Origin of the sequence: Oceanobacillus sp. FSL W7-1309 (assembly GCF_038002145.1) — a bacterium.
Taxonomy (GTDB): domain Bacteria; phylum Bacillota; class Bacilli; order Bacillales; family Amphibacillaceae; genus Oceanobacillus; species Oceanobacillus profundus.
Window position 1 is genome coordinate 749,727 of the sequence record NZ_JBBOBX010000002.1, and the last position, 57,671, is coordinate 807,397.

At 36.5% G+C, this 57,671-nt stretch carries 65 protein-coding genes, 1 pseudogene and 2 riboswitches (2 of these 68 cut by a window edge); of the genes and pseudogenes, 19 read left to right on the plus strand and 47 right to left on the minus strand.

Annotation, left to right across the window (positions count from 1 at the left end):
• From NST46_RS16395 to NST46_RS16420, 6 genes are all read right to left on the minus strand, one after another.
• Positions 1–709: the 5' portion of an alpha-ketoacid dehydrogenase subunit beta gene (locus NST46_RS16395; RefSeq protein ID WP_095306935.1), read on the minus strand. 275 nt of this gene lie to the left of the window's left edge; the window shows 709 of its 984 coding nt (coding positions 1–709); it begins with the start codon at positions 707–709; its stop codon lies beyond the left edge, outside the window.
• An 18-nt stretch (positions 710–727) separates the two neighbouring features.
• Positions 728–1,723 carry a thiamine pyrophosphate-dependent dehydrogenase E1 component subunit alpha gene (locus NST46_RS16400; protein WP_118889630.1) on the minus strand — a complete coding sequence of 332 codons (996 nt, stop codon included), beginning with the start codon at positions 1,721–1,723 and terminating at the stop codon, positions 728–730.
• A 70-nt stretch (positions 1,724–1,793) separates the two neighbouring features.
• On the minus strand, positions 1,794–3,215 hold the full coding sequence (gene lpdA, locus NST46_RS16405; protein WP_118889631.1) for a dihydrolipoyl dehydrogenase: 1,422 nt from the start codon (positions 3,213–3,215) through the stop codon (positions 1,794–1,796).
• A 15-nt stretch (positions 3,216–3,230) separates the two neighbouring features.
• Complete coding sequence (buk, locus tag NST46_RS16410) at positions 3,231–4,316, minus strand: butyrate kinase (RefSeq protein WP_095306939.1); 1,086 nt, start codon at positions 4,314–4,316, stop codon at positions 3,231–3,233.
• Between the two features lie 113 nt (positions 4,317–4,429).
• Positions 4,430–5,524 (minus strand): branched-chain amino acid dehydrogenase, encoded by a 1,095-nt coding sequence (bcd, locus tag NST46_RS16415; RefSeq protein WP_095306940.1) that lies wholly within the window; start codon positions 5,522–5,524, stop codon positions 4,430–4,432.
• A 176-nt stretch (positions 5,525–5,700) separates the two neighbouring features.
• The gene (locus NST46_RS16420; protein ID WP_095306941.1) at positions 5,701–7,752 is read right to left on the minus strand and encodes a sigma-54 interaction domain-containing protein; all 2,052 of its coding nucleotides are present in this window, start codon (positions 7,750–7,752) and stop codon (positions 5,701–5,703) included.
• A gap of 141 nt (positions 7,753–7,893) precedes the next feature.
• Between NST46_RS16420 and NST46_RS16425 the strand changes: the two genes are divergently transcribed.
• Positions 7,894–8,136: a DUF2627 family protein gene (locus tag NST46_RS16425; protein ID WP_118889632.1), complete on the plus strand. Its 243-nt coding sequence runs from the start codon at positions 7,894–7,896 to the stop codon at positions 8,134–8,136.
• A gap of 109 nt (positions 8,137–8,245) precedes the next feature.
• The gene (locus NST46_RS16430; RefSeq protein WP_095306944.1) at positions 8,246–9,592 is read left to right on the plus strand and encodes an aspartate kinase; all 1,347 of its coding nucleotides are present in this window, start codon (positions 8,246–8,248) and stop codon (positions 9,590–9,592) included.
• Positions 9,593–9,724: 132 nt separating this feature from the next.
• Here NST46_RS16430 and spo0A read toward each other — a convergent pair whose 3' ends face one another.
• The 24 genes from spo0A to NST46_RS16550 form a co-directional block, all read right to left on the minus strand.
• Complete coding sequence (gene spo0A / locus NST46_RS16435) at positions 9,725–10,504, minus strand: sporulation transcription factor Spo0A (protein WP_095306945.1); 780 nt, start codon at positions 10,502–10,504, stop codon at positions 9,725–9,727.
• A 239-nt stretch (positions 10,505–10,743) separates the two neighbouring features.
• Entirely contained in the window at positions 10,744–12,000 is a 1,257-nt protein-coding gene (spoIVB, locus tag NST46_RS16440) for a SpoIVB peptidase (protein WP_118889634.1), read from the minus strand.
• A gap of 218 nt (positions 12,001–12,218) precedes the next feature.
• Positions 12,219–13,919, minus strand: a complete 1,701-nt coding sequence (gene recN, locus NST46_RS16445; RefSeq protein WP_095306948.1) for a DNA repair protein RecN — start codon at positions 13,917–13,919, stop codon at positions 12,219–12,221.
• Positions 13,920–13,987: 68 nt separating this feature from the next.
• Complete coding sequence (gene ahrC / locus NST46_RS16450; RefSeq protein ID WP_095306950.1) at positions 13,988–14,437, minus strand: transcriptional regulator AhrC/ArgR; 450 nt, start codon at positions 14,435–14,437, stop codon at positions 13,988–13,990.
• 94 nt (positions 14,438–14,531) lie between these two features.
• Positions 14,532–15,353, minus strand: a complete 822-nt coding sequence (locus tag NST46_RS16455; RefSeq protein WP_095306951.1) for a TlyA family RNA methyltransferase — start codon at positions 15,351–15,353, stop codon at positions 14,532–14,534.
• 136 nt (positions 15,354–15,489) lie between these two features.
• A complete protein-coding gene (locus NST46_RS16460) occupies positions 15,490–16,374 on the minus strand; it encodes a polyprenyl synthetase family protein (RefSeq protein ID WP_095306952.1) in 885 nt (294 codons plus the stop codon).
• A gap of 3 nt (positions 16,375–16,377) precedes the next feature.
• The gene (locus NST46_RS16465) at positions 16,378–16,608 is read right to left on the minus strand and encodes an exodeoxyribonuclease VII small subunit (RefSeq protein ID WP_095306953.1); all 231 of its coding nucleotides are present in this window, start codon (positions 16,606–16,608) and stop codon (positions 16,378–16,380) included.
• A complete protein-coding gene (xseA, locus tag NST46_RS16470) occupies positions 16,598–17,953 on the minus strand; it encodes an exodeoxyribonuclease VII large subunit (RefSeq protein ID WP_095306954.1) in 1,356 nt (451 codons plus the stop codon). The genes NST46_RS16465 and xseA overlap by 11 nt, the downstream gene beginning before the upstream one ends.
• Positions 17,943–18,803 carry a bifunctional methylenetetrahydrofolate dehydrogenase/methenyltetrahydrofolate cyclohydrolase FolD gene (gene folD / locus NST46_RS16475; protein WP_118889640.1) on the minus strand — a complete coding sequence of 287 codons (861 nt, stop codon included), beginning with the start codon at positions 18,801–18,803 and terminating at the stop codon, positions 17,943–17,945. The genes xseA and folD overlap by 11 nt, the downstream gene beginning before the upstream one ends.
• A 16-nt stretch (positions 18,804–18,819) precedes the next feature.
• Positions 18,820–19,200 carry a transcription antitermination factor NusB gene (gene nusB / locus NST46_RS16480; RefSeq protein ID WP_095306957.1) on the minus strand — a complete coding sequence of 127 codons (381 nt, stop codon included), beginning with the start codon at positions 19,198–19,200 and terminating at the stop codon, positions 18,820–18,822.
• A gap of 255 nt (positions 19,201–19,455) precedes the next feature.
• Positions 19,456–19,851, minus strand: coding sequence for an Asp23/Gls24 family envelope stress response protein (locus NST46_RS16485; RefSeq protein WP_095306958.1), 396 nt, complete (start codon positions 19,849–19,851; stop codon positions 19,456–19,458).
• A gap of 27 nt (positions 19,852–19,878) precedes the next feature.
• Positions 19,879–21,237 carry an acetyl-CoA carboxylase biotin carboxylase subunit gene (gene accC, locus NST46_RS16490; protein ID WP_095306959.1) on the minus strand — a complete coding sequence of 453 codons (1,359 nt, stop codon included), beginning with the start codon at positions 21,235–21,237 and terminating at the stop codon, positions 19,879–19,881.
• 13 nt (positions 21,238–21,250) lie between these two features.
• Positions 21,251–21,736: an acetyl-CoA carboxylase biotin carboxyl carrier protein gene (accB, locus tag NST46_RS16495; RefSeq protein WP_095306960.1), complete on the minus strand. Its 486-nt coding sequence runs from the start codon at positions 21,734–21,736 to the stop codon at positions 21,251–21,253.
• Between the two features lie 378 nt (positions 21,737–22,114).
• Entirely contained in the window at positions 22,115–22,681 is a 567-nt protein-coding gene (locus NST46_RS16500) for a SpoIIIAH-like family protein (protein WP_095306961.1), read from the minus strand.
• A 12-nt stretch (positions 22,682–22,693) separates the two neighbouring features.
• Complete coding sequence (gene spoIIIAG / locus NST46_RS16505) at positions 22,694–23,308, minus strand: stage III sporulation protein AG (RefSeq protein WP_095306963.1); 615 nt, start codon at positions 23,306–23,308, stop codon at positions 22,694–22,696.
• On the minus strand, positions 23,305–23,934 hold the full coding sequence (spoIIIAF, locus tag NST46_RS16510) for a stage III sporulation protein AF (RefSeq protein ID WP_095306964.1): 630 nt from the start codon (positions 23,932–23,934) through the stop codon (positions 23,305–23,307). Before spoIIIAF ends, spoIIIAG begins: the two co-directional genes overlap by 4 nt.
• 11 nt (positions 23,935–23,945) lie before the next feature.
• Entirely contained in the window at positions 23,946–25,124 is a 1,179-nt protein-coding gene (spoIIIAE, locus tag NST46_RS16515) for a stage III sporulation protein AE (RefSeq protein WP_118889642.1), read from the minus strand.
• Between the two features lie 36 nt (positions 25,125–25,160).
• The gene (spoIIIAD, locus tag NST46_RS16520; RefSeq protein ID WP_095306966.1) at positions 25,161–25,553 is read right to left on the minus strand and encodes a stage III sporulation protein AD; all 393 of its coding nucleotides are present in this window, start codon (positions 25,551–25,553) and stop codon (positions 25,161–25,163) included.
• Positions 25,554–25,565: 12 nt separating this feature from the next.
• Positions 25,566–25,766 (minus strand): stage III sporulation protein AC, encoded by a 201-nt coding sequence (spoIIIAC, locus tag NST46_RS16525; protein WP_095306968.1) that lies wholly within the window; start codon positions 25,764–25,766, stop codon positions 25,566–25,568.
• Between the two features lie 22 nt (positions 25,767–25,788).
• Complete coding sequence (gene spoIIIAB / locus NST46_RS16530) at positions 25,789–26,301, minus strand: stage III sporulation protein SpoIIIAB (protein WP_095306969.1); 513 nt, start codon at positions 26,299–26,301, stop codon at positions 25,789–25,791.
• Positions 26,246–27,223, minus strand: a complete 978-nt coding sequence (gene spoIIIAA, locus NST46_RS16535) for a stage III sporulation protein AA (protein ID WP_095306970.1) — start codon at positions 27,221–27,223, stop codon at positions 26,246–26,248. The genes spoIIIAB and spoIIIAA overlap by 56 nt, the downstream gene beginning before the upstream one ends.
• 218 nt (positions 27,224–27,441) lie before the next feature.
• Positions 27,442–27,999, minus strand: coding sequence for an elongation factor P (gene efp / locus NST46_RS16540; RefSeq protein ID WP_095306972.1), 558 nt, complete (start codon positions 27,997–27,999; stop codon positions 27,442–27,444).
• A gap of 23 nt (positions 28,000–28,022) precedes the next feature.
• Positions 28,023–29,081: a M24 family metallopeptidase gene (locus tag NST46_RS16545; protein ID WP_303447164.1), complete on the minus strand. Its 1,059-nt coding sequence runs from the start codon at positions 29,079–29,081 to the stop codon at positions 28,023–28,025.
• A 383-nt stretch (positions 29,082–29,464) separates the two neighbouring features.
• Positions 29,465–29,974: a YqhR family membrane protein gene (locus NST46_RS16550; protein ID WP_095306974.1), complete on the minus strand. Its 510-nt coding sequence runs from the start codon at positions 29,972–29,974 to the stop codon at positions 29,465–29,467.
• Between the two features lie 277 nt (positions 29,975–30,251).
• Here NST46_RS16550 and NST46_RS16555 point away from each other — a divergent pair, with 277 nt between their 5' ends.
• Positions 30,252–30,629, plus strand: a complete 378-nt coding sequence (locus NST46_RS16555; RefSeq protein WP_095306976.1) for an SA1362 family protein — start codon at positions 30,252–30,254, stop codon at positions 30,627–30,629.
• Between the two features lie 96 nt (positions 30,630–30,725).
• Here NST46_RS16555 and NST46_RS16560 read toward each other — a convergent pair whose 3' ends face one another.
• From NST46_RS16560 to NST46_RS16570, 3 genes and pseudogenes are all read right to left on the minus strand, one after another.
• Positions 30,726–31,619 carry a patatin-like phospholipase family protein gene (locus NST46_RS16560; RefSeq protein ID WP_095306977.1) on the minus strand — a complete coding sequence of 298 codons (894 nt, stop codon included), beginning with the start codon at positions 31,617–31,619 and terminating at the stop codon, positions 30,726–30,728.
• 248 nt (positions 31,620–31,867) lie between these two features.
• Positions 31,868–32,290: a transcriptional regulator MntR gene (gene mntR / locus NST46_RS16565; protein ID WP_095306978.1), complete on the minus strand. Its 423-nt coding sequence runs from the start codon at positions 32,288–32,290 to the stop codon at positions 31,868–31,870.
• A gap of 149 nt (positions 32,291–32,439) precedes the next feature.
• A pseudogene (locus tag NST46_RS16570) lies at positions 32,440–32,664 on the minus strand (hypothetical protein); the annotation flags it as partial.
• A gap of 427 nt (positions 32,665–33,091) precedes the next feature.
• Between NST46_RS16570 and NST46_RS16575 the strand changes: the two are divergent.
• Positions 33,092–33,466, plus strand: coding sequence for a rhodanese-like domain-containing protein (locus tag NST46_RS16575; protein ID WP_095306979.1), 375 nt, complete (start codon positions 33,092–33,094; stop codon positions 33,464–33,466).
• Between the two features lie 46 nt (positions 33,467–33,512).
• Here NST46_RS16575 and gcvPB read toward each other — a convergent pair whose 3' ends face one another.
• Genes gcvPB through gcvT form a run of 3 tightly spaced genes read right to left on the minus strand, consistent with a single transcriptional unit; the run spans position 33,513 to position 37,439 of the window.
• Complete coding sequence (gcvPB, locus tag NST46_RS16580) at positions 33,513–34,970, minus strand: aminomethyl-transferring glycine dehydrogenase subunit GcvPB (RefSeq protein WP_118889646.1); 1,458 nt, start codon at positions 34,968–34,970, stop codon at positions 33,513–33,515.
• Entirely contained in the window at positions 34,963–36,312 is a 1,350-nt protein-coding gene (gene gcvPA, locus NST46_RS16585; protein WP_118889647.1) for an aminomethyl-transferring glycine dehydrogenase subunit GcvPA, read from the minus strand. The genes gcvPB and gcvPA overlap by 8 nt, the downstream gene beginning before the upstream one ends.
• A gap of 11 nt (positions 36,313–36,323) precedes the next feature.
• Positions 36,324–37,439 carry a glycine cleavage system aminomethyltransferase GcvT gene (gene gcvT / locus NST46_RS16590; protein ID WP_095306983.1) on the minus strand — a complete coding sequence of 372 codons (1,116 nt, stop codon included), beginning with the start codon at positions 37,437–37,439 and terminating at the stop codon, positions 36,324–36,326.
• 69 nt (positions 37,440–37,508) lie between these two features.
• Positions 37,509–37,614: riboswitch (glycine riboswitch) on the minus strand.
• Positions 37,615–37,617: 3 nt separating this feature from the next.
• Positions 37,618–37,705: riboswitch (glycine riboswitch) on the minus strand.
• Between the two features lie 137 nt (positions 37,706–37,842).
• Here gcvT and NST46_RS16595 point away from each other — a divergent pair.
• Together NST46_RS16595 and NST46_RS16600 are read left to right on the plus strand one after the other, a co-directional pair.
• Positions 37,843–39,510, plus strand: a complete 1,668-nt coding sequence (locus tag NST46_RS16595; RefSeq protein WP_095306984.1) for a DEAD/DEAH box helicase — start codon at positions 37,843–37,845, stop codon at positions 39,508–39,510.
• Positions 39,497–40,276 (plus strand): YqhG family protein, encoded by a 780-nt coding sequence (locus tag NST46_RS16600; RefSeq protein WP_341137488.1) that lies wholly within the window; start codon positions 39,497–39,499, stop codon positions 40,274–40,276. Before NST46_RS16595 ends, NST46_RS16600 begins: the two co-directional genes overlap by 14 nt.
• A 137-nt stretch (positions 40,277–40,413) precedes the next feature.
• Here NST46_RS16600 and NST46_RS16605 read toward each other — a convergent pair whose 3' ends face one another.
• Positions 40,414–40,599 carry a YqzE family protein gene (locus NST46_RS16605; protein ID WP_095306986.1) on the minus strand — a complete coding sequence of 62 codons (186 nt, stop codon included), beginning with the start codon at positions 40,597–40,599 and terminating at the stop codon, positions 40,414–40,416.
• 145 nt (positions 40,600–40,744) lie between these two features.
• Between NST46_RS16605 and comGA the strand changes: the two genes are divergently transcribed.
• The 9 genes from comGA (at position 40,745) to NST46_RS16650 (ending at position 45,697) form a co-directional block, all read left to right on the plus strand.
• A complete protein-coding gene (gene comGA / locus NST46_RS16610; RefSeq protein ID WP_341137489.1) occupies positions 40,745–41,752 on the plus strand; it encodes a competence type IV pilus ATPase ComGA in 1,008 nt (335 codons plus the stop codon).
• Entirely contained in the window at positions 41,718–42,767 is a 1,050-nt protein-coding gene (comGB, locus tag NST46_RS16615) for a competence type IV pilus assembly protein ComGB (protein ID WP_118889651.1), read from the plus strand. Before comGA ends, comGB begins: the two co-directional genes overlap by 35 nt.
• A 15-nt stretch (positions 42,768–42,782) precedes the next feature.
• Complete coding sequence (gene comGC, locus NST46_RS16620) at positions 42,783–43,094, plus strand: competence type IV pilus major pilin ComGC (RefSeq protein WP_118889652.1); 312 nt, start codon at positions 42,783–42,785, stop codon at positions 43,092–43,094.
• The gene (comGD, locus tag NST46_RS16625; RefSeq protein ID WP_095306991.1) at positions 43,063–43,515 is read left to right on the plus strand and encodes a competence type IV pilus minor pilin ComGD; all 453 of its coding nucleotides are present in this window, start codon (positions 43,063–43,065) and stop codon (positions 43,513–43,515) included. The genes comGC and comGD overlap by 32 nt, the downstream gene beginning before the upstream one ends.
• On the plus strand, positions 43,502–43,846 hold the full coding sequence (locus NST46_RS16630) for a type II secretion system protein (protein WP_158586265.1): 345 nt from the start codon (positions 43,502–43,504) through the stop codon (positions 43,844–43,846). The genes comGD and NST46_RS16630 overlap by 14 nt, the downstream gene beginning before the upstream one ends.
• Positions 43,761–44,243 (plus strand): competence type IV pilus minor pilin ComGF, encoded by a 483-nt coding sequence (locus NST46_RS16635; RefSeq protein ID WP_118889653.1) that lies wholly within the window; start codon positions 43,761–43,763, stop codon positions 44,241–44,243. The genes NST46_RS16630 and NST46_RS16635 overlap by 86 nt, the downstream gene beginning before the upstream one ends.
• Positions 44,218–44,586 carry a hypothetical protein gene (locus NST46_RS16640; RefSeq protein ID WP_095306994.1) on the plus strand — a complete coding sequence of 123 codons (369 nt, stop codon included), beginning with the start codon at positions 44,218–44,220 and terminating at the stop codon, positions 44,584–44,586. Before NST46_RS16635 ends, NST46_RS16640 begins: the two co-directional genes overlap by 26 nt.
• Before the next feature lie 95 nt (positions 44,587–44,681).
• Positions 44,682–45,380 (plus strand): helix-turn-helix transcriptional regulator, encoded by a 699-nt coding sequence (locus NST46_RS16645; protein WP_303447172.1) that lies wholly within the window; start codon positions 44,682–44,684, stop codon positions 45,378–45,380.
• Positions 45,381–45,454: 74 nt separating this feature from the next.
• Positions 45,455–45,697: a DUF2626 domain-containing protein gene (locus NST46_RS16650; RefSeq protein WP_095306996.1), complete on the plus strand. Its 243-nt coding sequence runs from the start codon at positions 45,455–45,457 to the stop codon at positions 45,695–45,697.
• Positions 45,698–45,775: 78 nt separating this feature from the next.
• Here the strand turns inward: NST46_RS16650 and NST46_RS16655 are convergent, their stop codons facing one another.
• Positions 45,776–46,399, minus strand: a complete 624-nt coding sequence (locus tag NST46_RS16655; RefSeq protein WP_341137490.1) for an MBL fold metallo-hydrolase — start codon at positions 46,397–46,399, stop codon at positions 45,776–45,778.
• 346 nt (positions 46,400–46,745) lie between these two features.
• On the opposite strand from NST46_RS16655, the gene NST46_RS16660 reads away from it, so the two are divergent.
• Positions 46,746–46,919, plus strand: coding sequence for a DUF2759 family protein (locus NST46_RS16660; protein ID WP_149473974.1), 174 nt, complete (start codon positions 46,746–46,748; stop codon positions 46,917–46,919).
• Between the two features lie 175 nt (positions 46,920–47,094).
• Here NST46_RS16660 and NST46_RS16665 read toward each other — a convergent pair whose 3' ends face one another.
• From NST46_RS16665 to NST46_RS16675, 3 genes are all read right to left on the minus strand, one after another.
• Positions 47,095–49,032 (minus strand): LTA synthase family protein, encoded by a 1,938-nt coding sequence (locus NST46_RS16665; protein WP_251658912.1) that lies wholly within the window; start codon positions 49,030–49,032, stop codon positions 47,095–47,097.
• 385 nt (positions 49,033–49,417) lie between these two features.
• The gene (locus NST46_RS16670) at positions 49,418–50,389 is read right to left on the minus strand and encodes an ROK family glucokinase (RefSeq protein ID WP_341137491.1); all 972 of its coding nucleotides are present in this window, start codon (positions 50,387–50,389) and stop codon (positions 49,418–49,420) included.
• 3 nt (positions 50,390–50,392) lie between these two features.
• Entirely contained in the window at positions 50,393–50,599 is a 207-nt protein-coding gene (locus NST46_RS16675; protein ID WP_095307002.1) for a YqgQ family protein, read from the minus strand.
• A 201-nt stretch (positions 50,600–50,800) separates the two neighbouring features.
• On the opposite strand from NST46_RS16675, the gene NST46_RS16680 reads away from it, so the two are divergent.
• Positions 50,801–51,664: a hypothetical protein gene (locus NST46_RS16680; RefSeq protein WP_095307003.1), complete on the plus strand. Its 864-nt coding sequence runs from the start codon at positions 50,801–50,803 to the stop codon at positions 51,662–51,664.
• 28 nt (positions 51,665–51,692) lie between these two features.
• Here NST46_RS16680 and NST46_RS16685 read toward each other — a convergent pair whose 3' ends face one another.
• From NST46_RS16685 to rpmG, 4 genes are all read right to left on the minus strand, one after another.
• Complete coding sequence (locus tag NST46_RS16685; protein WP_118889143.1) at positions 51,693–53,240, minus strand: rhomboid family intramembrane serine protease; 1,548 nt, start codon at positions 53,238–53,240, stop codon at positions 51,693–51,695.
• Positions 53,241–53,404: 164 nt separating this feature from the next.
• Complete coding sequence (locus NST46_RS16690) at positions 53,405–53,704, minus strand: hypothetical protein (protein ID WP_303447177.1); 300 nt, start codon at positions 53,702–53,704, stop codon at positions 53,405–53,407.
• Between the two features lie 34 nt (positions 53,705–53,738).
• Positions 53,739–54,308, minus strand: a complete 570-nt coding sequence (locus NST46_RS16695; protein WP_251658917.1) for a 5-formyltetrahydrofolate cyclo-ligase — start codon at positions 54,306–54,308, stop codon at positions 53,739–53,741.
• Positions 54,309–54,378: 70 nt separating this feature from the next.
• Positions 54,379–54,528: a 50S ribosomal protein L33 gene (rpmG, locus tag NST46_RS16700; RefSeq protein ID WP_017797039.1), complete on the minus strand. Its 150-nt coding sequence runs from the start codon at positions 54,526–54,528 to the stop codon at positions 54,379–54,381.
• A 177-nt stretch (positions 54,529–54,705) separates the two neighbouring features.
• Between rpmG and NST46_RS16705 the strand changes: the two genes are divergently transcribed.
• Positions 54,706–54,942 carry a hypothetical protein gene (locus NST46_RS16705; protein WP_095307008.1) on the plus strand — a complete coding sequence of 79 codons (237 nt, stop codon included), beginning with the start codon at positions 54,706–54,708 and terminating at the stop codon, positions 54,940–54,942.
• 21 nt (positions 54,943–54,963) lie between these two features.
• Positions 54,964–55,587, plus strand: a complete 624-nt coding sequence (locus NST46_RS16710; RefSeq protein ID WP_341137492.1) for a hypothetical protein — start codon at positions 54,964–54,966, stop codon at positions 55,585–55,587.
• A 45-nt stretch (positions 55,588–55,632) separates the two neighbouring features.
• Here NST46_RS16710 and phoU read toward each other — a convergent pair whose 3' ends face one another.
• Both phoU and NST46_RS16720 read right to left on the minus strand, forming a co-directional pair.
• A complete protein-coding gene (gene phoU / locus NST46_RS16715) occupies positions 55,633–56,286 on the minus strand; it encodes a phosphate signaling complex protein PhoU (RefSeq protein ID WP_095307010.1) in 654 nt (217 codons plus the stop codon).
• A 152-nt stretch (positions 56,287–56,438) separates the two neighbouring features.
• Positions 56,439–57,671, minus strand: the 3' portion of a protein-coding gene (locus NST46_RS16720; RefSeq protein WP_341137493.1) for a peptidoglycan D,D-transpeptidase FtsI family protein. Its footprint extends 894 nt past the window's final position; only the last 1,233 of its 2,127 coding nucleotides appear in the window; the start codon falls outside the window, past its right edge; it ends in the stop codon at positions 56,439–56,441.

A 57,671-nucleotide genomic window follows, 5' to 3' on the forward strand; every position in this document is an offset into this window, starting at 1 on the left:
GTAAGTCCAGAATATGCGCATTGATCCCATCTTCTGCTAGCTTTTCGGCAGCCTGTAATGCAAAATGCACGCATAAACCATAGGTAATGACTGTAATATCTTCTCCTTCACGCTTTACATCCGCTTTGCCAATCGGAAGCACATAGTCGTCTTCAGGAACTTCACCCTTTAGTAAACGATATGCTCGTTTATGTTCAAAAAATAGAACAGGATCGTTATCGCGAATAGCCGCTTTTAAAAGTCCTTTCACATCATAAGGAGTGGAAGGCATTACTATTTTAAGTCCTGGCTGATTCGCAAATATAGCTTCAACCGATTGCGAGTGATAGAGCGCTCCGTGGACACCTCCGCCGTAGGGAGCACGAATTGTCATTGGTACACTCCAGTCATTATTTGATCGATAGCGCATCTTTGCTGCTTCAGAAATAATTTGGTTTACAGCAGGCATAATAAAATCAGCGAATTGCATTTCTGCAACAGGTCGCATTCCATACATGGCCGCTCCAATCCCAACACCTGCAATAGCTGATTCTGCTAAAGGAGTATCTAAAACGCGAGCTTCACCGAATGTTTCATACAAACCGTCAGTTGCTCGAAAGACGCCTCCTTTTTTGCCGACATCCTCACCTAGAATAAAAACCTTTTCATCGCGCTGCATTTCTTCTCTTAATGCAGTTGTCACTGCCTGAATATAAGACATTACTGGCATATTTGGTTCCCCTCCCTACTACTTTTCTTCATAAACATATTTAAGTGTATCTTCTGCTTCTGCGTAAGCCGCATTTTCAGCAAAATCAGTAGCTTCATTTATGATTTTTGTGATCTCATCATTCAAACGTTGTTCAACCGAGTCTGTCAGTATCTCATTTTCTTTTAAGTAGCTTGCAAACGTAATAACAGAATCATTTTTCTTAGCCTCTTCCACTTCGCCTTTCTCACGATACGTGCGATCATCATCATCACTTGAATGTGCAGTTAGACGATAGCAGACAGCTTCAATTAATGAAGGACCTTCACCACGAATTGCTCGATTTCGAGCTTCTTTCACCGCTTGATATACAGCTAATGGATCATTGCCATCAATGGTTACTCCAGGCATCCCATAGCCTTGTGCACGATCTGCAATATTATTACTTGCAACCTGGCGATCATATGGAACGGAAATGGCATATTTATTATTTTCGACCATGGTTATGACCGGTAATTTATGCACACCAGCAAAGTTCAATCCTTCATGGAAATCACCTTGGTTGGAGGAACCTTCTCCTAATGTAACGAAGCTGACAACATCTTTCTTTTCCATTTTCGCGGCAAGAGCGACTCCCACGGCATGTGGTACTTGTGTTGTAACTGGTGAAGAACCAGATAAAATCCGATTTTTCTTTTGACCAAAATGCCCTGGCATTTGTCTTCCGCCAGAGTTAGGGTCATCTGCTTTAGCAAATGCAGATAACATTAACTCCTTTGCAGTCATTCCAAATGCAAGGACAACACCCATGTCTCGATAATATGGTGCAATATAGTCTTCTTTCCTATTTAAAGCAAAAGCTGCGCCCACCTGTGCTGCTTCCTGTCCTTGGCAAGAAATAACAAATGGTATCTTTCCTGATCGATTCAATAACCACATGCGTTCATCAAGCTTTCTAGCTAAAAGCATCGTTTTATACATCTCTAAAACCTGTTCATCCGTTAAACCTAGTTCCTGATGTCGTTTTTTTGTCATACTTTTCCCTCCCTATTTTTTCCGAAATTTAATAAGTCACTTGCTTATTGAGCAAGAATTTGAATAGCTGTTACCCATGAATCTGTTCACCTTCTACAGCAAGTGCTGCTTCGCCAATAATCTCTGATAATGCTGGGTGAGGATGAATCGATTGTGATAGTTCCCATGGTGTTGCATCTAGTACTTTAGCAAGACCGGCCTCAGATATTAAATCTGTAACATGAGGGCCAATCATATGAATTCCTAAAATATCATTTGTCTTTTTATCTGCAATAATTTTCACAAAACCGTCTGATTCTCCGAATACTAATGCCTTTCCTATTGCTTTAAAAGGAAATTTACCAACTTTAATATCATACCCTTTTTCTTTTGCTGCTTTTTCAGTTAAACCAACACTTGCAATTTCCGGGCTGGAATAGATACACGTCGGAACATTTTCGTAGTTAATTGGGTATGTTTCTTTTCCTGCCATATGCTCAATAGCGACAATTCCTTCACGGGAAGCAACATGTGCGAGTTGCATACCTCCAATAACATCGCCGATAGCATAAATATGCGATTCTTTTGTTTGGAAATAATCGTTCGTTTGAATATAGCCATTACTGAGAACAATATCTGTGTTTTCAATTCCTATATTTACTGTATTGGCTTCCCTGCCAACTGAGACAAGCATCCTTTCAGCTTGGAGTGACTGTTTTTTATTATCTATTTCTACCTCAATGGAAATGCCTTGATCAGTATGTAAAGTCTCTGTTTGTATGTTTGCTCCTTTAATAAACGTAACCCCTTTTTTCTTAAGAAGTCGTTCAGCTTCTTTCGCAATTGCTTCGTCCTCTGTTGGCAGTATTTGATTCAGGTATTCAACAACTGTTACAGTTACGCCAAAATCTGTGAGCATGGACGCCCATTCAATTCCGATTACACCTGCGCCGACAATAAGAATTGAGTCTGGTAATTTTTCCATTTGCAGCGCCTCATCTGAACTCATTACGAAATGTCCATCTATTGGAAGTCCTGGTAAAGTCTTTGGCTTTGAACCTGTAGCAATTAACACATTTTTTGGAACGATCATTGTGTTTTCTTCACCATTCTCATGTTCAACAGAAATAGTACCTGGCATAGGTGAAAAAATACTTGGTCCAAGTATCCGTCCAAATCCATTAATTACATCGATTTTTCCTTTTTTCATTAAGCCTTGTACGCCTTGATGTAATGTGTTAATAATCGATTGCTTTCTTTCTTGTACTTTGCTAAAATTCAGAGCTATGCGTTCTGTTTCTACACCAAACAGACTTGCCTCACTTGTTTGTCTATATACTTCAGCGCTCCGCAATAATGCTTTGGATGGAATACAGCCCTGGTGAAGACATGTACCTCCAAGTTCACCCTTTTCAACAATCGCTACTTGCATCCCGAGCTGTGAAGCTCTTATTGCTGCAACATAGCCTCCTGTTCCACCACCTAAAACAACTAAATCATATTCTTTTGTCATCTTAAATTCACTCCTTTACTCGAGATTCGTATAGACCTTAAGCTGTTCTTCTCCTCGAAGCACACGTAACACACCTTCATTTAATGCCTGTAGTTCATTCTCGCCTGGGATTATAACCGTGTCTGCAATCCAATTGACTTGTTTGGTAATCGAACTGGTAAGACTTTCTCGATAAGCATGCTTTCCTGTGAAAATAATAGCATGAACATCACCACGCAAGACTGTACTCATTGCACCAATTTCTTTGGCAATCTGATATGCCATTGCTTCAAATACTTCTTTTGCTTTTATCTCACCTTGTTCAATTCTTTGTTCTACCTCACTTACATCATTTGTTTCAAGATGAGCCATCAGACCACCATGACCAACTATTTTTTTCTTCATTGCTTCATAGTTGTATGTTCCGGAAAAACAGAGTTCAACTAAGCCTCCAACTGGGGTGCTTCCTGCTCGATTCCAGGAAAATGGACCTTCTCCATCTAACCCATTGTTTACATCAATAACCATGCCCTTGCGATGTGCCCCTATTGTAATTCCTTCACCGATATGAGCAACAATCACATTGATATCCTCGTACTTCAAATCTAAGCTTGCAGCAGCTTTTCTTGCCGCTGCCTTATGATTCAATGCATGAAAAATACTTTTCCTTGGAATTTCGGGAATACCCGAGTATCGAGCAACATCATCAAGCTCGTCGACAACGACAGGGTCAACAATGTAGGCATCGATATTTAACCCCGATGCAATCTCAAATGCTATTATTCCCCCAAGATTTGATGGATGCTCACCGTTATAACCGGTTTTCAAGTCGTATAGCATGGCGGTATTTACTTGATACGTACCGCCTTCGATTGGTCTCAGCAATCCACCACGCCCACATACTGCATGAATTCTGGAAATATTAATTCCTACATACTTTAGCTGTTCAAGAATATCCTGCGTACGAAGTTTCGATTGTCCCATTACACGATAATGAGCTTCTAATTCTGCCTGCTGATGTACGATTGTTTTTTCTACGATGCATATTTCGTTATCGAAAACCCCTACTTTAGTTGACGTGGTTCCAGGATTTACAACTAATATTCGATACGTCTCTTGCAAACCGGTCACCTCATTTAAAAACTTAGCGTTCGTTAATGGAATTCTTTAAAATATATTTTTTTCTTAGAATCCGTTATGTTGGATTACACTTCTTTGCTAAATGATTAAAACACTTATCTTCTACTTAATGTGTGATGTCCATTCCTTAAAAATTGACTTCTGGAATTTCGGAACGATTCGATTCTTTCTTCCGCCATACGATCAGCAGCCAAGTAGGTAGGAATATTATCACGCTTCGAAATTTCAAACACACGTTCAAGATTATCATAAATGGTTTCCACTTTTTTCATTGCACGTTCCGCATTAAAGCCCATTAATTCATCGGCTACATTAATTACGCCCCCGGCATTGATGACGTAGTCTGGAGCATAGACAATCCCTTTTTCATGAATGAGGTCGCCATGTTCCGTGGATTTTAGTTGATTATTTGCAGAGCCTGCAATTACTTTCGCTTTTAATCTTGGAATCGTATTGTCATTGATTGTTGCTCCTAACGCACAAGGTGTGTAGATATCACATGCAACATCATAAATATCATTAGGATCTACAGCCTTAGCTCCAAAAGCCTCGACAGCCCGGTTTACTGCCTCTTTATTAATATCTGTTACAATAAGCTGTGCACCGTCTTTATGCAAATATTCACAGAGCGCATATGCAACATTTCCAATACCTTGAACTGCAATTGTTTTTCCTTCTAACGATTCATCGCCAAAAGCTTCTTTCGCTGATGCTTTAATTCCTTTATAGACACCATAAGCAGTAACAGGTGATGGGTTTCCTGAAGCCCCTGAATAGGATGAAGTTCCAGTTACAAAATCTGTTTCCAAATGAATGAGATCCATATCTTGTACAGTGGTTCCTACATCTTCAGCAGTTATATACCGTCCATTTAGTCCTTGTATATAGCGACCGAAGGCCCGGAACATTTCTGGATTTTTATCTGTTCGTGGATCACCGATAATAACCGTTTTTCCTCCTCCTAGATCAAGTCCCGCTGCAGCATTTTTATAGGTCATTCCTCTAGCCAGACGAAGAGCATCTTCAATCGCTTCATCTTCAGAATTATATTTCCACATTCTTGTTCCGCCCAATGCAGGGCCTAATGTCGTATCATGAATAGCAATAATAGCTTTCAAGCCTGAATTTTTATCTTGACAAAAAACCAATTGCTCATAATCGTATTCTTCTAAATAAGTAAAGATTTCCATATAAATTCCTCCTATATTACCTAATTAAGCACTAATTTCTTAATCGCATATATTATTCCATCAGTAGTATTCAGCAAAAACCATGCCAACTATAAAGCTGTGCGGAAATGCCTTAAAACCCACAAATGTAAGCCTGCAACTTTTTTAACCATGCAAAATATTGCATGCTTAATAATTCATTCGAGATTATATTTCTTCATCTTATAATATAAATTTCGAATCGATACATTTAAAGCTTTGGCCGTTTTTGTTTTATTGAATTCATTTTGTTCATATGTTTTGGAAATATACGCTTTTTCAAATTGATTAATCGCATCCTGTAACGTACTTTCTCCTTTAATTCTCTCATCAATAGATGATTTCGCCGGTAGAGACAAAGCTTGTAACGTTGGGATGTACTTCTTGTCAATTACCTCTTCATTCATGTCCATAAATATCATGGCACGACCAATAACATTTTCTAGCTCGCGTACATTCCCAGGCCAATGATATTGCTTTAATTTATTTAATGCCTCTTTTGATATCGTTTGTACATTACGACCATAGTCTTGATTGATTTTCTGAATAATATGCTGTATAAGATCTGGCAAATCATTAAGTCTTTCCTTAACTGAAGGAATGAAGATAGGAAGCCGATTTAGTCTATAATATAAATCTTCTCGAAATGTATTATTCATAATTGCCTTTTCAAGATTGACATTTGTTGCAGTGATTACTCGTACATCAATCGAAACCGGTTTTGTTCCGCCGACTCGAACAATTTCATTTTCTTGTAATACACGCAAGAGCTTGGCCTGCATGGATAACGATAATTCCCCGATTTCATCAAGAAAGATACTTCCATGATTTGCTTCCTCAAAGAGGCCCTTTTTCCCACCTTGCATTGCACCTGTAAAAGCCCCCTCTACATAACCAAATAATTCACTTTCTAGTAATGACTCTGCAATAGCTGCACAATTTACTCGGATAAACTTATTGTGTTTCCGATCACTCTCATTATGAATCGCATGGGCAAATAATTCTTTACCAGTGCCTGAATCGCCCCTTAATAGGACTATTGCAGGGGTTTTCGCTCCGACCTTCGCTTGCTCAAGAGCTAGTTTCATTTCCGATGAACTCCCAATAATATCATCAAACGTATAACGAGCTTCTAAGTTTCGAATGATTTGCCTTGCATGCTTTAATTCCTTTGTTAATGCTTGAATTTCTGATACATCATGCAATACACCTACACTGCCTTTAATAACTCCATTCACGATAATCGGTGCGACATTAACGAGGACTTCCTTTTTACCTGGTCCTACCTTCATACGCACACCCCGTACAGCTCTACGTGTTTGAAGTACTTTCAAATGCATACTTTCTCCCTCAGAAATATCAACGGTTGCAGGCTTTCCAATTACATCTTTTTCCTTCAACCCTGTAATTCGTGTATATGCAGGGTTAATAATAAGACCATTTCCATTCTCGTCAACGACACTAATTGCTTCATCAGACGATTTGATAATTGCTTCCAACATCGTTTTGATCTCGTTCAAGTCCGTATTTTCCTCGGCTAGCTTCATGACTTCTGTAATATCTTTAAATACTGCAAAAGCACCAATTAGTTCTCCTATTTCATTTATAATGGGAATCCGTGTTGTTATAATCTTTTTCCCATTTGGTAGTGTTAGCTTTTGATTTACTTCTTTTCGTTGTGTTTGTAAAACGTGAGGAAGTCTCGAATCTGTAATAAGCTCTTTTATATGTGTTCCTATATACTGTTTTCTTGATTTACCAATTATTTTTTCCGCACTTTTATTGATAAACTGGATATTTTCATTCTTATTCATGACGATCATACCGTCATGAATATGGTTTAGTATGAGCTCTTGATTTTTTGATTGGTATTTCACCTTATCCATCAACGCTTCTTTTTCAAAAAGCAGCTCTGATATGATATAAGCAACAGATCCTGGGATTACAACAGTTCTCCGCGGTCTTTTTTCAATTATCTGTTCTAGGATTTGATCATCACCAGTTGCTTCAATAATAATATCAATATCATTATGTACCCATGGCTCCCAGTCCACACTTACCGGAATCTTTGCTCGACGTGCTAATTTTAACCCGTTTGCATCTTCGTTAATATCAACAACTGCAGCTATTTCCATCGACTCTGTAGCTTGAAGAATATTGAAGAGTGCACTTCCCCCTTTACCAGCCCCAACAATCAACACACGTTTCATGCCATCCCACCTTGCATTATTTTGCATACATTTATCATACGTCAGCCTGCATATTTTGGCAAATCTAGAATGATTTCTATTTTGCTTCGCTTTTGTTATACTATTATTTGAATGTAATATAGAATTTAAAGGGGAACATACATGGGTCGATTTTTAGCATTACTATTACTTTTTATACCGGGCATAATTGCAGCGATTGGAATTAAATTAATGCGCGATACAATTTTTGACGATTTCTATGCCTATTTCTTCTATCCTGGAATCCAATTCACAATTGGGCTTCTCCTCTTTATTTTGGGGCTGCTTTTTTTAGGAGGATTTATAATCTACCGAGATAGAAAAAGACAAAAGATTAAACAAAAAAGTGAAAATAAAGCGCTTTAGAAAAAAAGATGGAGAATTTCCGTCTTTTTTTTATATATTTACACGATTTTAAAGAATAAATATGGTATATTAGTAAGAAAATTAAGTTTCTGTTTAGGGGGATCCGATCATGAAAGTAGCAAAATTCGGCGGTAGCTCCGTTGCAAATGCCGAGCAATTACGTAAAGTTGGGAATATTATTAAAAGTGATCCCAAGCGAAAATTTATCGTCGTATCAGCACCAGGGAAAAGGTTTAAAAATGATACAAAAGTTACAGATTTGTTAATCCAACTTGGAAACGCCTATCATAATCAACAAAACTATGAGGTTTTTCTTGTAGCTATACTAGAGCGATTCCAAGAAATTATTAATGATTTAGAAATCGACCTATCTTTACTAAGCGAAATTGAAAATAACATAAAGGTGGCCCTAAGGGTAGAGGGTAAGCCTGAAAGTAAAATGGATGCGATTAAAGCAATTGGTGAAGACAGTTCCGCCAAAATACTAAGCGCCTATTTAAATCAAAATAATATTTCAGCACAATATATGAATCCAAAGGATGCCGGTATATTTGTTAGCGAGGAACCAGGAAATGCGCAAATTTTACCGGAGAGCTTCGAGCTCCTCTATAAACTACGAGAAAAAGATCATATCCTAGTTATACCTGGTTTCTTCGGCTATTCAAAAACCGGGAAATTAGTAACCTTCTCGAGAGGTGGATCAGATATTACCGGTTCCATCGTTGCCGCAGGAGTAAAAGCTGAAATCTATGAAAATTTCACAGATGTTGATTCTGTCTATTCTGTTAATCCGAATATTGTCAATAATCCGAAGGAAATAACAACACTTACCTATAAAGAAATGCGTGAATTATCTTACGCTGGATTTTCTGTATTCCATGATGAGGCATTGATTCCTGCATTCCGTGAAAAAATTCCAGTATGTATTAAAAATACAAACAATCCAGATGCTCCTGGAACATTTATTATTGCTGAAAAAGAAGCCAGTGAAAAATGTGTCGTTGGTATTGCAAGTGATACAGGTTTCTGTAGTTTATATGTAAGTAAGTATTTAATGAACCGTGAAGTAGGTTTTGGACGTAGGTTGCTTAATATTTTTGAGGATGAAGGAATTTCCTTTGAGCATGCACCATCTGGAATCGATGACATGTCTGTTATATTTAGAGTAAATAATTTTACAAAAGATAAAGAGAAAATTGTTGTTGATCGTATTAAAGATGAATTAAAAGTAGATACAGTAAGTTTACATAGAGATTTAGCGGTAATCATGGTTGTTGGTGAGGGACTTGTAAATACTGTAGGAGTTGCCGGAAAAGCTGCTTCTGCATTCGCTAAAGCTAATGTGAATATTGAAATGATAAACCAAGGCTCATCCGAAGTGTCCATGATGTTCGGAATAAAAGATACTGATATAGACGCTGCAATCCGTTCACTCTATCAAACATTTTTTGAATAAAGTAAAGAAAGAATAATACCGCATACACTGCAGTATTATTCTTTCTTTTTGTTATATTTGTTCATAATAGTCAAACACTACTGGTTTACAATAATTATATGTAGGAACCAGCTATTCATAATAACCAATCGTTTAGCTCACTTTATTCTCCAAACGTAAACGATCAGCTACCATTGCGATGAACTCCGAATTTGTGGGTTTGGCCTTAGATATATTAATAGTATAACCGAATAATGCCGAAATGGAATCGATATTGCCTCTGCTCCATGCGACTTCAATCGCATGGCGAATTGCCCGTTCAACACGTGATGCTGTCGTATTAAATTTCTTTGCGATATCAGGATATAATACTTTCGTGATTGAACCTAATAATTCTATATCATTATATACCATTGTAATTGCCTCTCTTAAGTACATGTAACCCTTAATATGGGCTGGCACACCAATTTCATGAATAATGTTTGTAATGTTAGCTTCCAGATCCTGTTTTTTTCGATCTTTCTTTGTCGGTTTATTTGTTGCAAGGCTTATTGGAGAATTTCCTTGAACTTGACGAATTTGATCTGCTAAATTATCCATATCAAAAGGCTTTAAAATAAAATAAGATGCTCCTAAATCAACTGCTTTTTTCATGACTTCTTCCTGTCCAAATGCTGTAAGCATAATAACATTTGGTCTATTTCCTAAATCCATTGTTCTTAATGTGTTTAGTACCGCTAATCCGTCGATATGTGGCATAATAATATCCAATATTAATACATCAGGTTCCAAACTCTCCATCATCGCGATACAATCTCTGCCATTATATGCAGTTCCAATAACTTCAATATCATCTTGTTCGTCAAAATAATCTTCCATCAACTGAATGAGCTCTCTGTTGTCATCAACTAAACACACTGAAATTTTATCCAAAGTAATGTTCCTCCTTATTTCTGTTATACTCTTTTACATATTCTACAAAAAGTTGAAATATCCTCTTTTTATTTGAAAAACTTTAATTTTTTTTGAATTAACTATATTTTTCTTCGATTTACTTCCATTTACGATAATTTTCGATTTTAAATGACATTTTATTCAGCATTTGTCGAAAAATATTAACTTTAGTATAATATAAAAAAGCTTGTAATGGAATCTTCCATCACAAGCTTTTTTTATGCTGCTTTTTCCTTTGATTGCGCTTCAATAATTCCTGCATCTTGTAACATCCATTCAATATGAACACCATATCCTGATGTTGGATCATTTACAAATACATGTGTTACAGCGCCAATTATTTTATCGTTTTGTATAATTGGGCTTCCACTCATACCTTGTACAATCCCGCCGGTACTTTTCAATAGCTTAGGATCTGTAATTTGAATTACCATTCCTTTCGTTGCTGGAAACTTCTGAGGAACACTGCTTACAATTTCGATATCAAATTCCTCTATTTTTTCATCTTTCACAACGGTAAGAATTTTGGCTGGTCCTTCTTTAACTTCATTGGAAGAAGCTACTGGTAATGGTTTGTTATATTTTTCGTGTTTAATCATTTCATCCAATACCCCAAAAATACCGTACGGGGAATTTTTTGTAATTGTTCCGATTCGATCGTGTTCAGCTGAAAATCTAGCTTGTTTTTCTCCTGGAATCCCGTTATTACCTTTCTCAATGGAAGTAACGGATGAATTGACAATCGTCCCATTATCGATTTCAATCGGTTTTTTTGTGTCCATATCTGAAATAATGTGCCCTAGAGCGCCATATTTTTTCGATACTGGATCATAAAATGACATTGTTCCAATACCTGCAGCAGAGTCACGAATATACAAGCCAATTTTGTACGCATTATCCTGCTTATCTAAAACGGGCTGTAAAGAAGTATCTATCATTTCTTTACCGCGTTTAAGTGTTATTTCAAGGCTTTTTTCGCTTTTCCCAGCATTTTCTACATATGATTTTATGTCACTCATTTCTTTGATCGGCTCTCCGTTAATTTTCAATATGACATCTCCGACATTTATTTTTGCATCCTCACCTGGCGATTTTGTCTCGCTATTTCCTTTAACGAGATGATGACCAACAACGAGCACTCCACGAGTTTGGAGCTTCACTCCAATCGATTGTCCACCAGGGTATACCTTAATATCTTCTAGAGCGGAATTACTTACACGCTTCGTTGAAACTGCCGCCGCTTTTAACAACTCTGTACGAATTGGAGAACTAGACATAAGGGAGTTTTTTTCTGTTTTAGAAAGTCCGATTGCTTCTTGTTGACTAAATGCTTCAATTGCGTTCAGCTCTTCTGCATTCTTTTGACTTGGACCAAAGAAAGAAAAAACAGTTAAGACAATCAAAAGAATACTGCTTAGCCAAAACTTTGTTTGATGATTTTTCAATCGTGCCACTCTCCTCCTCCCAACCCACATCAAATCTTGGTTCGTAATCCTAATTTGAGCTGTAAGTGTGCTTTTTAAACTGGTGAAACATAAGAGAAATGTGTATCATTACCTATTACTAAAAAAGGAAATCGTGTATAAGTGTATTTTAAAAGGGGATTTTTAAAAATCGGCTTACTATTATTGCAAAAAAAGGCAAAACAAAAAACCGGTTTCTTTTATTTTCCGGTTTTTCAAGAATTTTATCCTTATAAATTTGATTTAAATGCATTTGCAAGTTCAAGCATTTCCTTTGCGTGATCTTTCGCAGTTTCTGTCAATTTTGTTCCCGTAATCATACGACTTAATTCTTCTATTTGTTCTAATTCAGATAGTTCTTTTACACTTGTTGCGGTTCGGTTATCTTTTTCGTTTTTCTCAATAAATTTATGGGTGTCTGCCATAGCCGCCACTTGTGGAAGGTGTGTAATGCATAGCACCTGAGAATCATTTGAGATTTGATAAATCTTTTCAGCAATTGCCTGTGCAACTCTTCCGCTAACCCCAGTGTCAACTTCATCAAATATAACGCTTGTCACGCCTTGATGCTTGGAAAAAATATTCTTTAATGCAAGCATAATTCGTGAAAGCTCTCCACCAGAGGCTACCTTCGTTAAATCCTTTAGCGGTTCGCCACGATTGGTTGAAATAAGAAAACGTACATGATCGAATCCGTTTTTGTGGAGATGAGCCTTCGTATTACTTTCATCATCAAAAGCAATTGCAAAAGTAGCTTTTTCTAAATAAAGTCCTTTCATCTCAGCATGTATATCTTCTGTTAGACAATCTGCAGCACTTTTTCTGAGTTCATGTAGGTGCTCAGCTTCAAGCATCGCGTCCTTTTCGGTTTCTTCAATCTGTTCAAGCAAAGCGTTTAGATGAGAATCCTTGTTCGTTATCTGCTCTATCTCTTCTTCTATCGTTGCCATATATTCAATAATATCATTTACCGTATTGCCGTATTTTCGTTTTAGCCTATTTATTTCATCTAATCTTGATTCAATTTCATTTAAACGTTCTGGATCAAATTGAAGTGTATCAATATGATTGCGCAGCTCATAAGTTAGCTCTTCCATTGCATAATAATGATTGGAAAACTCTTCTGATTTCGCTGCGATATAATCATCATACTTACTATTTTCCTGAAGGCTAAGCTGCGCCTGATTTAACCAATCCAATCCTCTTTGTTCTCCGTATAATGCATGATAGGCATCATGCAGGGCAGTGTGAATCCGCTCATAATTCGCGAGTGCTTTTCTCTCTTCTTCAAGCTGTGTATCCTCATCAGGACTAAGTTCTGCTTGTTCAAGCTCCTTCATTTGAAACTCTAATAAGTCTAAACGATGAGCTGTCTCTTGCTCATTATCATTTAGCTTTTTATATCTATTTTTTAAGCGAACCAACTTATCATAGTGCTCCAAGTATGCTTCTTTTGCTTTTGTTATTGATTGTGGTTCATACAAGTCTAAGAAATCCAAATGATTTTCTGCATCCATTAATGATTGTGTTTCATGCTGACTATGGATGTCGATTAGTGTCTTTCCAAATTCACGCAGTATTGCAAGTGTGACTAGCTTGCTATTTACACGACAAATGCTTTTTCCAGATCCTGTAATAACTCGTTGTAATACTACTTGATTATCAGAAATTTCTATTCCATATTGGCTCCCAACATCATATATTGGATGGGTTTTATTTTCTATTGTAAATAAACCTTCTATTTCAGCTTTTTTGGCTCGATGCCTTACATATTCTACAGAACCACGTCCTCCTGCTAATAACTGTATAGCATCTATTATAATCGATTTTCCTGCACCAGTTTCTCCAGTCAATACGGTAAGACCTTCATTAAATGTTATGGAAATCTGTTCGATGATTGCAAAATCACGAATAGACAGCTCTGTAAGCATGGTTCATTGTCCCCCCCAATATAAGAAGATATTCTCTCTTTATAAATCACTAAAAAAAGAGAACTCAATCAAAGCATATCAATAAATCGGTCCTTTATTTCTTCTGCCTGCTCTGGAGTTCTACAAATAATTAAGCACGTGTCATCCCCGCAAATCGTTCCCATTATCTCTTCCCAATCTAAATTGTCAATAAGCACACCGACAGCATGTGCATTTCCTGGCAATGTACGGAGTACAATAAAATGACTAGCATGCTCAATTTTTACAAAAGCATCTATTATTAGACGCTTCAGCTTTTCCAGTGGGTTAAATCGTTGATCAGCAGGTAAACTGTATTTGTACCGATTGCTTGCTGTTGGAACTTTGACAAGATGAAGTTCCTTAATGTCTCTTGATACCGTTGCTTGTGTGACATTGTAACCTGCGGCTTTTAATTGTGCTACCAGTTCATCCTGTGTTTCTATTTCATTCTCCGTAATTAGTTCTCGAATTTTAATATGTCGTTGAACTTTACTCATCGTACAGCACCTCCTTTATAGGTCACTTGAGCTTTCACTGAATAACTTTTTCAATTTATTGCTTCAATATTATCTAGAGACTTCGATCTTTTTATCAACTGTTAGGATACAGGATTTGATGTGCATTTTCCACTGTTTTATCAATTGAGATTGGTTTGTAATTCTCAACTTCCTTCTCTTTTTTCCAACCTAAATGGGCTAAGAATTCAATATTACCCTCTCCTCCAGTAATTGGGGAGTAGGTCAAGTTAAGTAATTGATAACCTTCATTCTCAGCAAAGTCGATAATTTGTGTTAAAACATCTTGATGGACAAGTGGATCACGAACAATCCCCTTGTTTCCTACTTGTTCTTTCTTAGCTTCAAATTGTGGTTTTATTAATGCAATCACATCACTATTTTCTGCTAATAATCCACTAAGAACAGGAAAAATTAACTTTAATGAAATAAATGAAACATCAATCGATGCCAGGTTTGGTACACCCTTTTTCAACATATCTGCTGTTACATGACGAAAGTTTGTTCGCTCCATAACAACAACACGTTTATCACTTCTTAGCTTCCAGTCAAGCTGATTATAACCAACATCAATAGCATAGCTTAATCTAGCTCCCTGCTGCAGCGCACAATCAGTAAAGCCGCCTGTAGAAGAGCCAACATCGATAAAAATACGATCTTTTGCGTCAATAGAAAAATAGCTTAATGCTTTCTCTAACTTGAGCCCGCCACGACCAACATAAGGCAACGTTTTCCCTTTTATCGTTAAAGGGCTATGGGGGTCAATCTTCATTCCTGGCTTGTCTAAACGATGCTGCTTTGAAAAAACTTGTCCAGCCATTATAACACGCTTAGCCTTGTCCAGGTTTTCGATTAGTTCCTTTTCGACTAACAATTCATCCAGTCTTTTTTTAGCCATTTTTAAAATCCTTTACTAGTAACAATTTTGTCTTCGTTTTTGAACAACCACTTTAAACATTACCCATTTTAACCATTATAGTGCGCATTAAATAGAGGACGACGAAAATAAATTCGTAGCGCCCTTCTAGGTTGATTTAATGATCTCTATTACTGAAATAATCCGTTAAATCCATTAAAACTGAATTTGCTGCCCCAGCTTTTTGCAGTGCTTCTTTTGCTTTTTCAACATAAGCTTCTTTTTGTTTCATTGCACCTTTAATACCAAGTAATTTAGGATACGTACTTTTTTGATTATCTTCATCACTGCCGACCGGCTTTCCGAGTTTTTCTTCGTCACCTGTCACATCTAGAATATCATCTTGTACTTGAAAAATGAGCCCTAAATAATAAGCAAATGTTGTTAAATGTTCCAGCTGTTCCTCCGTTGCCTTACCTAACATAGCTCCAGACAGAATTGCTGATCGAACAAGTTCTCCAGTTTTCAATGCATGGATGCGTTCCATTTCTTCTATAGAAATTGGCCTGTTTTCTGCTTCCATATCAAGTATTTGTCCACCAACCATTCCTGTTGGACCACTGCATGAAGCTAGCATTTGAATTAAGCTAACCTTTTCTTCAGCAGTAAGAAGAGGATCGTTTGCGATAAGCTCGAAGCTAAACGTCAATAGTGCATCTCCAGCTAAAATCGCTGTTGCCTCATCGAACATTTTATGATTCGTTGGTTTACCTCGTCTGTAATCATCATCATCCATAGCTGGAAGGTCATCGTGCACTAATGAATACGTATGTATCATTTCCAAAGCAGTAGCTGCAGAAAGAACCTTCTTTATTTGTTGACCATATGCCTCGTAACTAGCAATCATAAGAATTGGTCGTAATCTTTTACCGCCAGCTTCCAAGGAATAAAGCATGGATTCCTTTAATCGCGAATGCATGTTTAAATTACGTAGATAGCGATCAAATTCATTTTCAATCATAGCTTTATACTTCGTTATATATTCTGAAAGGTTTGCATTCACTTGTTATTCTTCCTCCTGTAGATCGAATGGCTCCAATTCACCTTGTTCATTCATAATTTGTGTCATTTTTTCTTGAACATGCTTTAGTTTATCTCCGCATATTTTCGATAGATTCATTCCATCCTGATAATAATTAATCGCTTTTTCTAAAGGGACGTCCCCTTCCTCTAGCTTAGAAACAATTGCTTCAAGCTTATCCATCGCTTCTTCAAAAGATATATCTTCATTTTTCATCTGTAGATCCCTCCTCTAGCGCTAAAACTTTGCAATTTAACTGGCCATCGTGCAGGCGAACCGTTATGTTATCATTCTTATCTACCCGCGTAACTGATTTAATCATTTCTCCTTCAGTTGAATATGGTAAAGCAAATCCGCGTTTCATAATCTCTAGTGGATTAACTAAAGTCAATTTGTCTATAGCATTGGCTAATTTTATTTCATGCTGCTTCATTATTTGAGTCATATAATAATGTTGCTGCCTTAACGCTTTAATTAAATTTGACTGTGCCTGCTCTACTTGTTTATTAGGATGCTGTGCTTGAAGGCGTTTAATCAGATAGCTAAATGTTTGTTCATGCTCGTTATTTTTCTTTCGCATACTACGTTGTAATTGCTCCAGTTGATTATCCAATTCCTGTTCCTTTTGTTTAATCAGTTGTTCTGGATAACGAAATGCATAAGACTGTTGAATTCTTGCAAGATATTGCTTATGATTAATTATTTCTCGCTCCATGTTTCTAATTAAAAATTTCCGAAGCGTATGAATTCGATTTGCTAATTCGACTTGTGATGGGACTGCAAGCTCTGCCGCACCTGTTGGTGTTGGCGCGCGTAAGTCTGAAACAAAATCACTTATCGTTGTATCTGTTTCATGTCCTACAGCAGAAATAACTGGAACTCTCGATGCAAAAATTGCACGTGCAACGATTTCTTCATTGAAGCTCCATAACTCCTCAATCGAGCCGCCACCCCGCCCAACAATCAATGTGTCAAAATGTCCTCTTTCGTTTGCTGTCTCAATCGCATTTTTTATGGAAGTTGCTGCGCTTGGACCTTGAACAAGTACTGGAAGCACAGTAATTGCGCAACTTGGGTAACGTCGCTTAATTGTCGTAATAATGTCTCTTATAGCAGCGCCAGTTGGCGATGTAATAACACCTATATGTTCTGGAAAGGTCGGTATGCCTTTTTTATGAATCGGATCAAAAAGGCCTTCTTTATGTAGTTTTTCTTTCAGTTGTTCGAAAGCTAAATAAAGAGCCCCAATACCATCAGGTTCCATTTGCTCAATATAAAGCTGATATTGCCCGTAAGCCTCATATACACTGATATCCCCTTTAATCAGTACATTCATGCCATTTTCTGGTTGGAATTTCATGTTCCGATTATTCCCAGCGAACATCACGGCCTGTATTTTTGCTTGATCATCCTTAATGGTCATATACATATGACCACGGCTATGATGCTTAAAATTTGAAATTTCACCCCGAAGCCAAACATTTCGCAGATGTGGGTCCATATCTATTTTACGCTTCATATATTTTGTCAGTGCAGTGACTGTCAAATATTTATCCTTCAATTTTGGACAATCCTTTTGCAGCTTTAATTGTGTTTTTCAATAACATTGTGATGGTCATTGGACCAACACCTCTTGGAACTGGTGTAATATAGGATGCTTTCTCCTTTGCGCTTTCAAAATCGACATCCCCAGTTAAAGATCCATTTTCTAAGCGATTGATCCCCACATCAATTACGACAGCCCCATCTTTAATATATTCTGCAGTAATTGCATGGGCTTTTCCAATAGCAGCGATTAAAATGTCAGCATTTGCTGCGAGTTCTTGAAGGTTCTTTGTACGCGAATGGCAATAAGTAACAGTTGCATTTTCATTAAGCAACAGTTGTCCTACCGGTTTGCCTACAATGTTGCTTCGACCAATAACAACTGCATGCTTACCTTCAATTTTAATGTTCTTTGATTTTAACATCGTAATGATGCCATATGGTGTGCACGGAAGAAAAGTATCTTCCCCAGTCATCATTTTTCCAATGTTAATTGGATGAAACCCATCGACATCCTTATCAGGATGTATTGCTTCAATTACTTTCTCTTCTCTGATTTGGTCTGGAAGTGGAAGCTGTACAAGTATACCATGGACAGTCGTATCATCATTTAGTTCCTGAATCAATTGCAACAATGCTGATTCTGTAGTCGATGCAGGCAATTCAATTAAAGATGATGAAATGCCAGTTTCTGCAGCAGCTTTTTCTTTTCCTTTTACATACGATTTAGAAGCAGGATTGTCTCCTACTAGAACAACTGTTAAATGTGGTGTAAGTCCGAATTCCTTTAGCTTTTCTACCTCTACTTTCATCTCTTCTTTTAAAGCTGTAGATAACTCTCTTCCGTTGATAACTTCTGCTGACATGCTCCCCCGTCCTTTCTTAGCCTACTATTTTTGATAAAACCCCATTAATAAATTTACCTGATTTATCATCACCATATGTATTACCCAACTCTACCGCTTCGTTGATCGAAACGTTATTTGGTATATCTTCCATATAACGTAATTCATATGTAGCGATTCGCAAAATCGTTCGCTCTACAGAAGCAACACGATTTAAAGTCCAGTTCTGAAGATTTTCTGAAATAATCGAATCAATTACAGATTTTTGAGTAATAACACCTTCCACTAATGCTTTTAAAAAAACATCAGGTTCTTCGTTCTCTAAAAATTCATGGATCAACTGTTGTGGATCACTGTCATTTATATCTAATTGAAACAGCAGTTGAAATGCTTTTTCTCTAGCGGTATGTCGTTTCATCGTTTATAACTCCTTTTTATGCATCCGCAAATTATTATATCTCTTTCAAATAATAACATGATTGATTAGTCAATGCTAGAATCTATCGCTGGTTAGCGATGCTCCCCCGTATTTTTCGAGGGCAGCTCGTCGAAGCTTTCCTGCGCAGAAGATAAAGGAAATACATATAGACAGCCTTCAAAATTTATAGTTTCTTGAGGAATGAATAAAGCACAGACCTCGTAGCCTCGGCCTGTGCATGTTTTATGCTTTCATCTATTCTTGCGCTTCTGCGTCTTCTCTACCATTCATTTGAACACCGACTACATGAACATTAACCTCTTTTAACTCTAGTGCCGTCATGTTTGTCAGCGTCTGTCTTATATTTGTTTGAAGTTGCTGGGCAACTTGTGGAATAGAGACGCCAAAGTTTAATATAACGTACACATCAATGGAAACTCCGTCATCTAAAAGCTCCACTTTGATGCCTTTATTATGCGCTTTTTTGCCAAACCGTTCCACAACACCAGTAGCGAAATTACCACGCATTGCATAAACGCCGTCTACTTCAGTAGCAGCAATCCCAGCAATCACTTCTATAACCTCAGGAGCAATCTCTACTTTCCCTAAAGCAGTATTGTCACTTACATTTAACAATGGTTGTTCACTCATGTTATCACTCCTATAATCTGGTAATAATTACTTTTCGTTTTTAAGTATTGGATGTTCTTCTAGGAAATTCGTATTGAAATCCCCATTAATAAACACGTCATTACTCATAATCAAACGATGGAACGGAATTGTTGTATGCACACCTTCGATAACAAATTCATCCAACGCACGTTTCATGCGCTTTATTGCTTCTTCCCTCGTAGGAGCATACGTAATTAATTTAGCAATCATGGAATCATAATATGGAGGTATTTTATAACCTGAATAAGCTGCAGAATCAATTCGAACACCTAGACCACCCGGTGGTAAATACATGTCAATCTCACCAGCAGAAGGCATGAAGTTTTTAAATGGATTTTCTGCATTTATACGACATTCAATCGACCAGCCATCAAATTCAATGTCTGCTTGCTCAAAGGATAGCTTCTCCCCGTTGGCAATTCGAATTTGTTCTTTAATCAAATCTATACCTGTAACCATCTCTGTAACAGGATGCTCCACTTGGATACGAGTGTTCATTTCCATAAAGTAAAATTCTTGGCTTTTGCGATCAAAAATGAATTCAATTGTACCGGCTCCAAAATAATTAACAGCTTTAGCTGCGTTTACAGAAGCCTCTCCCATTTTCCTGCGTATTTCTGGAGTCAGCGCTGGAGATGGGGTCTCTTCAACAAGTTTCTGTAGTCTTCTTTGAATCGAACAATCTCTTTCACCTAAGTGAACCGTATTGCCATACGTGTCGGCTAAAACCTGAATTTCCACATGGCGGAAATCTTCGATGAATTTCTCAATATATACGCCAGGATTGCCAAATGCAGTTTCTGCTTCTTTCTGGGTTACTTGGATTCCTTTAACAAGTTCTTCTTCTGTACGTGCAACCCGAATCCCCTTACCACCGCCACCTGCAGTAGCTTTAATAATAACCGGATATCCAATCTCCGCAGCAACTTCTTTTGCTTCTGCTTCATTTTCAACTATTCCGTCTGAACCAGGAACGATTGGCACATCAGCACGCTTCATCGTTTCTCTTGCAACATCTTTTATTCCCATTTTCTGAATTGCTTCCGGTGATGGGCCAACAAAGATAATGTTACATTCCCTGCAGATTTCAGCAAAATCAGCATTCTCAGCTAAAAATCCATAGCCAGGGTGGATCGCATCTACATTCGTCATGGTTGCGACACTAATAATATTCGTGAAGTTCAAATAGCTGTCTTTACTTAGTTTTGGTCCTACACAATAAGCCTCATCTGCTAATTGAACGTGTAATGATTCTTTATCTGCTTCAGAGTATATCGCAACCGTTTCAATATCGAGTTCTTTACAAGCTCGGATAATGCGAACTGCAATCTCTCCTCTGTTAGCAATTAAAACCTTCTTAATCAATTGCGACATCTCCTTACTTCTTCACTCTGAATAATGGCTGACCGTACTCAACTAGCTCACCATTTTCAACAAGTACTTCTACGATTTCACCCGAGATTTCCGCCTCAATCTCATTAAATAATTTCATTGCTTCTACAATACATACGACTGTATTTGTTTCTACAGAACTTCCTCTTGTAACAAATGGATCGTTTTCTGGGGAAGAAGCAGCATAAAATGTTCCAACCATTGGTGATACAATTTCATGATCATAATTTACCGCGTTTGCTGAAGCTGGTTGTTCTTCAGAATTAGCCGGTTGCTCATTTACTACTGCTGCTTGAGGTTTTTCTTGTGCAGGTTTAGCCTGTTGTACGCCAGCCTCTGAAACAATCGCTGCGTTTTCGTTACCTGCCTTCTTCAGTGATACACTTGCACCTTCTACTTCATAAGTAAATTCCGTAATGGAAGATTGATCGATTAGTTTAATAATCTCACGTAATTCTTGTACTTTTAACATGTCTCGCACTCCTCTTATTTTCAAGATCGTTTACTCATTATTTGTACAATATCAAGTATTTAATATTAGGTACTAATAATTCCTCCTAACATTTTACGATAAAACATTGTAAAACATCAAGCTTTGGTTAAATTTAAGTACAATTTAAAAGCTACTGCACTTTTAATTATAGCAGTATTGCTGGAGCAATGCGAATTGAAAGAAGTGTTAATAGCCGTGCTTTTGTTCTATTGTTGGAGACAAATACAGTGCTGATTATTTCCCGCTAAAAAATTCTAAAATCAAAATAAAGAAATCCAGACCCTTGGTTACGTCTGGATTTATAAGTTATGAAAGCATAATTGAATTGGTCTTTTATTATGAATTGCTAATTATTTTCTATTTACCTGTTGGTTGAAAGTTTACTTCCGTTTTTACATCCTCTCCAAATTCATCACGTACCATTTGCATGATGTTTACAACTTCTGTATTTGTTAACTCTTCGACTTTAACATGTACATGCACTTTTTCTGCTTCGGAGCGAACAAGTACATCTTCATAGCCAGTTGCACCAACAATTTGTTCTTCAAGAATCGCTTCTTTTGCATCTAGATTTTCTAATACATCGATTTCATTGAGTGCTTGTTCTTTTTCTTCTGCATTAGCGCTAGCGGATGCAACTACATCTGTAAGTCGACTTATTTTCTTGCTGCGGTCGTCTTGTACTTCCATACGAATTGTTGCAAATAATTCATCTTGGCCAAGGTTTGTAATGTCGTCAACTTCTGCATTTTCTGCATCTTCTGTATCTCCTGTTCCAGCTGTCGTAGAAGCTTTCTCGCTAGCTGGTTGTCCGTCCTCTATATATGCTAAATCATCACCATTTGGGGAAAGCATATAATAGACACTAAGCACAATCATTAAACTTAACATAGTCAATAGCCATACCGTTTGTTTTTTTAACATACTATCTTCCTCCTAGTTTTTTGGCATCACAGAAATTTTATGGGTTGGAACATCAAGAACACGCGAAACTGCTTCAACAATTTGATTTTTGACGGAGGGCTGATCAGCTCCTTTTGCTACTACAAACACCCCCCTAACCTCTGGTTGCTTTGTTTGAACTAATAACGGCATCTCTTGATCACCTTTTCGTATTGTTACCACTTGACTGTCTTCTGTATTATCTTCAATCTTCCTTGTACCACCATTCCGGTCAGATTCATCAGTAATTTGCTGACCTTTCGTGGTGTTCTTTTCGTAAACTTGCTCACTCGTTGCATTCAGATTAACCATAACCTCTGCTTCTGTTACACTTTGAATTTTATTAAGCATTCCAGCTAATTCTTGTCCTAAACTTTCTTCTACATGACTTATATCTGAAGAAGACATTTCTGCCCCATCATCGGCTTTTGCTATGTTCTGCGTTTCTCCTTGAGGCTGAAGGTTAAGTTCAGGCTCGTCCTCTGATGAAAAAATATTACTGACGATAATTAGAAATACCCCTGTCAATCCTAAGATGATAAGGTATCCGATTTTCTTCGATGGAGGCTTACCTCCCTCCGTTTTTTTTGGTCGAAAGAAATTTTTCATGATGTCCCTCCCTCCCAATAAATAGATACTTTCTTATCTGTTAACTCCCATTCATCCATTAGCAGTGTTGCTATTTCTGTTCCAACTTCTTCTTTTTCCCCTTCACTATCTTGATCGTTATGCTGAGAATCAATGACTATTTCTTCAACTGTATCCACCGCTCCCTCCTCGTTCTCTAATTCCTTTATATAAACAATGACTTCTACTAAATCCTCAAAGGACAGATTTTCCACTTCTTCAAATGTAAAATCGATGCTTGTAATCTCCACTTGGAATTCCTCCTTTAAGGGGTCCTCAGCTATATTTTTCAGTTGGACAGTCATCTGTTCTAAAATATATGCATGTTGACTGTTTTGTATCTCTTTTTTTTGAAATTCTATTTGATTTTCTATATTTTCATCTTGCGTATAAGCTTGATCTAGCTGGTCAATAGATGTTTCGACAGCTTGTTCAATATCTGCATCAAATAAGTAGAATACGGGCTTTAAAAGGATAAGAATTAATATGAGTCCTACTGCTAATTTGACATACTTTTTCATCGCGTCTACTGGAATCAGTAAATCGATAATTGCAGCAAGAATGACAAATAAAATAATCTGAGTTACCCATTGTATAATTACATCCATCGAACATCACCTTATCTCAGCAAAATAGTTATATTACTTGCAGAAACGATAATCACAATAGCCAATAAGAACATTAGAGATACTGCTAGTAAGCATGCAAGAATATATAAAATGTAATTACTAATCGTATTTAAAGCTGTAATAACTGGACCACCTCCAATTGGCTGTAGAGCAGCCGCAGCTATCTTATATATCAATGCAACCGCAGCTATTTTTAATGCGGGAAAGAGTACTATTAACAATATGACCAGCAGTCCGGCCATACCAACAGCATTTTTTAATACGAGTGAAGCACTTAATATTGTGTCAGCCGCATCTGTAAATGTTCTTCCAACAACAGGAATAAAATTACCCGTAACAAACTTAGCTGTTTTCATTGCTAAACCATCCTGAATAGCAGATGCTGTACCCTGAACAGAAATGACCCCTAAAAAAATGGTTAAAAATATGCCGAGGGCTCCAAGTCCAACTGTTTTAAATAGATTTGCCAGGTGTGTCACTTTATAATTTTCACTTAAGCTGCTAACTATTAAAAGCATTGCTGAAAGAAACAGTAATGGCAGAATGAACGTAGAAACTAAAATTCCACTGAAATTAATTAGGAAAATGATTATTGGATGAAAGAAAGAAACGGCTATCACATTCCCAAAACTCGCCATCATCCCTAACATAAGCGGGAGTAAAGCAATCATGAATCCCTTCATCATTTCAATTGCTTCTTGCGTATAAGATACAGCAACATAGAAGCTGTTCAGGGCAATAAAAATAAGTACAAGATAGATGACAAAATACGCAATTTTACTAACTGCGTTTCGTTCAAAAGCGCTGTGCATCGTTTGTAAAATAACAGAAAACAGGGTGAGCATTAATAAAGTTCCTAATAGCTTTCCGTTTGCAATTAGTTCATGGAATAAGTACTCGAGAAATGCAACGATCGTATTTTTTAGTGAAAAGGAATCTTGATTTTTAACAAATTCATAAATACTCGTTTTTTCAATCTCAGGTAAATAACCGCCATACTCCTCAACTAGTTGGTCCCAATAGCTTCCAACACCATCAAGGGAGATCTCTTGAAGGATGCTTTCATCAAAATGAATGTCATTATCTGTAGCAGCAGAAACAGTAGCCTGTCCACTAAAGAAAAAAATAATTGTGAGTAGAATTAGGATTATTAGGTTATATGATTTCATTCACCCCGTTTGCTCCCTTCAAGCAGTAATGAATAATTATACAGATGGTAAAAAGCTAATAATCGCTTCAATAACTGCGGTTATAATTGGTACTGCAAGCAATAAGATAAAAATCTTCCCGGAAAGCTCTATATAATGAGCAACAGAACCAAGCCCTGCGTCTTTAGTTAAATTCGCACCTAGCTCTGCAATATAAGCGATCCCAATAATTTTTAAGATTGTTTCCAAGTAAAGACCTTCGATATTTGCCTTCTGACCTAAAGTTTGAATTGTCTGGAAAATAACACTGATTTGATGAATGACTGCTAGAAAAATAATAATTCCTGTAATCAGAATAAGGAAAAAGGCAAAGGACTTATTAATATCTTTTAAAACGATATATAAAATGCTAGCCACTACTCCTAATATAGCAATCTGCAAGATATCCATGCCATTTAGCTCCTAAAACAAAAATACCGATTTAATTTGCTGAAACAAATCAGAAAGGCCATTGATTACAATAACAAGTACAATGATAAACCCAAGCAGCGTGGCAAATTGAGCAATCTCTTCTTTACCCATTTGCTTTAAAATCGTATGAATCAATGCTACGATTATTCCTATTCCAGCTATCTGGAAGAGAATGGATGCATCTGTGAACATAAAAATGCTCCTTCCTTTCATTTCAAATGAGTAACAACACAATAAAAGCCCCACTTAATATACCTAAGCTTTTTGCAACTTTTCCGTATTTGCGATCGTTATCAATGGCTTCCTCTAGTTCTCTATCTAAGTGAACTATGGTCAGTTGTATATGCTTTTGCTGTTGACTCATATCATGCTGACCAAGGGTTCGACCGAATTGCTTTAATATTTCTTTTTCCGTTTCATGCATACTTGACTTTTTAATTAAGACTTCAACTTGCCTTTCCCAAACTGTAAAGAAATCAACTGCTTCACCTTGCATTTCTTTCCCTAGAGAAGCAAAAAATCCTCGCAATGGATTTGGTATTTTTCTAGAAACGGATAAGAATGCATCAAACAAAGCCACTTGGCTATATATAATTTCAGCCTCGAGAATTTGTAATGCGCTTTTCAATTCGCGAATATGCTTTGGCCGTTTGGTCAACCTAGAGCTCCATTCAAATCCTGCCAAGGTGGCTGTTCCGATTAAAAGCAGTGCTCCAATCCACTTCATTTGTCACACCCCTTGTTTTTTGAAGCAAATTATTTTCATTATGGTCGAGCACAAGGCTAATACGACCAGGGCTTGTATCTCTTTTTAGCACAATATATCGATCGAAAATATGTTGATTGAAAATCGGTTCTAAAGAGGGGCGTCTTTTCAGTTCGCTGATACTTCTGCCGTGTATGGAGCAAATTACAGTAACCCCTGTATTAACCGCTTCCATCAACGCATCAATATCTTGTTGATTGCCAATTTCATCTACTACCATCACATCTGGTGACATGGAGCGAACGAGCATCATCATTCCATCAGCTTTTGGACATGCATCCATAACATCAGTACGAAGCCCTAAATTGTGCTGCGGAATTCCTTTAATTGAGGCACCTATTTCAGAGCGTTCATCAACAACGCCAACCTTCTTCGGATTAGTCTGTTTCGAGCCATTGGAAATCAACCGGGTTAAATCTCGAATTAATGTTGTTTTACCTGTCTGTGGAGGACCGATGATTAAAGTATTAAAATAGTCGCCATTGTATATATATGGGATAATAGGTAAGGCAACGCCGGGTTTTTCTTTAGCAATACGGATATTAAAGAACGTAATATTCTGTATTGCTTTTACACTGCTTCCCGTTGTTGTCACCTTTCCAGCGATTCCAATCCGATGCCCTCCTTCTATAGTGATATAACCCTCTCGCAACTCATCCTCTAACCGATATAATGAAAATTGACTAAGCTGATTGATTAAAAATGTTGCCTCTTTCGTCTGAGGGATAAGGTTTTTCACCCATTCTGTCGTGTCATCAAATATTAACTCAATAGGGCGGTTTAAACGAACACGGATTTCCTGTAGCATTTGCCACCTGTTTTGAACTTTAAATTGTATAGCTTGTCCCATGTCATTTGGAAACAAACGCATAATCTCGTCCATGATTATTCCTCGCTTTGTTTTGAAGCTGCTTTATAGTAAATGTATGTAGGAATAGATAATTTATGACCTTCGCTGCTCCATTGTACAAATAAAAAATTAGAAAATGTTGTAGTGTTAATGATCAAATATGCATTTCTATTTTCTAATAACGCAAAAAGCTGTGTTACAGAGAAAATTAATTTCCTCTGTAACACAGCTTTTATAGAATTATAATACAACTAAGCTCTTGATACATATTTCCCATCGGATGTATTAATAACTAAAACATCACCTTGGTTTATGAAAAATGGTACTTGAACCGAGTGACCAGTTTCTAACTTAGCTGGTTTTGAACCTCCGCTTGCAGTATCACCCTTAATTCCTGGTTCCGTTTCAATTACTTCCAACTCAACGTTGTTTGGAAGATCGACCCCAAGTACTTCACCTTCATAACTGATTACATGTACTTCCATGTTTTCTTTCATAAATTTTAATTGTTCTTCAATTTGACTTGTCTGCAGTTCAATTTGCTCATATGTGTTTGTGTCCATAAAGGCATGAGCATCACCAGATGCATATAAGTATTGCATTTTTTTATTTTCAATATGCGCCTTACCAACTTTTTCTCCACCACGGAATGTTTTTTCTTGAATATTCCCGTTTCTTAAATTACGTAGTTTAGAGCGTACAAATGCAGCACCTTTTCCTGGCTTTACGTGTTGAAACTCTAATACCTGCCAGATGCCATTGTCCACTTCAATTGTCAAACCTGTTTTAAAATCATTAACTGAAATCATTTCATTTCCTCCTTTATGTATCCCTACAGCTGTATCAATTCTTTTGAAGCAAAGGTTAGTCTTTCGTTTCCAGATTCTGTTAGTACAATATCGTCCTCGATTCTGCAGCCACCAAGTCCCGGCACATAAATTCCAGGTTCAACTGTAACTACCATACCTTTTTCCAAAACTTTATCCGAGCGATACGATAATCCTGGGCCCTCGTGAACTTCTAAACCTAGGCCATGTCCTGTAGAATGTCCAAAATTATCGCCATAGCCTTTTTCTGTAATGAAATCCCTCGTTAAGGCATCTGCTTCTTTACCTGTTATTCCCGGTTTAATCCCATTTACTCCACGAAGATTTGCCTCTAATACTATATCATATATTTCACGTAATTCGCTTGAAATTTCACCAACTGCAACAGTTCTCGTGATATCCGAGCAATAACCTTCATATAATGCACCGTAATCTAGTGTAACTAGTTCACCTGATTGAATCTCTTTACTCGATGCAACACCATGTGGCAGTGCTGAACGATATCCAGATGCAACAATTGTATCAAAACTTGATGTTGCACCAAGTTTGCGCATATAAAATTCGAGTTCATTTGAAATGTCGATTTCTTTAACACCCGGTTTAATAAATTTTTGGATATGAACAAACGCATCGTCTGCAATTTTAGCTGCCTTTTTCATCGTATTTAACTCTTCATTCGTTTTAATTAAACGCAGCTCTTCAACTAACCCACTAACCGGGATTAGTTCCACATCAAAGCTTTTCTGATAGTTTTCATATTTAGTGAATGTCACATAATCCTTTTCAAAACCAAGCCGTTTAATTTGCATTTGTTTTAATTGATCTGAAATTTCCCCTTCAATTAACTGTTTATGCTCAATTATGTTAAAGTGCTTAGCTTGTTCATTTGCTTGTTCTGTATAGCGAAAATCAGTTATGAATCTGGCGTCGTCACGTGATACCAACGCAATACCTGCTGTGCCAGTAAATCCGGTCACATATCTTCGGTTGATTGGACTAGAAATTAAAATTGCATCAAGCTTATTTTTTTCCAATGCTTCTCGCAGCTTATTCAGTTTTTCCATCAGTTTTTCCCCCTCAATCGTTAAAGAGGTTATTCAAAAAGTCCGGTGAAAATGACACAAATCGAGATCAGTAGACCTTCGACTAAGTACCGACACATCCTGTGTCGAACGTCGAAGTCAAGCACTACATCCTGTGGAAGCTCGTTGGCTTGCTTTTCCGCTGCTCACGTATTAACTGCATACGCTCCCGCTCCTTGGAAAAGAAAATCACTTTTCCTGCGTGCAAGATCGTCTGCTCAAAGCTACGCCGCCTCGACCTGCTCGGTCCTTTTCATCCTCCTTTTTGAACACGCACTTTAACGGATACAATTTGTTATTTTTGTACAATTAGTCTAACATAAATCAATTCATTTGAGTATTTTTACTGCTATATTAATATAGAGCTATTCTTCAGATCGTTTTCTTATTTGTACTCGCATATCATAATATTCATATGAAATGGAAAAACCTACAAAAGTTCCATAAAGGATAAATAAACTTGCGGTCGATAAGATTGTATCAAACGTAATATCCGTGATGTTTGGTACATTCGTAAAAATTGGCGGCATTAGGACAAAGATAAACCCCCACACAATGATTCCATATACAACTCCCATCCACATCGAATATATTTTTTTAAATATTCCATGATAAATCAAAGCTGTAACAATGGACAGCAGTCCAATTATTATAATTGTTAGAAGTGTTCCAAACCATGTGTCAACCCAATTTGCATTAGTCCATGACTTTAGAATAAAAGATTTAGGTGATATTTCACTAAAATTAAAATAATATAAGATGATCCACGCAAAACCTAAAGCTATACCTCCCACCAATCCGGTGAATAAGGACTTAGGCAATATTGAAAACTGTTCTTCAGAATTCGTGTTATGTGATTGTTTTTCTGTATTCATTGTTGTGACACCTCCAGATTTTATTATTACCAATCATTTGCAAACAAATCATTGTATTAAAACATTAGGCTAGTTGTTAACAGTATTTTCGGGTAAAATAGAATTAAGATAAACAAATCCTGTACTGAATATTTTTGTACAAATTAGGAAACAATTTCTAATAGAAAACTTATTTTTATTTAATTTACAAAAAACGGATATAAACTTGCGCTTTAGTGGTATATAACATAGTAAAAGACTATTATTATATTACAAGACTGTGGAAGGAGGAGTTTTTATGGGCCGTAGTAAATTTTCTATTGTTGTTTACATTATTATTGGCTTAGCAGTTATCGGTTTAATTTCACAGCTTTTCGGAAATACAATTAACTTTCTAACAAACATTTTAATTATGTTTGGTATTGGGGTGGCTGTTTTCGCTCTGCTATATTACTTTGTGCTGAACAAGAGAACCCCTTCTAATTCCGATGATATGAAAAAGTATAAGAAGGCAGTAAAGCAATCTAAATCCAAATACAAGCAAACTTCATACAATGCCGCTCCTAAACAGACGAAGCCCGTTGTAGCACAAAAGAAAAAACGAACAAAACGTGCTACACATTTAAAAGTAATTGAAGGTAATAAAACAAAACGAAAAGACCGAGCTTCTTTATAGCCGGTCTTCTTTATTTTAGACGTTCTTTAATATTGAAAGGGATTTCTCCACTTTAGATTGAAGCTGACAAAAGGACTGCTTGACAATGAGCGATGTTTAAGTTGACCATCGTTTTAAAAATTGATCAGCATTCTCTTTCCCGCTTTGGATTAATTCTTGCTTCACTTCCTGTGAAATATGAAAGTTAACTGCTCCTGTATGTGCAACAGGAACAAATAGAATGTTCTTTTGATCATTTTTTGATATATACCTGGCATCATGTGCTTGCTTCATTGTAGAGAATAATGCTTGATACATATCCAGGGCATTTTTAATATCTCTTGGTCCAATCCCCTTTTCAGTTGCATCTGTCAATTTAATTCCTAATATTGGCCTCTTCTTTGTATTGTCTCCATTATCAAAGATCCATAATGGAAAGTTGCTTAAAAGTCCACCGTCCACCATTATGCTTTTCTTTTTGTACAATCCAGGCATCTTTTTTGGCATAAAGAAAAAGGGAAATCCTGCACTCATTCGAACAGCTTTTGCTACTGGGAAATAATTTGCTTCAATTCCGTACACGCGTTCCAAATCGTCGGGTATGACAATAAGCTTTCCTAAAGAAAGATCACTGACAACAACTTTAAAGTAACCTTCTTTTATATCGTGAAAGGTGCGAATATTCTTTCTTGCTAAAAGTTCTTCTAGCCAACTTTCCAGTTTGTTACCTTTATTAATCCCCAGCTGACTATACAAGAAAAACCACTTCGTAAATGGCAGCAGCCTTGTTAAAAGTGGTGGGTCGATAAATTCAGTTAGATCAAGTTCATGTATAAGCTCTTCAATTTCGTTTATTTCATAACCTGCAGCTACCAATGCCCCAACAATAGCCCCCGCAGAAGTTCCGGCCACTCGTACTACTTGAAGTTGATGTTCTTTCAGACTCTCTAGTACACCAATATAAGCAAATGCTTTAACTCCGCCACCAGAAAAAACTGCATCAATCTTCATCCACTCTCTCCCCCGCGCTCATTTTTCATGATGTGTGCTTAACTACCTTCGTAAGCGAAATGAAAGGGTAATCTCTTTATATATATAAGCAAAGCGCTAAGAATAGAACAATGTCGATAAAATTGTCGTGGAGCGTGAGAACTGTGAACATGTTAGAGCGAATCATAATCACCGAAGAATAAACTCGGCCAATCTTTTAATTCATGAAAAAACCATACAGATCCACGTGAGCTGTATGGTTTTTATGCTTATTCTTTTACACTCTCCGCTTGGACTTTTTTTAATTCTTCCTGTCTTGCAGAATCTGTTTTAAAATAGTTGACAAGATCGCCAATTCGATCGATTGAATTCCAGCTTAAATGATGCTCAATACCTTCTACATCATTGTAAATATTATCTTTCTCTACCCCGATGATTTCTAAAAACTCTTCCAGAAGCTCGTGTCTAAACACTAAACGCTTTCCAATTTTTTTTCCTTTTGCAGTCAGTACAAATCCTCTATATTTTTCATAGTTTAAGTATTCGTCTTTATCTAATTTTTGTACCATTTTTGTCACGGAAGATGGGTGCACTTCTAATGCTTCTGCAATATCGGATACACGGGCATATCCTTTTGTTTCAATTAAGTTATATATTTGTTCGATATAATCTTCCATACTTGGAGTAGGCATGTAGATCTCCTCGTTTCAAGAATATTTTTTGTTTAGGGCAAAACTGTTTCTCTACTTTGAGGATACAGGAAAAGACAAATTAACACAAGTTATATTATTTTAGACGGTAAAAAACAATAGAAGTGCTACGGGGACTCTTCTTCTTATAGTTAAAGACCACATTTCAGCTGTGCTCCACAGCTTGTACAAGTATTACAACCACCAATCTCCTCTACACTATCCGTTCGACAAACTGGACAGGTGTCACCAATTTCGGAACCAATCGTAACAATGATTCATTCTAGCTCTTGGATTGTATCCATTAACACAACTTTAGGTTTTTCGGTATCTGTGAACAACTCTGTTTGTTCACCAACGGTGTTTTCTTCTGCTTCTCTTCCATGCATTCTTCGCACGTACTTTTTTCTCTTGGAGTTTTGATTTATCCCTTTTTTATTTCACTCCTTTTTAGACCCTCAATCATTCGTTGTCTAGATGGATTATCGGAAGCCCATAATTCTTTCATATGTTCACCTATTATCTTCTAGGCACTATCACTATGCTTTAGGTTCTAATGCCCGCTGGGTTCCCCATAAGCTGCTTTATTGATAGTTGTATTCTTTGTCAAGCACGAAATAAAAAATCAGCTATAAAGCAATAATCCACAATATGCAATTTGTAACATTTTACGAATTATGTAATCATGGAAACTGCAAATCGTGAACTTTTCTTATAGGAAAGAGAAAAACTTTGAAATATACCACGTCTACCCATATAATAAAATAGATAATGAACATTTTTTGGACAGACGGGGGAAGTAAAATGGAGTTTTTAATTATTGCCGTAGTTGTCTTGCTTGCTGTTGGTTTATTCCGCTATTATAGACAACGTAATTACTTGAAGGTATTAACGGAAGATCAATTCCGGGAAGGATATCGGAAAGCTCAATTAATAGATGTGCGAGAGCCTCAGGAATTTGAGAGAGGTCATATTCTTGGAGCAAGAAATATTCCTGTAAGTCAAATGCGTCAACGTTTAGTAGAAATGCGAAAAGATAAGCCTGTGTACCTTTATTGTCAAAGCGGTACACGTTCTGCTCGTGCGGCACAGCTACTACACAAAAAAGGCTATCAGGATATTTATCATTTAAAAGGCGGTTTCAAGAAATGGACCGGTAAAATTAAAACGAAAAATTAATAAAAATTTAGCCTTGAGGTTCAAAAGTTACCTCAAGGCTTATTTTTTATTTATAATATCGTAAAATAGGCTTTCTTGCTGCGGTAGTTTCATCCATTCGTTTCACAATTGTATTATGTGGTGCTTCCTGTACGACTTCAGGATTATTCTCTACTTCCTCAGCAATTCGAAGCATTGCATCGATAAAACCATCTAATGTTTCCTTCGATTCAGTCTCTGTAGGCTCAATCATCAAGCCCTCCTCTACATTCAATGGGAAGTAAATGGTTGGTGGATGGTAATTAAAGTCTAATAGTCGCTTTGCAATATCAAGAGTACGTACCCCAAGCTTCTTTTGTCTGCTTCCTGACAATACAAATTCGTGCTTACAATGCTGGTTATATGGTAATTCATATGCCTTCTCCAATTTCCGCATCATATAATTCGCATTTAATACCGCATATTCACTTACTTTTTTCAAACCTTCTGCTCCCATTGTTCGGATATACGTATAAGCTCTGAGATTAATTCCAAAGTTTCCGTAGTATGGCTTAACACGACCGATTGATTGAGGTCTATCATATTCGAACACATATTCATTCTCTTTTTTCGTAATAATCGGTTTAGGAAGAAAAGGTTCGAGCTCTTTCGATACACCAACAGGTCCAGAACCTGGTCCGCCGCCGCCATGGGGACCTGTAAAGGTTTTATGAAGATTTAAATGCACTGCATCAAAGCCCATATCTCCTGGACGTGTATAACCCATAATTGCGTTTAAATTTGCGCCATCATAATATAATTTCCCACCTGCAGCATGAACAATTTCTGCCATTTCCATAATTTCTGTTTCAAATAATCCAAGTGTATTTGGATTTGTCAGCATGAGTGCAGCGGTATCATTACCAACAACACGTTTTAAGTCTTCTAAATCTACAAGTCCTTTTTCATTTGTTTTTACGGTTACTGCTTCAAAACCAGCAACTGCTGCTGATGCCGGATTTGTGCCATGTGCAGAATCCGGCACAATCACTTTTGTTCTCCCAAAATCGCCATTTGCTTCATGAAACGCGCGAATCATCATTAATGCAGTCCATTCACCATGAGCACCTGCAGCGGATTGTAAAGAAACTTCATGCATCCCTGTAATTTCTTTTAAAGCCGTTTGCAAATCATAAAGCATTTCCATTGCACCTTGAACCGTTTTGGGATCTTGGTATGGATGGATATGGCTAAATCCTTCCAAGCGTGCAACATCTTCGTTGATTTTCGGATTATATTTCATCGTACAGGATCCTAGTGGATAGAATCCAGAGTCCACTCCATAATTTCGATTAGAAAGCCCAGTGTAATGGCGCATGATTTCCAGCTCACTTACCTCTGGTAACTCTGGTGGAGTCTTTCTTACGTATACGTCATCCAATTCAGCATTAAGATCAATTTCTGGAACATCTAAATTCGGCAGGCTATAGCTTGTTCTTCCTTCCTTGCTACGTTCAAATATTAATGGAAACTCTTGATTAGCCATTGATATCCCCCAATTCTTTTACAAACGTATCAATATCTTCTTTTGTACGAATTTCTGTTACAGCAATTAACATATGCCCTGTTAATTCAGGATAATTGCGTTCCAAATCGTATCCGCCAATAATTCCTTTTTCAAACAGCTTATCATTTATAGCTGGTACGGAATTAGAAAGCTTTACAACAAATTCATTAAAGCTTGGATGTTCATATACGATTTCTAAACCAGCTGCTTTACATTGTTCAATTGCATATCGTGTTTTTTGCATGTTCAAAGCTGCCATTTTCCGCAATCCATGTTTACCTATTGAGCTCATTGCAACTGAACTTGCAAGTGCATTTAATGCCTGATTTGAACAAATATTAGAAGTAGCCTTATCACGACGGATATGCTGTTCCCTTGCCTGTAATGTTAATACAAAGCCTCGTACACCATCTTCATCCTTTGTTTGTCCCACTAAACGCCCTGGAACTTTACGCATTAGTTTTTCGGTCGTTGCAAAATAACCACAGTGAGGTCCACCGAATTGTCCAGCAATCCCGAATACTTGCGTATCACCAACAACGATATCTGCACCGAATTCTCCGGGCGGTGTTAAGTATCCAAGAGCCAATGGATTACTGGAAACGATAAACATGGTTTTCTTTTGTTGCTTAATTAATTCCTCCACCTTTTGTAACGGTTCAATTTGACCGAAGAAGTTCGGGTATTGTATCACAACACCAGCAATCGTATCATCCAACTCTTGTTCTAAATGATCAAGGTCCGTTAAACCATTCTTTAATCCGATTTCCACGATTTCAACATTCTGTCCTCTTGCGTATGTCTCAATAACAGCACGTGACTCCGGGTGCACAGCTTGAGAAACAAGCACTTTTCTCCGTTTCGTTTGTGCTGCACTTAAATTAACCGCTTCTGCTAAAGAGGTTCCGCCATCATACATCGAAGAGTTGGCAACAGGCATTCCAGTTAATTCAGAAATCATCGTTTGAAACTCAAAAATTGCTTGCAGCTCACCTTGGGAGATTTCCGGTTGATATGGTGTATATGCTGTATAAAATTCCGATCTGGAAATAACATGGTCAACAACAGATGGAATAAAATGATCGTACACACCAGCTCCAAGGAACGAAGTATATTGTTTTAAACTAGCATTTTTATTTGCCATTTCAGTTAGTTCTTTTTTTAATTCGTATTCATTTGCTGGCTTTTTTAAGTTCAATTCTCCTTGAAAGCGTACACTACTTGGAATGTCTGAAAAAAGCTCATCTGTGGTTGAAACTCCGATTGTTTGCAGCATTTCTTCTTGATCGGTTTCAGTCATAGGTAAATAACGAAATTCCATTACGATGCCCCCTATTTATCTCGTTTATAAAATGGTGTCTTTACAATAATTGCTTTTAATTTGCGTTTTCGAACTTGGACTTCTAATTCTGTACCTTCATTTGCAAACTCGGAATCAATAAGTGCTAATCCAATATTTTTGTTAAAAGTTGGGGATTGTGTACCAGATGTTACAAACCCAATCACTTGATCATCCTTCAATACCGTATATCCATGCCGTGGAATGCCTTTATCGATCATTTCAATTCCAACTAATTTTCTTGTCGTTCCATTTTCCACTTGCTCTTTTAGTACAGATTTCCCTATAAAATCTGCTTCTTTGTTCACTTTTACAGCAAACGAAAGCCCCGCTTCAATTGGGCTGATATCCTTTGATAATTCCTGACCATACAATGCAAGACCTGCTTCGAAACGAAGTGTATCACGCGCGCCAAGTCCAATTGGCTCGAGCCCTTTGTCTTTTCCTGCCTCAAGCAGCCGATTCCACAAAGCAGGACCTTCTGATTTGTCAATATAGATTTCAAATCCATCTTCACCAGTATAGCCAGTACGCGAAACAATTGCAGTATGTTCTGAATTTTCCAGCGGAACATTTGCATCGAAGCGGAAAAACTTGATCTCGGATAGATTGGTTTTTGCAAGCTGCTGCAATATCTCCTCTGAATTCGGTCCCTGTAATGCAAATTGAACATAATCAGCTGAGGTATTGGTAATCGTTACTTCCTTTTCGCTGTATGTGTTATGCTGGAGCAGCCACTCATAATCTTTTTCTGTATTCGCTGCATTCACCACTAACAAATAATCATTTTCTGCAAGCATATAAATAATTAGATCATCGACTGTTCCCCCGTTTTCATAGCACATAATCGTGTATTGTGCTCGGTTTGGCACGAGCTTGGTCACATCATTTGTCATAACGTATTGCAGAAATTCTAAGCTTTTAGGGCCCTTTACAGCAATTTCCCCCATATGTGACACATCAAATAGCCCTGCTTTTGTTCTGGTTGCTTCGTGTTCCTGTTTGATCCCAGTAAATTGTACTGGTAAATCCCAGCCCCCAAAATCAATTGTTTTCGCCCCGTATTTTCCATATTCCGAAAAAATAGGTGTTCGTTTCAACTCGCTCATACCATCCACTCCTCCTAATTTTGTTGAAAAAGTGCATAAAAATAGAGATTCCTTCCTTACCGAAGAAATCTCTGTCCTTAAACCAGAAAGTTGCATACTTATACGAACGTTGGATGACTGTATAAGTATTTGCTTCGTGGGTGGTTTACTAATTCTAAGTAAACACTCTCCAGAGTTGCGTCCTACAAGAGTCTTTTTGCCTGAGAGATTCGCTCTTAACTTGCTCCTTCGGCGTTACATAATGTAAGCTCTCCCCTTGTAATCATCCGCTAATGAAAAATTTATATTTGGTTATACTATGTATCAGAATGTAAGGAACTCTATTTCACTTTGAATTATAACATATCAAAAAGCAAAATTATAGTGAAATCCAAATTTTAATAATAGGATGTGTGTTCAACATATGGATTCTATTGAACTACAAAAAGATTCAGCCTTTATCAATGCTCTAGAAACAGCCATTAGCAAAGAGGGTCCTTTCTCCAATTGGGAACTCTTTTCGATGGCATTTCAAGCTGAGTTAACAACAAGTTCACCTTCTTTTAATGGGTTACGTGCATTAGAGTATCTTCCACATGTTAACTTTTTAGATCACCAAACCGATGTTGCTGAACAAGCAATTGAAAAGATGAATGGTCGTGCAATATTAGCAGATGAGGTCGGATTAGGAAAAACAATTGAAGCAGGTCTTATTTTAAAAGAATACATGATTCGGGGATTAGTAAAAAATGCACTTATTCTCGTTCCTGCATCGCTTGTTAACCAATGGGTGAAGGAATTGAATGAAAAGTTTTATATACCAGCAGTTGCACATCGGAAGAATTATAGTTGGAAAGAAAATCCGATTATTATTTCCTCCCTTGATACAGCAAAACGTTCTCCTAACCGTGAAGAAATAATTGACACGGAATATGATTTTATTCTGATTGATGAAGCGCATAAGCTTAAAAATCATAAAACAAAAAACTATCAATTTGTACGTGCAATTAAAAAGAAGTACTGCTTGCTTTTAACAGCTACACCTGTACAAAACCGATTAATTGAGATATTTAATTTAATTACAATACTTCGACCTGGTCATCTAGGAAATTATGATTCCTTTATCGAAAAATATGGTAAGGATCGAAGTAAGCTGGAACAAGATCCTTATTTAAAACAATTGATTCAAAAAGTAATGATTCGAAATACGAGAAAAGCAACAAAACTCACTGAATCTAAACGGAAGATTGAGACCTTATGGATTGATTTTCCTGATAAAGCACGCGAAGTATATGACGATCTTGTCAATACTACAATCGCGTTCTCCACTTTTTCGAAAATTACGTACCTCCGTGAGATATGTTCATCACGAGAAGCTTGTTATATGTCATTATCTAAAATTAGTGAGCATGAAAATAATGCAGCTGTATTAAAACCGTTACTTAGCAAAATTGAGGAGCTGCCTCACCACATAAAAGCTGAAAAAGCAGTAGAGCTAATTAAATCAATAGGTGATGAAAAAGTTATTATTTTTACAGAGTATCGAGCAACACAATATTTCTTACAATGGTATTTACAGCAACATGGTATCTCATCGGTCCCCTTCCGAGGTGGATTTAAACGTGGTAAAAAGGACTGGATGAAACAACTGTTTAAAGATCATGCGCAGGTTTTGATTGCTACAGAGGCTGGAGGTGAAGGAATTAACCTTCAATTTTGCAGCCACCTAATTAATTACGATCTACCATGGAATCCAATGCGGCTTGAACAGAGGATTGGACGTATCCACCGTTTCGGACAGGAAAAGGATGTACACATCTATAATCTTGTTATTCGCAACACGATAGAAGAACATATTCTGACACTTTTATACGAAAAGATAAACCTATTTGAAAAGGTAATTGGCAACCTAGATGATATTTTAGCTGAGCTGAACATTTCAAGTATCGAGTCAGAGATGGAGTCTATCTATAATGAATCCACCTCCGCAGGGGAGGTACGAATTAAACTAAATAACCTTTCTTCCATTATTCAAGGTGCAAAAAATGATTCTACAGCGGAAACGGAGGAGAGACTTTATGGCAATTACTAATTTAAATGGATTTTTGAAAGATTACTTTACTGCTAAGGATTGCGAAATTATTTCCAATCATGATGGTGTGATACAAATACAATTAAATGAACAGATGGATCGTGAATTGATGAACCGACCATTTTACTGGCACTACATTAAAAAAATTGGCCGTACCGGCGATCCAATGCAACTTACGCTAATTACAAATCCAAAACAACGGGATGCAAAAGGAGACTGGATTCACTTTGGCAGTCCTCGCCTCCAGCAAATTATGAATCATTTAAAAGAAAAGGAAAAATTTACAAAGCTATTTCAATTAATTCATGCAACCGAAAAGACGCCCTTACATCCATGGCTAGTTGTAAACTTTAAAATTAGTTATCAAGGGCAGCATAAAAAGGATGAAATCATTTCTATCGGTTTACATTTAGTTAACGGCATGATGAAGTTAGATATGATGAATCTGTTAAGGAAGTTTTCATTACAAACAACAATTTCTGATTATTGCTTTACATTGTCTCCAATGATTAAAATAAAAAGTGGTTACTTACGAATGGAAACTGTTCTGTCAAACTATATTGAAGAGCAAGAACATACGTGGGCTAAGAAATCTTTAGAATTGTTACAGGAAGAAATTCAAACGTTACAGCATTTTTATCAGGACGACTTAGAAAGTGAACAGATGAAAAAAGAACAAGACGAATTAACAAAACGTTATCATCCAAAGGTAACATTGGACGTAATCAATGGAGGTATCGTGTATCTCGAACAACATGCATTATAATAGTAAAATCACTTGTGCAGGGTTAGAGGCTGAGATAAAAAAAGCCTTGTTCGGCACTATGCTAGTCCCAGCAGTTTAATGTAGTCACATTTCATACTTTTTGAACAACCTCCATAAATAAAGAATAGCAGGTAAATTTATCTGCTATTCTCCTTCTGGAACATTATTTTTAATGTGAATGGAAGCATACCAAACCATCTGGTGGTGTATAAGGAATTTTGTTTCCTTTGCGCTTCTTTTCGTTTCTTTCTTTCCTCAGATGGTAAGTCTATATATGAAACAACTTGTTCGGTCATAAACTTCAAATAATCATTTCCTGACATTACTACCACCTCGATTCCATGTCTCACACTTATCTTTTGCAAATCAAAAAAAATATATACAAAAATTTTTATAAAAAAGAAGGGTTTAATCAAAAAACGTCGAATAAAGTATACTGTTGCAAAATAAAAGGAGGTGAAAACAACCTTGAATCCCACTGCAACTTTATCAGATAACCTGCTCAACGCTTCGATCAAAGAGAACGCTTCAGACATTCACTTCTATCCTTTCCATGACTATACAGATATTTTTTTTCGAATCCATGGAAAACGAGTAAAACATTGCCACATAAAACTTAAACAATATGAACAACTGCTCACCTACTACAAATTTATAGCTGGAATGGATATTGGTGAATCAAGAAAGCCGCAAAATGGCACCATTCAACATAAGACCACGTCCAATTTATTCTCATTGCGATTATCGACACTTCCTCTCCATCAAACAGAAAGTTTAGCAATTCGGATCCTTCCACAAGAAACAAAACTCACTCTTGAACAACTTTTTCTTTTTAAAAGCCAACTAAATAAAATGAAGGAATGGATGTCCAATCGTGCTGGCATCATCCTTCTGACCGGGCCAACCGGAAGTGGCAAGACCACAGCATTATCTGCTTTACTGGAATCCATCTTAAAGGAAAAGTCGTATCAAACCATTACTTTAGAGGACCCAATTGAGAAAAACATGGACAATATTCTACAAGTGCAAGTTAATGAAAAAGCTGGAATTACGTATCAGACAGGCTTAAAAGCAGCGTTACGACATGACCCAGATATTATTATGGTTGGTGAAATCCGCGATAAGCACACAGCCAAATTTGCATTTGAAGCATCCTTAACAGGTCACCTGGTTCTGAGCACATTACATGCAAAAAATGCTATAGGAACAATTCATCGTTTAATCGATATGGGTATCAAACGAAGTGATATGAAACAATCACTTATCGCGGTTGCTGCGCTTCAATTACTTCCATTGCAGGTGAAAACCGAACTCGCAAGGAGAGCAGCGATTCTTGAACTACTCGAAGGTACATTATTAGAGAATACCATTGAGGGGAACGAATTAACAGAACTTGATACATTTCATTCATTTGAGTATTTAAGAAAGAAGGCTTATGCATATGGCTTCATATCTGAAAGGGTTTATCAGTCGTAGAAAAATGCTGGCTAACCCTCTGCAGCTTCGATTCCTACAATTATTACATCGTTTATTAACGAATGGCTACCCATTGCTAGATGCAATTGAAACAGTAAAATGGAATAAAGAATTAGAAAAACCTGCAACCCGCATTTTAACGTGCCTTAAAGACGGTATGTCTATTGATGAAGCATTTGATCAAGCGAAATTTCATCCGCTGATTACTTCATATCTTTATTTTGTAAAAGGAAATGGAGATCTTGAGGGTAGCATCAAAAAATGTGCTGCAATGTATGAATATCGAATAAAAAATACAAATAAATTTCAACAAGCAGCCAGATACCCACTTATTCTATTGTTTATCTTCTCCTTGCTGCTATACTTTATAAAACAAAGTGTCCTCCCGTCTTTTCAAGATATTTTTCAAGCAAGTATGTCCGCTTCATCAACCGTCCAGGTCTCCATTATTTTAATTGAAATGCTTACCACCATTACTTTTGTGTTAATCTTTGTTTTGGGAATTTTACTTTTTGTATGGTTACTAACAAAGGGTAAGTTGCCAATTGAAAAGCAATTAAACGTCTATCGCACAATTCCACTTTACCGAAGCTTCCTAAAGCTACAGACGTCCTTTTACTTCGCTACACACTTCAGTTCACTGCTTAAAACCGGAATGTCTTTCAAAGAAATACTTGACCATATGACCCGACAGAAGAAACTACCTATTATCTCCTATTACGCCCAGCAAATGACTTCAGAATTATCAAGAGGTGTCCACATCGCCAGTTTACTTACTGTTTTTACTTTTCTAGAAGGACAATTGACAACTATATTCAGTAAAAATGCAGACGCACAAGCACTTGAAAAAGACTTAAGTATCTATGCAGAGCTATTAATGGAAGAAATCCAAAGAAAAATCGTGAAAATTATTACATTCGTTCAACCGGTATTTTTTACAATTTTAGCTGGCTTCATCATTTTTATTTATATAACGTTGATGTGGCCAATGTTCCAGCTAATTAAAACAATCTAAAAGGAGAGCTTTGCTATGTTTAACAATAACCGCGGCTTCACATTGATCGAAATGCTTATCGTTCTATTAATCATATCCGTCTTAATCATCCTTATCGTTCCAAATCTCGGTGACCGGAGCAGTGAGGTCCACAGCAAAGGATGTACAGCACTAGTATCCATCGTTCAGGGACAAGTAGATGTTTATTATATGGAAAATAATTCGTATCCGAATACTTTAAGTGCATTAGTTCCTGATTACTTAAACGAAGATCAACTCACCTGTCCTAATGAAGAGGCTTTAAACTATTCAGTAGATGGAAATAAAGGTATTGTATCAGCACCTTAAGTATAATCATGGTTTTACATTGCTGGAAGTCCTCTTTGTTCTTGCTGTCTTTTCAATTATTATGGTAATTTTCCCTCCCTTTCAATTTGAAAGCATTGAAAAACAAAAGGACAAACAATTTCTAGATACATTGAAAATCGATGTTTTATATGTTCAAAACATGTCCTATTTGACTACAGGTGAGGAGATATTTATTCGTTTCTACAAGGATAATTATAAAGTCTTTCAGGACAATGAAATAATTGCAGAGCAAGTCTATCCTGCTGGATGGACGGTTGATTATAGACAAAATAGTGATATTCGATTTAATGGGAAAGGTACATTTTTATACCCGCGAACGATTCATATAAAAACAACATATAGCGAATATCGAATTGTCTTCCAGTTCGGGAAAGGAAGGTTTTATATTGCAGAATCGTAATGGTTTTACATTAATAGAAGTATTAATTGCTTCCGGTATCATATTCACCGCAATTGCTACATTTATGCCAATTATCTCAACGCTTGATATAGAACAAAAAGTATTAAGCGATCGTCGAAAACTAGCTTACTTGCTCCACGACGAGTTACAACAATTTATTTGGAGTTCAAATACCTTACTCCCTGTGGCCTTCACAAAAACGGTCGATTCTTATATGGAGGTTCAATTTGATTTCCAGATTGAAAATGAGTTCATTAAAGGATGTGCTGAATGGAATAATGCGAAAAATACAGAAGAACAGCTCTGTTTTTATGGATTACAAGCAGCATGAGAAAGGATTTACATTTATAACTGTTTTGTGCAGTATTGTTATCCTTTCCGTCAGTTTACCGCTTTTGGGCTATTTGCTGCAAAGCATGAACTCGAAATCAACGTACAGTGAAATTTCAGTACAGCAATTTTTTCAATTTGTGCGAGATGACATCATTGATGCAACGAACATCTACGTAACAAATAGAAAACTTTATTTAGTTAAGCCGCATGAAAATAAAACAGCAACACTCGAATTGTATGGCACACTTGTTAGAAGACAAGTCAATGGAAAAGGACATGAAATCTATCTGAGGGATGTTGAAGGTATTTCCTTCACTCCCCTACCCTACGGGGTTCAAGTTACCGTTATTACTACTTCGGAGGAAAGATATGAAAAAAAGTTCGCTTATTATTAAGAATGAACATGGAGTAATACTACCGTATGTACTTTTTATAACGGCATTCATTTGCATGTTTATAATGACTGCAATTCATAGTTATCGACATGATACTGCGCTTACCCATAGACACATTCAACAAATAAAAATAGAGACGCTTTTTCAAATGGGATATGAAACAGTAAAATCGGAAATAATAGAACAAGAGCCTCCTCCTGTTGTACGCTATCATTTTCCTGATGGTGACGTTAAAATTTCTATAACACCTGCAGCAGATACAATGTATCAATTATCCTTTTCAATCAAAACAAACGAATATGATACAATTTATACGTTCACAAAAACACATATAGCAGAATAATAAGTTTGTACATTTTTTAACAAACTTTGTTTTTCTCACTAAATCGTCAAATTAAATACTATAATAAAGGTATTAAAGCTACTGGGGTGATTTATGTGGACAATACGTTAAAAGTTACAAATGTATTAAGTGATCCAACAAGGTACCATATTTATCAATATATACTAAAAAAACATAAAGATGTTAGTGTGATTGAGATTGCAAACCATTTTGACATCCATTCAAATGTAGCTAGACTGCATTTATCTAAGCTTGAAGAAATAAAGCTTATTACAACATATTTCAAGAGAAGCGGAAAAGGCGGAAGACCAAGCAAAATGTACCGACTATCGGAAAGTGTAATCGAATTAAGCTTCCCATCGAGGGATTATAAAACCCTTTCTTCAATTGCATTAGAAGCGCTGTTGGAACTCGGTGAAATTGGTGAGCAAGCATTGTATGCAACAGGGAAAAAGTATGGGCACCAATTTATAGACGATTTTAAAATACATCATTTCAATAAGCTGTCCATCAAGGAAAAACTTGATATACTTGAGAGGGCAACAGAAGAATTAGGACTCTTTCCTTCCTTTACGTATGATGAAGGAAATAATAACATTCATTTTCATGTGAATAACTGCCCATTTAAGGAATTAGTGATGAAAAACCAAACAGTAGTTTGTCATATGCATTATTTATTCCTAAAAGGTATATTCGATGTATTATTTGAAGGGTCGACTTTAACATTCGAAGAAAATATGTTTACAAACAATTGCGGAAATTGCACTTATCTAGCTAATCTCTCAATTGTTTAATGACATTCGTTTACAATACGCAATTACTCATATATAATAACAATGAAAAGGCTACCTAAAAGGAGGGGGAAGACATGGATCGAATGTTTCGTGTTCTTGCCTTTTGGACAGGTATTTTTACAGTAATGTTTTATATCGGTGATATGACGAATACAGCACTACTATTCCTGGCTCAAACGGCATTTTTCCTTACAGTAAGTTATTTAAAGTTATCTGAACGCATGTACATGTATTTATTTGGAGCGTATTGTACCGTTTTCATGATTGGTTTTACATGGTATTCCGAATTTATTCTTGTACCTGGTTTCGGACATTAAAAAAGCTGAAAACCCCTGCAACCTAAAATATTGCAGGGGTTTTTCCATCTTCAAATTAACTAAATCCAGCTAATACTTTCATGCACGAACAAAAGGGTTGTTCTGCTTTTCTTCACCAATTGTTGTATGTGGTCCATGCCCAGGATAAACAGTGAGGGATTCCTTCAATTGATATAGTTTATTTTGGATTGTAGCTTCAATCTCTGCCATATTTCCACCTGGAAGGTCAGTTCTGCCAATACCATGATAAAACAAAACATCACCACTAATAATGAATTCATTTTGATCAAATAGAAAACTGACACTGCCAGGCGAATGACCAGGCGTGTGAATAACTTCAAAGAGAAAGTCCCCTATTTCCATTGGACCCATTTTAAAAGTGAATTCAGCTGGCTTCATAACGATTTCATTTCCTATTAGCTTACTGGAACCATTCATTTGTGGATCTGACAACCAAGGAAGCTCATTTTCATGTATATATACATCTGTATCTACAGTCTCTCGTATTTCATCTAGTGCAGCGATATGATCAAAGTGAGCATGTGTCAATAAGATTGCTTGAACTTTTAGTCCCTCTCTTTCTAAAAACTCGGCAATTTTATCAGGCTCTGCACCTGGGTCGATTAATAACGCTTTTCCTTTATCATAAACAATATAGCAATTTGTTCCGATTGGACCTAATGCCATCCCCTTTACATTCATTAAAAAACCTCCAATTCAATTCTGAATGAAATCACTTTTTCATTTAGTGGGGCTCGCTTCACCCCCAACTAAATGTTAGTACTGATAAGGAGCCCTGCTGGACCTTAAGAGAATCAGGAATTTACGGGCTTTGCCTCCCAACCACACATGTTTTCGTCCCCGCACACATAGAAGAGGGTGTATTACACCCTGTTGTGTAAGAAAACGTTTTACAATTACTCGACAAAAACAATTTAATGTTTTAGAATAAATAATATAATGTCTTAGTTACATAATAATATAAAACCAATTCCTAATTCAAATTGTAACTTTAGGAACAATGAAGCTTCAAAGGAGGATAATAGTTGTGGGACATCTTATTTTAGCAATCGTATTATTATTCGTCGCATTACTTGCAGTAGTTTCAGTTATTCGTCAACTGAAATATAAAAATCTATTTGCATTAGCATTTTCAGCTTTGACAGCATTAGCATTTGGATTCTTCTCCATTGCAACGATTATATCAGAAATCGCTGGATAACTTAATCAAACATCCATAGAAGCAAAAAGTTAACTTTTCGGAGTTAACTTTTTTATTTTGAACAACTAGAAATACCTTTAAATTAGAAATACATAACTAGAGCTTGCACCTAAACACATTTAAAATAGCCGTCAACAGTAATTAATACTGTTGACGGCTATAGACTTTTTAACTTTTAGTTACTTGCTGCTTCCTTATCACCAAAATCAATAAAGCGGAACAGGTCACCATAAATCAAGTTATCAGAATAGGACAACTCTGTTTCAACTTTTTCAGTAATTGGACTACATGCATTTTCAGTACTTGACTGTGCCTTTTCTTCACCAGTTGCATCCAATTCTTCACTGTCTTCCTCTATCGGCTCACCAGTTTCACGATCATAGCACATACCATAGGTAGAAATATAATCATCACTGATAAAATCGCCATTTCTTAACGCAATATATCCTTTTCGTTCATCAGCGAACACATCGTTTCCAAAGTAAAGATCATCTTCAGCCTCAATACCTAACAGACTAAGAATTGTTGGTTTCATATCAATTTGACCAGTTACTTCAGACATTACTTTACCATTTCCATCACCAGGAATATGAATAAACATTGGCACTCGCTGCAATTGCACTTGATCATAAGGCGTTATTTCTTCTTTATCCAGGTACATACTCATTGCACGATTGTGATTCGCACTAATTCCAATATGATCTCCCATGATTATAATGATGGAATCTTCATATATACCAGCTTCTTTCAATTGATCAAAGAAGTCTTCTAGTGCTTCATCCATATACCTTACAGCTGGGAAATAGTTATTCAGCGTATTTGAATTTGAATCATATGGCTCAATTGACGTATCATCTTCTTCTAGCTCAAATGGAAAATGATTGGTTAGGGTAATAAATTTCGTATAGAAAGGTTGTTCCATTGATTGTAAATATTTAATAGATTGTTCAAAGAATGGCTTATCCTTTAAACCCCAGCCAACTGTGTTCTCATTCGTAATTTCATAAGCTGCTTCATCATAAAAATGGTCGATTTCTAAGCTCTTATACATGCCATCGCGGTTCCAAAAACTTTTGTTGTTTGCATGGAGAACGGATGATGTATAACCTTCTTCTTTAATTATCTCTGGAAGTGCATGATACTCATTACCGCCATGGGTAAAGAATACTGCCCCTCTAGATAGTGGGTAAAGCGAGTTTTCTATTAAAAACTCAGAGTCAGAAGTGTTTCCCTGACCTGTCTGTTCATAAAAATTCTCAAAATAATACGTATCTTCATCTTCGGTCAAGCTATTTAAGAACGGTGTTACCTCTTCCCCATTTACCTCATTATTAATTACGAATTGTTGTAGTGATTCAGCATTAATAAAGATTACATTCTTACCTTCGGCGGCCCCGAACATATCTGAATTCCCAGTGATCTTCACATTTTCATCGATATACTCTTGAATTTCCGGAATCTCGTTTCCGTCTGCAAAAACACGCTGTGATTCCGTTTTTGAATGAACAACTAAATCGTAAACATGATAGTTTAACAAACCAATATTTTTCACTAAATATTCACGATCAAAAGCTCGAGTAAATAGCTGCGGTCTTTCCATTTCTGCCAAGAAGAAGTTACCCGCAAGAAGTGCTAGTGACATTGCTAATGCAAATACCTTCCCGCTTTTCGGATATGCTACCGATAGCTTCGTTTCTTGTTTTTTACTTAAATACCAAATTAGAGCTGCATCAGCAAAAAACAGAATATCATAAGGCTTAATCAAGGTTAAAATACTCGAACCTAAATCTGCCATGTTACTTCCCATGAACAGCTGCGGAATTGTGATAAAATCGGTAAATTGGCGATAGAATACGAGATTTGCGAAAATGACAAATGAACCTATAAAGGCTGTGTACCTTAGAAATTTCATTTGACGAGAACGTTTGTTAAACCATACGCTAATCGCAAAAACAAGAAATGCCGATACAAACGGGTTAATTAATAATATTAACTCCTGCATTGAATTATCCAATTCAATATCAAACATAAATCGATAAACAAAGTAAGTTTTTAGCCCAAATAATAATGCTGCCATTATATATAAGGGGATGGTAGGTCTTTTAAACTTCATCTTGCTTCCTCCTAAAATAGTAAAACTCATTCCTATTGTATGTTTTAACCGTGGAATGTTTTTGCTGTTCTGTAACTATTCCATTAAGGATGTGTAACATCGTTACAGAAGAGACTTTTTCCATTTATTTTTCTAATCTAACACTTGCAAAGCATATGAACTTGTTCAATTCCGAGGTTTTTAGTAAAAAAAATCTTTTCACGTCTAGCTTAATAGATGAAACATCACTTGCACCCTATTTCCCTTTATGATGGAACTGTAAACATTTGTTTACAAAGTTAGTACTATATAAGACGTCTAGGTCTTATAAAAGGTTTCAACTATTTTACATTTAATTTATATTTAGTAGCTTATTATTCTAATAGAAATCGGAAAAAAATCAAGTCTAACTATTGTCGTTATTCAACTTTTCCAATACTAAAGAAGCCCCTCCGATAATTCCTGCATCATTTCCAAGTTGTGCGATTTTAATTTCGCAGGCATCGGATACTCTTGGTAAAGCATATTTTCTAAAAGCGATTCGAATCTCATTAACAAGCAAGTCGCCCGCTTTTGAAACGCCGCCACCAATTAGAACTTTGGAAGGATTAATAATAACGCCCAGGTTAGCTATCACTTGACCTAGTACATCTGCAGTCCTTTTTACAATGCTAATTGCAATAGCGTCTCCATCCTTGGCCAAATCAAAGATGTCTTTTGCTGTAATTGCTTGATATTTTTTATAAATTTCTGCAGGCTTACTATCAGGATAACTCGCTATTTTATCCATAGCTTGACGTACAATGCCTGTTGCTGATGCTATTGTTTCAAGGCATCCATTATTTCCGCAATTGCATGGATAGCCATCTTTTTCAATGGTTAAATGACCAAGCTCACCAGCCATTCCATTTATTCCATTAAGTATGGAGCCATTAACAATAATACCTCCACCTACTCCGGTTCCAAGTGTCAAAGCAACCAAATTCTTTGCTTGATTACCTGCACCTGTCCAGTTCTCTCCTAGGACAGCAATATTAGCATCATTGGCAACAAACACAGGTAAGCTTGATTTTTCTTTTAATTGATCTGCTAAAGGGAAATCCTTCCATCCGATATTCACCGCTTCAGATACTATCCCTGAATCCATATCAATAAATCCTGGAGCTCCAACCCCTACACCTAAAAAAGAACTTATACTTAGATGTAATATGCTCAATTTACGCTCAATAGAAGCCCAAATCTCATCGACTATTGTAATACCGGCATTTAATTTATTTGTTGGTACCTCCCATTTTTCTAGAATTTCACCCTGTTTATTGATGATACCAATTTTTACAGATGTTCCCCCAATATCTATCCCCAATAGTAATTTTTCCATAACTTACTCGCCCCTTTTGTCCATAATGAGCCGTTTTTCTTTTTTTAATACCATTTTTGCATTTTGATATTCCGAGATTTGCACAAATTTCATCTGATACAATTCATCCAATTCCATCTCCATTAATTCCAGATCGCCTAAACGATCACCCGTATAGATGAACGAACCATAACGTTTCAATAATTGTTGTATATCATAAACATTTTTCATTAGAACCACCATTTCTCATTATACCAAAGAATTGAGAATTGAGGAATCACAAATCCATATAATGTAATTTATGATTTCCTGCGAATCAATTATTTAAATAACGGACTGTGCTAACTAAGATAATCAGGAAACTTAAACATAAATCCTCTCCATTGCTCATATTTTTTATAGACAAGTCATGAATAAAAGGAATGACAGATGATGAGAAAGTGGAAAATAATGCTGATATTTTTTACAATCCTAACTATTGGAGGTTTATTCATACTGAGAGCAAACACAGTTCCTACAATAAGTTTTTTTCCGTTAGATGAGAAAAGTTTTATAGATGAGGCAAATACTTCGTTAACATTAGAGTCTGTAACGGGATCAGACTCATATAACATTGGATGGAGTATAAATTCATCAAGCGATAAGAGTATGTATCTCAGACAAGATGTTTCACTGCTATTTGATAATGGTATTCTTCGTGGTGTACGTAGTAAGTGGGTTCAAAACACAGACCAAATTCATATGGATGAAACTGTTGCGAGTGAGGACTCCAGTCATTTTCAAAGTATTTCCTTCCACCATGGCGAAAATCACTATGGTGGAGAAGACATTAAAAGTGTACAAGCAATGACATATGATGAATTATATGTTATTGACTCTCCCACAACACCTATTAAAGCTTTTAAACAACCTGTTACACCGTTTGAATCCGAATGGAAAGAATTGCTTGACCGTTCTTCCAAGCAGCAATTACTTTTTCAATGGCATTTATTGATCCAGTATTTTCAAATCAACCCAGAAAATTATCGAGCAATTCCGTTGGTGGATTTATATAAATACAACAATAAACCACTCCCAAATATGTCACAACAAGAAACAAACGTATTAATTGGAAGGCTTTGGGAGGGGATATATAAAAATTATGTTATTCCGGCTTCTGAGTCATCAGAAAATCAACTTGAAAGCTACATACCTTTAATTTTAATCGATAAACAAAATACACATTTATACGTTCTTTTCGAATTAAATGGTGGACGTGAGCAACTAATTCAACGCATCCCTGAAATAAAGAATTAATAAAATAAAAGCGCCTTAATTGGCGCTTTTATTCAGGTGATTCTCCTGTGATTTTTTTATAAACCTCTGCAAATGATTCTTCATCCGGATTCAATTCATAGGCTTTCGTTATCATTTCTTTTGCTTCTTCTATTTGACCGTTACTGTCGTACAATAATGCCAGATTATAATACGCTTCAGGCAGCACTGGCTCATGTAATATACTCTGCTCTAAGTCCTCGACCGCTAAATTTAGCTCATTCAATTCAATATATGCATAGGAACGTTGAAATAAAATTGGACCCTGCATATCACCCTCAAGGTCTAGTGCTTCCGTTGCCACTTCTACAACTTCTTCAAATTGATTATCCAATAATAATTGCTCTATTTGCATTAAATAATTTGATTGATTATTCATATTACTATTCAATCCAAAGATGACAAGCCCTGTTATAAGCATAACATAAGCAATAAATCCAATTAATTGGGTTCGTACATTTTTCTTGTTAGGTAGGTGCATCATCGCTGATGCAAGAAATCCTGCTAGTAGTCCACCAATATGTGCTCCCATGTCAATCTGCTCAACGGAAAATCCTAGAACAATATTAATGAGAAGTATAATTAGTATATTGCTCCCCATTGTCTGAAAGAAAATCCGCTTATAAATAATACCAAAAAACAGCAATGCACCAAACAATCCAAAAATTGCTCCTGATGCTCCAGCAGACACGTTTGTTGTAAATGCAAAGCTTGCTAAGCCACCACCAATTCCAGCTAGGAAATAAATAAAAAGAAATCGGGTTCTCCCAAAAATCCGTTCCGTTGCTGTTCCTAAATAATAGATTGCGAGCATGTTCATTAATAGATGAAGGTAACCAATATGAAGAAACATCGAGCTTGCAATTCGCCACCATTCCCCTTCAATTATACTCGGGTTATATTTTGCACCCATTTCGATAAGAGTATTAATCGAAGTGCTGCCTCCATTCAACTCAAGCAAAATAAACAAAACAAGATTAATTGCAATTAATAAATATGTAAAATATGGCTTACCAAATGAGAAAACCTTTTCAACTTCCTTATGTTTGTTCTCAAGTACTCCTGTTAAATACCTCTTTTTATTTTGAATATCCTGCTCTTGTTGCTCTTCGTCAACATTTTCTGGAATTGTCCTGAGCTGTACATCTAAATCAGTCTGAAGTCTGTCGAATTCTTCAATAGAACCTTCATTATCTAAATAATATACTTTCATTTTTATTGGATTCTTCTCTTTTAGCTGCATCGGTTTCTTTAAGCTTTCCCAGTCATCTACTGGTGCGTGTGAGGATATGTAAACATTGTATAATTCTATATGTTTACCTGCTAATAATTTTTTCATTGCCTTTGCTTTCTGGAACACAATTGCAATATCTCGTTTCAAATGATTCTTCCAATCAAAGCCCTTCTGTATAAGACGTATTACGTTAGATCTTTTATTTACATATTTTTCGAGCCATATCTCATTCGTATTATGGTCGATATGCAGAATATCAAATTGCTGATTGGCTACTAGTTCGTATGCCATATGATAAAGCTTATATTGATCATCAAGATACATATAGTCACCTTCCTCTTCATTATCATAGCAGAACAACAGCCGTTTTCACAGAACGATGCATAAAAGCCAATTACAGCAGTTAGATAAGCTATATCTAAACTGTATTGGTGGTTCTTAGAAAACTTGGCGTTCGTCAAACTTTTAGGAGCATGCCCTAGTTGCACTTATGCAAGAAGGAAAGTTTTTATACTTTCTTTCTTGCCAATAAAAAAGAAGCTGCAATTACGCTGCCTCTTTTCATACATCACACCTCTGAAACCGAAAACATATTCTGTAACATTTTCGATCGTAGACTTGGGATCTTCATAGACAATACTACCGCTTTTTTCCTGATGAACCCAATGTTCAATAAAGCATCTAATATTTTGTACCTCGATCGATAGAAAAACATAGTTGATATCAACAGCAGAACTAAGACTATTCCTGTTCGCAATGAACCCACCTTCCTTCCAAATGGTATTCATAGTTTTTTTCCGAACAAGTAATATTATACGTTGATCAAGATTCTTGCGTATGTATGATTTTATTAGCTGTAATAACATATTGGACTGGAAGATCATGCTTTTCCTTTGGAATATGATCGACTAGCTGTTCATCGCTACATAAAGAAACCGTTTTTTGATTAAAATCGACTAAAAATCGATCATAATAACCTCCACCAAAACCGATTCGGTAACCGTGCTTATCGAATAATATTCCTGGAACAATTAGAAGGTCAATATCTTTTTTTGCAACGAATCGCTTTCTATCTGGAATTGGTTCAAGCAAATCGAAGTATACGGATTCAAGCTGATTAAAGGTATTAATTGCATAAAAATGCAGCTGTTTATCAACGGGAATACATTTTGGTACAACTATTCTTTTGTTTTGTTTCCAGCCAGCTTCGATAATTGAACCGGTTGCCCATTCAAAATCCTGAGCTATTGTCATCCCGATTGTATTTGCATTTTTCCATAGTTCTGATGAAAGCAATCTTTCCTTTAATTGGTCTTCAATTTGTTTTTTTTCATGCATTGCTATTTTTTTTAAACGATCGATTGCTTCCTTTCTTAACTTAGTTTTGTCCAAAGATTTCCCTCCTTCTCATATAAAAAACTCTTATCATATATATGATAAGAGTTTTTTCATTTAATTTCATTTATTTTGTTTCACGGTGCAAAGTGTGTTTTTTAAGACGTGGTGAATATTTCATAAGCTCAATACGTTCAGGGTTCGTACGTTTGTTCTTTGTAGAAATATAGTTACGATCTCCTGTTTCAGTACAAGCTAAAGTAATGTTTACGCGCATGATCTTCCCTCCAAACTTTAACAACTTGCTTTTTTATCATACATATTATTACGTACAGACTTTAATTATAATAGCAGAGTTTTTTAAACTTAGCAAGAATGTAACTAAAAAAATTATGGTTTTCTCATGTGATAAACTATGATATAACTATTAATGTATGCAAAAGGAGGGAATGCCATGTTAGTTGCAATAATTTCCATTATAATTGTTGCAGTTGTTCTATTTGTTTTATCCTACTTCATGCGTGACAAATTCGAAGAGCTGGAAACACAGCTTGAACAACTTTCGATTACGTCGATGCAGGATACATATCAAATGAAGAAACAAATAAAGATCTTAGAAGAAGAGCTTATGCCTGCAGATTTAACCCAGGATGTACATTCAAATGATGAAAAAAACAGTGTATCAAATTAACAAGTATAGAAGGAGAAAATTATGAAACATACTGTACGTGCTTTTTCAGTTGGATTATTGACGAGCGCTGTTATCCTTTTCATCATTTTTTATTTTGTCGAAGACACTGTAAAAAGTGTGGAGGAAATCGATGTTGAGGAAATGATTGAACACGTGGAAAGTGAAGGATATGCCGTCCTTGATCAACAAGAATATATTTCATATAGCGTTCAAAAAAAACAAGAAGCAGAAAATGCAGAAACAGAAAAATCGGATTCACCTAAAAATGACACGAAGGATAAGTCCTCGAAAGAAACAAAAGCTGAATCAAAACAAGAATCACAAGATAAATCAAAGAAAGAAACGTCTGATGAATCTGATGACTCAAACGAAGATTCAGATGATAAAATCAAAGAAGAAGATAATAAAGAAAATGTAGAGAAAGAACCTGAAAATAACGTTGTTCAGTACACGTTAACAATTAGCCCAGGAATGGCTTCCTCTGATATTAGTGCACTTCTAGCTGAACAAAATATTATTGACAATGCTTCAGAATTTAACAGTTATTTGGACGAGCATGAGTATAGTCTTCACGTCCAGATTGGAACATTTGAAGTATCGAATGATATGAGTTTTTACGAAATTGCAGAACGAATTGCACGATAAATAAAAATGCTGGCAGCAGGAAGTGATTCCCGTTGCCAGCATTTTTTAATTTAAGTTATAGTTTTCGCCTTTAACCAAATAAAGAATATTTTCTCCAATATTCGTTATATGATCAGCAAATCGCTCTAAATACCTTGCACAGAATGCAACTTGCATAACGTATTGAATTCTATCAGGATTTACTGCCGTTTCTCCTAATAATTCACTAACAATTGTTTTATACAAGTGATCAACCTCATCGTCCATCACCGCTAACTTTCTTGCAACTGTAATATCTTCATATTTGTAAGCTTGTATAGCAGTGTACATCATATCTTTTGTCATGTTATACATTTTTCTTATATCATTCGGAATGATCGATGCATTTTCTCCTAAATGAATCGTGGCAGTTGCAATGTTTTTAGCATTATCAGCCATTCGTTCAATATCCGTTAAAATTTTTAACGCTGTAATTACCCTTCTTAAATCGGTCGCTACTGGTTGTTGCTTTGCAATCAATAAAATCGTTTTATCGTTCATTTCAAGTTCTTTGCGATCGATTTTTTTGTCATTGGCAATTACCTGCCTCGCAAGCTCTATATCCTGACTGTATAACGCATCAACCGCATCATCTAAAGCTTGGCCTGCTGCGTTGGCCAGTTTAATAATGTCTTCATTCAATGCGTTAAGTTCACTTTGAAACTGTTCACGAGTTGTCATCCATATCCCCCATTTTTTATATTGCATTCTGCACGAATAGTGGAATGTCGTAGTCTTATTATATAGCAATAGTATTAAGATAATGTTAACCTTTTGTAATTTATATTATAAAAAAGCCTAAAATCTCACGTTATGAAATTTTAGGCAAATATTTATTCTTGTTCCTCTTCTTCTGTCTCTTCTTGTTCAGAATCCTCATCACTAGCTCTATCTCGTTCTTCTTTTAGGTCAAAGTAAGTTTCCAGTATTTGTTTACCAATTTGTTGTGGTATATTGTGATTATTCTCTGTTCCAGTAAATGGTGTAAGAATTGCAAATGCGATTTCAGGCTCGTCGAACGGTGCATAACCAATTAATGCCAAGTTTCGTGTGTCAGCAAGTTTTTGTCCATCTCTATATACAGCCGTTTCAGCAGTACCAGTTTTCCCTGCTGGATTGTATGGGGAATTACCAAAATTACTATACGCTGTTCCGTTAGGTGTCTGAAATACCTGACGGAAGCCATCTTGAACACGTTGAATATTATCATCACTCATTTGAATTCGATTTAGCACTTCTGTATTCACCGAACTGTATAATGGGCCTAATTCATCCTGGGAAGCGATTGGATCATGAACCTCTTTCAGAAAATGTGGCCGTACACGATAGCCATCGTTTGCAATCGTTGCTGTATATTGTGCTAATTGCATGGTTGTATAAGTATCGAACTGGCCTATCGCATTATACATCAACTGACCCGGCGTAACAATATTCCCTTCTAAACCGGTCGATTCATGTGGAAAATCAATGCCTGTGCTTGAGCCTAATCCAAATTGTCTATAGTAGTTACGCATTTCCTGAAAGCCCTGTCGCCAGTTATCATTAAGTGAAGGTGGAGCATTTTCCGGATACGGGTAACGGTTTTCTCCCATCATTTTTAATGCAATATACCCCATATACACGTTTGAGGACTTCTGTAATGCCGTTATATCATTAACCGTTCCTAATCCGGTTGACCACGATCTCAGAGCTGGTGTCGCCGCAATCTTAATCGGACTATCATAAAAGCTCTGCCCTGGTGTAATTACTCCGGATTGTAAACCAGCCAACACAGTTGCTCCCTTAACAACCGACCCTGGTTCATGTGCATCTGACAAGGTTTTAAATGCAGCATCTTCGTATTCACCATTTTTCCGATCATAGTGAATTCCTGAAACAGCTAGAAGATCGCCTGTCTGAGGATCTATCACTACTGCAAGAGCATCCTCCAAATAACGATTCGTATGTGGATACTTTGTGATCGCTGTCTGCAATTCTTTTTGGACGATTTTGTCCACTTCTTCTTGGAACTCCATATCAATGGTTAGAACAAGGTCTTTTCCGCGTTCACCTTCAACAATTGTTTC

Bases quoted from the DNA above. Each gene is read 5' to 3' on its own strand.
- spoIIIAA (WP_095306970.1), bottom strand. From the start codon at position 27,223: ATGGACGAGATTATGCGTTTGTTTCCAAATGACATGGGACAAGCTATA.
- NST46_RS16400 (WP_118889630.1), bottom strand. From the start codon at position 1,723: ATGACAAAAAAACGACATCAGGAACTAGGTTTAACGGATGAACAGGTT.
- NST46_RS16680 (WP_095307003.1), top strand. From the start codon at position 50,801: ATGAGAAAGTGGAAAATAATGCTGATATTTTTTACAATCCTAACTATT.
- NST46_RS16560 (WP_095306977.1), bottom strand. From the start codon at position 31,619: ATGAAGATTGATGCAGTTTTTTCTGGTGGCGGAGTTAAAGCATTTGCT.
- NST46_RS16655 (WP_341137490.1), bottom strand. From the start codon at position 46,399: ATGAATGTAAAGGGGATGGCATTAGGTCCAATCGGAACAAATTGCTAT.
- NST46_RS16455 (WP_095306951.1), bottom strand. From the start codon at position 15,353: ATGGCTAAAAAAAGACTGGATGAATTGTTAGTCGAAAAGGAACTAATC.
- spoIIIAC (WP_095306968.1), bottom strand. From the start codon at position 25,766: ATGTTCACAGATGCATCCATTCTCTTCCAGATAGCTGGAATAGGAATA.
- NST46_RS16500 (WP_095306961.1), bottom strand. From the start codon at position 22,681: ATGTTAAAAAAACAAACGGTATGGCTATTGACTATGTTAAGTTTAATG.
- rpmG (WP_017797039.1), bottom strand. From the start codon at position 54,528: ATGCGCGTAAACATTACTTTAGCTTGTACTGAAACAGGAGATCGTAAC.
- bcd (WP_095306940.1), bottom strand. From the start codon at position 5,524: ATGGAAATCTTTACTTATTTAGAAGAATACGATTATGAGCAATTGGTT.
- NST46_RS16485 (WP_095306958.1), bottom strand. From the start codon at position 19,851: ATGAGTGAACAACCATTGTTAAATGTAAGTGACAATACTGCTTTAGGG.
- NST46_RS16600 (WP_341137488.1), top strand. From the start codon at position 39,497: ATGGCAATTACTAATTTAAATGGATTTTTGAAAGATTACTTTACTGCT.
- NST46_RS16670 (WP_341137491.1), bottom strand. From the start codon at position 50,389: ATGGAAAAATTACTATTGGGGATAGATATTGGGGGAACATCTGTAAAA.
- NST46_RS16425 (WP_118889632.1), top strand. From the start codon at position 7,894: ATGGGTCGATTTTTAGCATTACTATTACTTTTTATACCGGGCATAATT.
- NST46_RS16690 (WP_303447177.1), bottom strand. From the start codon at position 53,704: ATGAATACCATTTGGAAGGAAGGTGGGTTCATTGCGAACAGGAATAGT.
- efp (WP_095306972.1), bottom strand. From the start codon at position 27,999: ATGATTTCAGTTAATGATTTTAAAACAGGTTTGACAATTGAAGTGGAC.
- recN (WP_095306948.1), bottom strand. From the start codon at position 13,919: ATGCTTACAGAGCTGTCTATTCGTGATTTTGCAATCATCGAACAGATT.
- folD (WP_118889640.1), bottom strand. From the start codon at position 18,803: ATGTCAGCAGAAGTTATCAACGGAAGAGAGTTATCTACAGCTTTAAAA.
- NST46_RS16420 (WP_095306941.1), bottom strand. From the start codon at position 7,752: ATGAAACGTGTGTTGATTGTTGGGGCTGGTAAAGGGGGAAGTGCACTC.
- NST46_RS16595 (WP_095306984.1), top strand. From the start codon at position 37,843: ATGGATTCTATTGAACTACAAAAAGATTCAGCCTTTATCAATGCTCTA.
- NST46_RS16605 (WP_095306986.1), bottom strand. From the start codon at position 40,599: ATGTCAGGAAATGATTATTTGAAGTTTATGACCGAACAAGTTGTTTCA.
- phoU (WP_095307010.1), bottom strand. From the start codon at position 56,286: ATGACAACTCGTGAACAGTTTCAAAGTGAACTTAACGCATTGAATGAA.
- spoIIIAE (WP_118889642.1), bottom strand. From the start codon at position 25,124: ATGAAATCATATAACCTAATAATCCTAATTCTACTCACAATTATTTTT.
- spoIIIAG (WP_095306963.1), bottom strand. From the start codon at position 23,308: ATGAAAAATTTCTTTCGACCAAAAAAAACGGAGGGAGGTAAGCCTCCA.
- NST46_RS16575 (WP_095306979.1), top strand. From the start codon at position 33,092: ATGGAGTTTTTAATTATTGCCGTAGTTGTCTTGCTTGCTGTTGGTTTA.
- gcvPB (WP_118889646.1), bottom strand. From the start codon at position 34,970: ATGGCTAATCAAGAGTTTCCATTAATATTTGAACGTAGCAAGGAAGGA.
- spoIIIAF (WP_095306964.1), bottom strand. From the start codon at position 23,934: ATGGATGTAATTATACAATGGGTAACTCAGATTATTTTATTTGTCATT.
- lpdA (WP_118889631.1), bottom strand. From the start codon at position 3,215: ATGACAAAAGAATATGATTTAGTTGTTTTAGGTGGTGGAACAGGAGGC.
- comGD (WP_095306991.1), top strand. From the start codon at position 43,063: ATGGAAATAAAGGTATTGTATCAGCACCTTAAGTATAATCATGGTTTT.
- NST46_RS16650 (WP_095306996.1), top strand. From the start codon at position 45,455: ATGGATCGAATGTTTCGTGTTCTTGCCTTTTGGACAGGTATTTTTACA.
- gcvPA (WP_118889647.1), bottom strand. From the start codon at position 36,312: ATGGAATTTCGTTATTTACCTATGACTGAAACCGATCAAGAAGAAATG.
- gcvT (WP_095306983.1), bottom strand. From the start codon at position 37,439: ATGAGCGAGTTGAAACGAACACCTATTTTTTCGGAATATGGAAAATAC.
- NST46_RS16710 (WP_341137492.1), top strand. From the start codon at position 54,964: ATGAAACATACTGTACGTGCTTTTTCAGTTGGATTATTGACGAGCGCT.
- spoIIIAB (WP_095306969.1), bottom strand. From the start codon at position 26,301: ATGAAGTGGATTGGAGCACTGCTTTTAATCGGAACAGCCACCTTGGCA.
- NST46_RS16635 (WP_118889653.1), top strand. From the start codon at position 43,761: ATGAGTTCATTAAAGGATGTGCTGAATGGAATAATGCGAAAAATACAG.
- NST46_RS16430 (WP_095306944.1), top strand. From the start codon at position 8,246: ATGAAAGTAGCAAAATTCGGCGGTAGCTCCGTTGCAAATGCCGAGCAA.
- comGC (WP_118889652.1), top strand. From the start codon at position 42,783: ATGTTTAACAATAACCGCGGCTTCACATTGATCGAAATGCTTATCGTT.
- NST46_RS16640 (WP_095306994.1), top strand. From the start codon at position 44,218: ATGAAAAAAAGTTCGCTTATTATTAAGAATGAACATGGAGTAATACTA.
- NST46_RS16555 (WP_095306976.1), top strand. From the start codon at position 30,252: ATGGGCCGTAGTAAATTTTCTATTGTTGTTTACATTATTATTGGCTTA.
- NST46_RS16685 (WP_118889143.1), bottom strand. From the start codon at position 53,240: ATGTATCTTGATGATCAATATAAGCTTTATCATATGGCATACGAACTA.
- NST46_RS16545 (WP_303447164.1), bottom strand. From the start codon at position 29,081: ATGGAAAAACTGAATAAGCTGCGAGAAGCATTGGAAAAAAATAAGCTT.
- NST46_RS16465 (WP_095306953.1), bottom strand. From the start codon at position 16,608: ATGAAAAATGAAGATATATCTTTTGAAGAAGCGATGGATAAGCTTGAA.
- comGB (WP_118889651.1), top strand. From the start codon at position 41,718: ATGGCTTCATATCTGAAAGGGTTTATCAGTCGTAGAAAAATGCTGGCT.
- ahrC (WP_095306950.1), bottom strand. From the start codon at position 14,437: ATGAGTAAAGTTCAACGACATATTAAAATTCGAGAACTAATTACGGAG.
- NST46_RS16665 (WP_251658912.1), bottom strand. From the start codon at position 49,032: ATGAAGTTTAAAAGACCTACCATCCCCTTATATATAATGGCAGCATTA.
- accB (WP_095306960.1), bottom strand. From the start codon at position 21,736: ATGTTAAAAGTACAAGAATTACGTGAGATTATTAAACTAATCGATCAA.
- mntR (WP_095306978.1), bottom strand. From the start codon at position 32,290: ATGCCTACTCCAAGTATGGAAGATTATATCGAACAAATATATAACTTA.
- nusB (WP_095306957.1), bottom strand. From the start codon at position 19,200: ATGAAACGACATACCGCTAGAGAAAAAGCATTTCAACTGCTGTTTCAA.
- NST46_RS16675 (WP_095307002.1), bottom strand. From the start codon at position 50,599: ATGAAAAATGTTTATGATATACAACAATTATTGAAACGTTATGGTTCG.
- NST46_RS16550 (WP_095306974.1), bottom strand. From the start codon at position 29,974: ATGAATACAGAAAAACAATCACATAACACGAATTCTGAAGAACAGTTT.
- NST46_RS16705 (WP_095307008.1), top strand. From the start codon at position 54,706: ATGTTAGTTGCAATAATTTCCATTATAATTGTTGCAGTTGTTCTATTT.
- spoIVB (WP_118889634.1), bottom strand. From the start codon at position 12,000: ATGTGGGTTGGGAGGAGGAGAGTGGCACGATTGAAAAATCATCAAACA.
- spoIIIAD (WP_095306966.1), bottom strand. From the start codon at position 25,553: ATGGATATCTTGCAGATTGCTATATTAGGAGTAGTGGCTAGCATTTTA.